Consider the following 57,671-nt stretch of genomic DNA (forward strand, 5'->3'; position numbering starts at 1 on the left):
GTTCCCATGCCGAACACGGAAGTTAAGCGTCTCAGCGCCGAAAGTAGTTGGGGGATCTCCCCCTGTGAGGATAGGACGTTGCCAGGCAAACGGTGGTTCTGGAGCATTCGCTCAAGGGCCGCCGTTTTTTCATATCATCGATTCAGCTTAGTGGAAGAGAGGACGTAAGAAGAAATGGCTAAGAAGATCAAAGTATATGTCGAACCAAATGAAACGGTCAGCGAATGTTTAGATCGAATCAACGAAATGGGTTATCGTCCTATACGCCGCATTGAAAAGCCCGTCTTTGAGCAAACGGGAGCCAAAGATGAACCTGTCCATTCCCATCAATCGATTTTATTTGAATGCGTCTCTAAAGAATCCTAATGCCAAGCCGTCACACAATCTGTGTGACGGCTTTTTACATACTCAAAATGAATGCTCGCGTTCAAAGCATCGGTCTCCAAGCGCGTCCAATAAAGTTTGAGCTCGTTTTTCTATCTTTTTAGGAAGGTTCTCTTTACTAAAGTATTCAAGAGCCAAACTTTCCCCATCTTCCATGGCGAGCTCTCCATGTACTCTTTTTGCCTGGTATAGATGAATGACACCATATGTCTCGTCTCCGTTCGGATATTTAAAGTAACCATCTTCCCCGGAAAAAACCTGAATTAATTCGAAGTGCTCAGCGAGAAGTCCGGTTTCTTCTTTCAATTCTCGTGTAGCGACTTCTTCCAATGTTTCCCCGAGTTCCATCGATCCTCCTGGTAAACCCCAATCAAGCGTATCGGATCTATGTTGCATCAGTACCTCTTTCTTTTGATTGATGACTAAAATAGTGGCACCAACACTGATGATCGGGCGGTTACCAATCACTTCTCTAAGACTCGATATGTAACTCATCTAACTCCCCCTTTTCAATAGCATACATTATCGGAGAAGATTGTGCAGATTACATCTAAAAGGCGAACGATAAATATTCAGACAATTAAAATGTTCGCAGTTTATTGACATGTTTTCAAAGAACAAGGTACGATAGGCGTGTGAGATAAGAAAAATAAATAGTGCTCCATATAATCGCAAGGAAATGGCTTGCAAGTTTCTACCTGATCACCGATTCTGATCAGACTATGGGGTGTAGCGGACGTGTATTTGTCATGCCTATACCCTAAACTGATTGTCGGTTTAGGGATTTCTTTTTGTAAGGGGGACATTTGGAATGAACGTAGTCGTTGGAGTAATCATGGGTAGCTCATCTGATTGGGAGACGATGAAACATTCATGTGACGTGTTAGATGAGTTACAGATTCCATATGAAAAACAAGTCGTATCAGCTCACCGTACACCAGACCTTATGTTCGAATATGCTGAAGAGGCACGAGGCAGAGGCATTCAAGTGATCATTGCGGGTGCTGGTGGGGCAGCCCACCTTCCTGGAATGGTCGCTGCGAAAACGACACTTCCTGTCATCGGTGTCCCGGTACAGTCGAAAGCACTCAATGGAATGGATTCGCTCCTCTCCATTGTTCAGATGCCTGCAGGAGTTCCAGTAGCAACTGTTGCGATTGGTAAAGCGGGAGCAACGAATGCAGGATTATTGGCTGCTCAAATCCTGAGCATCCACTCCACAGACATAACACATCGACTTGATGCATTTCGGGAGAAGAAACAAGAGATGGCGATGCGAGGAACGGAGGAGTTGGTCTGATGAGAATCGGAATTTTAGGTGGAGGACAACTTGGACGGATGATGTCACTCAGTGCGAGTGCAATGGGGTACACGACGCTTTGTCTCGATCCAAACCCACATGCACCGACTGCTCAAGTGGCTGATTCAATTGTTGCCTCATTTGATGATGTCGATGCCGCAAAAGAACTCGCTGCTCGTTCAGACGTTGTGACGTATGAATTCGAGAATATCGACACGGAAATGATTGCAGCCATCGAAGAGAAGTGTCCACAAGGTATGGACGTGTTGAAGGCGACGCAACATCGCATCTTAGAAAAAAAAATGATTGAATCTGCTGGGTTACGAGTCGCGCCATATATTTCAGTTCGTACAGTTCGAGATGTACGGCAGGCATATGAGAAGCTCGGCTTACCATTTGTCATCAAAACGTGTCGCTTCGGCTATGACGGAAAAGGGCAAACGGTCATCCGGACGGAACAGGATGTTCAGGCGTTCACTGAACAGTTCACCGAACAAGAATATGTCGCTGAAGCTTGGTTGCCGTTTGAAAAAGAGATCTCCGTCATTGTGACACGAGGAGAAGAAGAAACGTCGACGTTCCCGATCAGTGAAAATATTCATCACAACAACATCCTACATCTCTCCATCGTACCAGCTCGTGTGGCAGGTGAGATTCAAGAAGATGCGAGACACCTCGCACTCCAGCTCGCCGATCATATCGGTTTAATGGGGACACTCGCTGTCGAGTTGTTCGTCATGCCAGATGGTCGCCTTTACGTAAACGAACTCGCACCGCGTCCCCACAATTCTGGACACTACACGATTGACGCATGTGAGACCTCACAATTTGAACAACACATTCGAGCCGTGACGGGGATGCGTCTCGGACGAACTACACTGACCACTCCGGTTGTCATGGTCAATCTTCTCGGCGAACATATGCAACGACTCAATGTCAAAGCATTGCCATCGAATGTTAAACTACATCTGTATGGAAAAGATGAAGCGAAGACAGGTCGCAAAATGGGACATTTGAACGTCCTTGCTGACACGGTCGAAGAAGCGCTTCATACCATCGAACAACTGGCAATTTGGAAGGAGACCGTTTTATGATTTCACGCTACACCCGCCCAGAGATGGCAAACATTTGGACTGACCAAAACAAATTCGAGGCTTGGTTAAAAGTTGAACTTTATGCCTGTGAGGCTTGGAGTGAACTCGGCATCATCCCGAAAGAAGATGTCCAAGTCCTTTGGGACAAGGCATCGTTTGATGTGGATCGCATTCTAGAGATTGAACAAGAGACACGTCATGATGTAATCGCGTTCACTCGTGCCGTTTCCGAGACACTCGGAGAAGAGAAAAAGTGGGTACATTACGGCTTGACGTCGACGGATGTCGTCGATACGGCACTCTCGTACTTAATCAAGCAAGCCAATGATCTTTTAGAGGCCGATTTAGATCGCTTCATCGGTATTCTTGCAGAAAAAGCGAAAGCACATAAGTATGACATCATGATGGGACGCACACACGGCGTGCACGCAGAACCGACAACGTTTGGTTTGAAGCTCGCCCTCTGGTATGAAGAGATGAAACGGAACAAAAAACGTTTCATGGCAGCTCGCGAAACGATTGAATTCGGGAAGATGAGCGGAGCGGTCGGAACGTTTGCAAATATCGATCCGTTCATCGAGTCATATGTCTGTGACAAGCTCGGTATCCAAGCTGCACCGATCTCGACACAGACACTCCAGCGTGACCGTCATGCCGAGTACATGTCAACACTCGCATTGATTGCCACATCGATTGAAAAGATGGCAACCGAGATTCGTGGACTTCAAAAAACAGAGACACGCGAAGTGGAAGAGTTCTTTGCGAAAGGACAAAAAGGGTCGTCTGCGATGCCGCATAAACGTAACCCAATCGGTTCTGAAAATATGACGGGTCTTGCACGCGTCATTCGTGGTCATATGATGACGGCTTACGAAAATGTTCCGCTCTGGCATGAGCGTGACATCTCGCACTCGTCAGCAGAACGCATCATCATCCCGGATGCGACGATTCTCCTTAACTACATGTTGAATCGCTTCGGCAATATCGTGAAGAACTTGACGGTCTTCCCGGATAACATGCGTCGCAACATGGACCGTACGTTTGGAATCATCTTCTCGCAACGGATTTTACTCGGTCTCATCGAGAAGGGGTGGTCACGTGAAGCGGCATATGATGCGGTTCAACCGAAAGCGATGCAAGCGTGGGAAGAAGAGACAATGTTCCGGACATTGATTGAAGAAGACAAAGAAATGGGCGCACTCTTTACGAGTGAAGAGCTCGATGAGTTGTTCGACCCGCGTTATCACGTACGTCGTGTCGATACAATTTTTGAACGCTGTGGTTTGTAATCGTTGAGGGGCGATACGCCCCTCTCACTTTTAAGGGGGAACGGTTCAGATGAAAGCAATTTATGAAGGCAAGGCGAAAGCGTTATTTGAGACAGAAGAAGCGGGTGTGCTTCGTGTGTACTACAAAGATGATGCGACAGCATTCAATGGAGAAAAGAAAGAGTCGATTGATGGGAAGGGGATTTTAAACAACGCCATCACGACCCAGTTGTTCGAATTGATGCATGACAACAAGATCCCGACGCACTTTATTAAACGAATCTCGGAACGAGAACAGTTGGTTCGTCGTGTCGACATCATTCCGTTAGAAGTGGTCGTCCGCAACGTCGCGGCCGGTAGTCTAGCGAAACGCCTCGGTTGGGAAGAAGGAACACCGCTCCTTGCGCCGATTGTCGAGTTTTATTATAAGGACGATGCCCTTGGGGACCCACTCCTCACGGAAGATCATATCCGGTTATTGCAAGTTGCTACACACAAAGAAGTCGAAACATTGCGACAACTAGGTCTTTGGGTGAACGACGTCTTGCTCGATTTCTTTGGTCAACATGGCATCGACGTAATCGATTTTAAATTAGAGTTCGGGAAAGTGGACGAAACGATCATCTTAGCGGATGAGATTTCACCGGATACGTGCCGTCTCTGGGACAAAGAGACAAAACAAAAGCTTGATAAAGACGTATTTCGTCGCGATTTAGGTTCTTTGACTGAGACGTATGGACAATTGTTAACACGCATAGGGGGAAACAGACAATGAAAAAAGTAAACGTGTACGTGACATTACGTGAAAGTGTACTCGACCCACAAGGAGTTGCCGTAAAGGGCGGACTCGAACATCTCGGATTCGTTGGAGTTGAATCGGTGCGGATCGGGAAAGTCATCGAGCTTCAAGTAGCGGACGACACGACAGAAGACATGGTCAAAGAAATGTGTGAGAAGTTACTCGTCAATACGGTCATTGAGAATTATGAAATCGAGATGGGGGTACTCGCATGAAGTTTGCGGTCATCGTCTTTCCAGGATCAAACTGTGACCTCGACATGTACCACGCGGTAAAAGATGTGCTCGGGGAAGAAGCGGAATACGTGTTTCATACAGAGACCTCACTTGAAGGATTCGATGGGGTCCTCTTACCAGGCGGTTTCTCATACGGAGACTACTTGCGTTGTGGGTCAATCGCCCAGTTTTCACCAATCATGGCTGAGGTGAAGCGTTTCGCGGAAGAAGGACGCCCGGTACTCGGTGTTTGTAACGGCTTCCAGGTGCTCGTCGAAGCGGGACTCCTTCCAGGCGTATTGATGCGAAACCGCGATTTGAAATTCATGTGTAAGACCGTCGATCTCGTCGTCGAAAACAATGAGACGATGTTCACGAGTGAGTATGCGGTACAGGAAACGATTCGCGTGCCAATCGCACACGGTGAGGGCAACTACTACTGTGACGAGACGACACTCGAGACATTGAAGGCAAATGGCCAGATTGCGTTCACCTATAAAGAGAACCCGAACGGATCGGTCGAAAACATCGCCGGCATCACGAACGAGGCAGGAAACGTACTCGGCATGATGCCACACCCGGAGCGTGCGGTCGAAGCGTTGCTCGGTGGAGAAGACGGTAAACGGTTATTCACGTCAATCGTAAAATGGGGGGCACGACATGTTACTTACAACTGAACCGACAGCTACACAAATCCGTGATGAACGGATCTATGCCACGATGGGATTATCGGACGACGAATACGCGCTCGTCGTCTCACTGCTTGGCCGGGAACCGAATTATACAGAAATCGGTCTCTTCTCGGTCATGTGGTCTGAACACTGTTCGTACAAAAACTCGAAACCGGTGCTCCGGAAGTTTCCGACAACCGGCAAGCACGTCTTACAAGGACCAGGAGAAGGGGCTGGAATCGTCGACATCGGAGACGGTCAAGCCGTCGCCTTCAAAATCGAGAGTCATAACCATCCATCCGCGATCGAGCCTTATCAAGGAGCGGCTACTGGGGTGGGCGGAATCATCCGTGACATCTTCTCGATGGGCGCCCGTCCGATTGCTTTATTGAACTCACTCCGTTTCGGAGATTTGAACGAATCACGTGTGAAACATTTATTCGGTCATGTCGTATCCGGTATCGCTGGATACGGGAACTGTGTCGGCATCCCGACTGTCGGTGGGGAAGTCGCATTCGACCCGGCCTACTCAGGCAACCCGCTCGTCAACGCAATGTGTGTCGGCTTCATCCGCCATGAAGACATTCAAAAAGGAATCGCGGAAGGTGTCGGAAACTCAGTCATGTACGTCGGAGCAACGACAGGGCGCGACGGAATCCATGGTGCCACGTTCGCTTCTGAAGAACTCGGAGAAGACGCAGACGAGAAACGTCCAGCCGTTCAAGTCGGAGACCCGTTCATGGAGAAGCTCTTGATCGAAGCGTGTCTCGAAGTCATCAAACATCCGGCACTCGTCGGGATTCAAGACATGGGCGCAGCCGGATTGACGTCATCGTCAGCAGAGATGGCATCAAAAGCAGGAATGGGAATCGAGATGAACCTAGACCTCGTCCCACAACGTGAGACTGGCATGACACCTTACGAGATGATGCTTTCGGAATCGCAAGAGCGGATGCTCCTCGTCGTCAAAGCAGGACATGAAGACGAAATCGAAGCAATCGTCACGAAGTGGGGACTTCATGCAGTCAAAGTTGGGGAAGTCATTGAAGAAAAAGTACTTCGTCTCGTTCATCAAGGAGAAGTCGCAGCGGAAGTACCGGTCGACGCACTCGCAGAAGATGCACCGGTTTATCATAAGCCTTCTAAAGTCCCAGCATATTATGAAGCCTTCCAAGCAATGGAGCCGGTCACACCGATTGTCGAAGATGTGATGGCGACATGGAAAGACGTCCTTGCGATGCCGAGCATCGCCTCGAAACGTTGGGTGTATGAGCAATATGACCATATGGTACAAACGTCGACAGTCGTCGCACCAGGTAGTGATGCCGCGGTCATTCGCATTCGTGAGACGGAGAAGTCGCTCGCGATGACGACAGACTGCAACGCGAAATATGTCTATCTCGACCCACGTGTCGGTGGAGCCATCGCTGTCGCGGAAGCGGCTCGAAACATCGTCGCAAGTGGTGCAGAACCACTCGCTTTGACGGACTGCCTCAATTTCGGGAGTCCAGATAAACCGGAAGGGTTCTGGCAACTCGACCAAGCCGTCGAAGGAATGGCAGAAGCGTGTCGGACGCTCGATACGCCGGTCATTGGTGGGAATGTCTCGCTTTATAACGAATCGAACGGACAAGCCATCTACCCTACACCGGTCGTTGGAATGGTCGGACTCATCGAGAAACCAGAACATATTACGACATCGTTTGCGAAACAAGCGGGAGACGTCGTCTTCTTACTCGGTGAGACGAAAGCGGAATTTGGCGGAAGTGCCCTTCAGATGTTGCAAGACGGAAAAGTGAGCGGTCATGCGCCGACACTCAATCTTGAAGAAGAACGTCAGACACAAAAGGCGTTGCTTCACGCTATCCGTGAAGGCCTTGTCACGGCGGCACATGATGTATCAGAAGGTGGTCTTGCGGCAGCGTTACCGGAACTGGTCTTTGGAACAGGGTTCGGCATGGACGTGACGATTGACACAGATCTCGTGACGGCGCTATTCAGTGAATCACAGTCACGTTTCCTCGTGACGGTCGACAAGGCACATGCCGAGTCATTCGCGAGCATGACGAACGGAACAGCAATCGGGACAGTTACAGAAGCATCAACTCTTGTCGTTCGTGCAAGCGACCGCTTGATTGAAATGGATGTACAAGAGTTAGAGCGTGTATGGGAAGGAGCTATTCCATGTTATATGACATCCGAGGCATGAACGAGGAATGCGGCGTCTTCGGTGTGTTCGGTCACATCGAGGCGTCACACCTTGCCTATTACGGACTGCACAGCTTGCAGCACCGTGGGCAAGAAGGAACGGGAATCGTCACGGCAGACGGAGAACGTCTCCATGCGAAACGTGGACTCGGACTCGTCACCGAAGTGTTCGATGAGACATCACTCGACACGCTCACGGGGAACCATGCGATTGGGCACGTCCGCTACTCGACGGCTGGCGGCAACACGCTCGAGAATGTTCAGCCGCTTCACTTCAAGTCGTTGACTGGTGATTTGGCGATGGCGCATAACGGAAACCTTGTGAATGCGAACGAATTGAAACATATGCTCGAAGCGGAAGGCGCGATCTTCCAGACGACTTCCGACACGGAAGTCGTGGCCCACCTCATCAAGCGGAGTCGCGGCAATTCATTGAAAGAACGGATCGCCGACAGCTTGGCCCGTCTCGTCGGGGCATTCGCATTCCTATTCTTGACGGAAGATGCATTGTACGTCGGTGTCGACGTGCATGGGTTACGTCCATTGTCACTCGGTCAAACTGAAGACGGGGCTTACGTGTTCGCTTCGGAAACGTGTGCGTTTGACGTCGTGGGGGCGACGTACGTACGGGATGTTGAGCCAGGAGAATTGCTCATGATCACGAGCGAAGGCATCACGTCAGAGCGATTCAGTGAAGCGGCCGTCCGTGCCATGTGTTCAATGGAATACATCTACTTCTCACGACCGGACTCCATCATCGATGGCATCAACGTGCATACGGCACGTAAGGCCATGGGGAAAAAGATGTTTGAAGAAGCACCGGTCGAAGCGGATGTCGTGACAGGTGTGCCGGATTCGAGTATTTCTGCGGCAATCGGCTATGCTGAGGCGAGCGGAATTCCTTACGAAATGGGACTCATTAAAAACCGTTACGTCGGACGGACGTTCATTCAACCGTCCCAGGAATTACGAGAGCGCGGCGTGAAAATGAAGTTGTCAGCGTTACGCGGTGTCGTGAACGGGAAACGCGTCATCATGGTCGATGATTCTATCGTCCGTGGAACGACGAGTCGCCGAATCGTCACGTTACTTCGAGAGGCAGGCGCGACGGAAGTGCATGTGCGCATCACGTCACCGCCGATCAAACATCCGTGTTACTACGGAATCGATACATCTACCAAGGAAGAGTTAATTGCGGCAACCAAATCCATTGAAGAAATCAGAGAAGAGATTGGTGCCGATTCACTAGCGTTCCTCACATTAGACGGAACGGTCGAAGCCATCGATCGTCCGTTTGAAGGAGCGTTACGCGGGCAGTGTGCTGCATGCTTCACGGGACTTTATCCGACTGAACTTGCAGAACTCGTGACAGAGACAAAGGCTTAAGGGGGAAAAGCGATGAGCGTTCGTTATGAACAAGCGGGTGTGAATTTAGAAGCGGGGTACGAGGCCGTATCCCGTATGAAACGTCATGTCGCTCGGACGATGCGTCCGGAAGTGATGACAGGGCTCGGTAGTTTCGGAGCGATGATTGATCTCGGTTCGATGAACATGAAACACCCGATTCTCGTGAGCGGGACCGACGGGGTCGGGACGAAGCTGAAATTGGCGTTCGCGCTCAACCAACATGACACGATTGGAATCGATTGCGTCGCCATGTGCGTCAACGATTGTCTCGTGCATGGAGCAGAACCGCTCTATTTCCTCGACTATATCGCGACCGGAAAAGCAGAACCGGCCAAGCTCGAGCGCATCGTCGCCGGCGTTGCCGAAGGATGTGTCCAAGCCGGTTGTGCGCTCGTCGGTGGCGAAACGGCTGAGATGCCAGGAATGTATCCGGATGGCGAATATGACATCGCTGGATTTGCGGTCGGTGTTGTGGAGAAAGAAGACTTGCTCGACGGTTCGTCGATTCAGGATGGAGACATCGTACTCGGCCTTGCATCTTCAGGCGTCCACTCGAACGGGTTCTCGCTTGTACGTCATATCGTTGAAGCGCAAGGTCTTCATTATACGGATGAGATTGCGATGCTCGATACGACCCTCGGGAACGCCTTGCTTTTGCCTACACGGATTTATGCTGAAGCGGCGAAAGCGGCGATTTCGACAGGTAAGGTTCAAGGGATGGCACACATCACGGGTGGTGGATTCTATGAGAACGTCCCTCGCATGTTGCCAGAAGGTCTCGGAATCACGTTCGATGCGTCGAGTTGGCCGAGTCTTCCTGTATTCGACTGGCTCGAACAAGTCGGAAATATTTCGAAGCAAGAGATGTTCAACGTCTTCAATATGGGGATCGGTTATATGATTACGGTACGAGCTGAAGAGGTGGAACTCGTTGAAGCGGCGCTCGAGCGTGTCGGGGAGACTGCGTACCGAATCGGTAAAGTCGAGAGTCGTCCAGGAATTCGAATCTCAGGAGTGGACCAATGAAACGATTTGCCATCTTTGCGTCAGGATCGGGAAGTAACGCCGAAGCAATCTGGCAAGCGATCGCCGATGGTCATTTGTCTGCCGAATGCGTGTTGCTTGTGACGGACAAACCAGAAGCTACGGTTCTTGATCGTGCGGAACGTCATGGGATTCCAAGTTTTTCATTTACACCGAAAGCGTACGCGTCGAAAGAGGAGTTCGAGGAAGAAATTCTCGTTCTTCTCCATACGCTGCAAGTGGACTATCTTGTCTTAGCGGGGTATATGCGCTTGATTGGAAATGTGTTACTATCCGCATATCCGAACCGCATTTTAAACATCCATCCGTCGCTTTTACCTGCTTTTCCGGGTAAAGACGCGATTGGACAGGCGCTTGACGCCAACGTGCCGACGAGTGGTGTGACGGTTCATTATGTGGATGCGGGGATGGACACGGGTCCGATCATCGCACAGGCGTCTGTCGAGATTGAAGGATGTGACCGCACCGAGGCGACACGTCGCATTCAAACGATCGAGCATCAACTGTATCCGCGCGTATTACAACAAGTGTTGAATCAACAGGAGGTTTTCAAGTGAGAGCATTATTAAGTGTTTCTGATAAAACAGGCATTGTCGAACTCGCAACCGTCTTGCATGAGGCGGGCATCGAGCTCATTTCAACAGGTGGGACCGAGGCGGCGCTTCAGCAGGCGGGATTACCAGTCAAAAACATTTCGGAAGTGACATCGTTCCCTGAAATGTTAGACGGTCGTGTCAAAACGTTGCACCCACTCGTTCACGGGGGCTTGCTCGGACGTCGTGACCTTGATACGCATGTCGCGCAAATGAAAGATCATCACATCGAACCAATCGATTATGTCGTGGTCAATCTGTATCCGTTCAAGGAGACGATTGCGAAAGAGAATACGACATACGAAGAAGCGATTGAAAATATTGATATCGGTGGACCGAGTATGTTGCGTTCGGCAGCGAAGAACCATGCGAGCGTCACGGTTGTCGTTGATCCAAGCGATTACACACTCGTCGCCGATGAAGTACGTGGTGGCGGCACATCGTTTGAGACACGTCAGCGTCTTGCGACGAAAGCGTTTCGTCACACGGCGGCATACGACGCGTTGATTGCCGACTACTTAGGTCGTCAAATCGGCGAAACGTTCCCAGAACAGTTGACGGTCACGTATGAGAAGGTTCAAGACCTTCGTTATGGGGAGAACCCACACCAACAAGCGGCGTTTTATAAGACACCTTTATATGACGGGATGACGCTTGCGAATGCGACACAATTACACGGGAAAGAGCTCTCGTATAACAATATTCAAGATACGAATGCAGCACTTGAAGCACTTAGTGAATTGAACGAACCGGCTGCTGTCGTCGTTAAACATATGAATCCTTGTGGTGTCGCGGTAGGACAAACGATTCATCAGGCGTTTGAACGTGCACACGCAGCGGATCCGGTCTCCATCTTTGGCGGAATCGTCGCCTTGAACCGCGAGGTCGACATCGAGACGGCAGATGCCCTTCGCAACATCTTTTTAGAGATCATCATTGCTCCATCCTTTAGTGAGGCAGCACTTGACCGATTGAAAGAGAAGAAGAACCTCCGTTTGTTGACGTTAGATATGGGACAGATGACAGGCATGCGCCTTACGGCTGTCGCGGGAGGATTGCTCGTACAAGATGGCGATGACATGACACTCGATGATGCAGCGTGCCAAATCGTGACGGATCGTCGTCCGACAGCATCAGAATGGGAAGACTTGAAACTGGCATGGCGCGTCGTCAAACACGTGAAGTCAAACGCCATCGTCGTCGCAAAAGACGAAACGACGATTGGAATCGGTGCCGGACAAATGAACCGTGTCGGCGCAGCAAAAATCGCCTTCGAACAAGCTGGGGAACGCGCGACAGGCGCGGCTCTCGGAAGTGATGCCTTCTTCCCGATGGCAGATACGGTCGAAGCGGCAGCAGCGGCAGGAATCACGGCCATCATCCAACCGGGTGGGTCGATTCGCGATGCCGAATCGATTGAAGCGGCAAATCGCCATGGCATCACGATGGTATTCACATCAGTCAGACATTTCAAACACTGAGAGGGGTTCGCGTCATGAACGTATTGGTCATCGGTCGAGGAGGACGCGAGCATGCGCTCGCATGGAAGTTGAAACAAGACGGGCATGACGTCTTCGTTGCACCGGGCAACGACTTCATGGAAGGGATGACGTGTGTGTCAATCCATGAAACAGACGTGGAGGCGCTCGCCCATTTCGCAGAAGAAAACGAGATTGGATGGACGATTGTCGGACCTGAATCGTCGCTCATGGCAGGGGTCGTCGATACGTTCCGTGCCAAAGGACTGAACATCTTTGGACCGACGAAAGCAGCTGCCTTACTCGAAGGCAGCAAGGCGTTCGCCAAAGAAGTCATGATGGAAGCCGGGATTCCGACAGCAGCGTACGAGGCGTTCACGGATGTGAAGTCGGCGCTTGCCTATATCGAGAAGCTTGGGGCACCACTCGTCGTCAAGGCGGATGGATTAGCAGCCGGTAAAGGCGTCACGGTCGCGTTCACGGTCGAAGAGGCGGAAGCTGCCGTACGTGATATTTTCACGACGGATAAATTTGGTCAACAGTCACAAGTCGTCATCGAAGAGTTCCTCGACGGGGAAGAGTTTTCACTCATGGCGTTCGTCTCGGGAGAGTGTGTCATTCCGATGATCACCTCGCAAGATCATAAACGAGCCTATGACGGCGACAAGGGACCGAACACGGGTGGTATGGGCGCCTATAGCCCGATGCCACATCTGACAAAGGACGTGTATGAGGAGGCGGTTGAGACCGTATTAAAACCGCTCGCACAAACGATGGTCAAACGAGGGACGTCGTTTGAAGGATTCTTGTACGCCGGTCTCATCTTGACGGCGGATGGACCGAAAGTCATCGAATTCAATGCACGCTTCGGTGACCCGGAGACGGAAGTCATCTTGCCGAACCTGAAATCACCGCTCCTAGACGTGATTGAAGCGGTCGTTCGTCAAGAGTCGTATCCGGTTGAGTGGGTCGACGGATATACGATGGGTGTCGTCATCGCGGCCGAAGGGTATCCGGACCGACCAATCACGGGTCAGGTGTTATCAGGATTTGAGTCACTTTCGAAAGATGTGCTAGTCTTCCATGCCGGTACGACAAAGAAGGGTCACCAAATCGTAGGAAGCGGAGGTCGTCTATTTGTTGTGACGGCGACGAAACCGACACTACCTGAGGCAAAAACGGCTGTATATGAGGCAATTTCGCAACTCGATTTACCTGAAACGTTCTATCGATCTGATATCGGGGCACGAGCGTTTGAACACATTATTTAAAGGATGGGTCAACCCATCCTTTTTTTCATGCGAAAAAAAGGAAATACCGACATCCTGTTCTACAATAATAAAGTAGATTGAAGAAGGAGGGTGGTCGGCCTGCGTGTTCAAACAAAATTATTTATTGCGATTGCCGTGAACATCGTACTCTTCATCGGCGTCATTTTATTCGTCATCAAACCGTATTTTATAGAGAAAAGTATTGAACAGGACAGGGCGATGACTCGTGATCAAATCGAGAGTGTATCGGAAGTGTTCGCCAATCACCGTCTCATGCTCGAACGGATCCTTGTCGACTGGTCAGTCTGGACGAACGCCTATGATTTTGTTCAAAATCGAAATGAAGCATTTGTTGAGAATAATATGGGAGCAGATACCCTTGAAAATCTTGGAGTCGGTGCGATGATTTTTCTCGATCAAAATCGAGAGGTTGTCTATTCCGAATTCAATCAATTTTATGAGTTGGGCAATAAAGAGGAAAAGAATGATTTCACAAATGAATTGATACGTTACGTGAACTCGTCTGGTGTCACGCAAAGTGCGGTATATGGGACCGACTTCGGCCCTGTCGTTTTCATGAGTCATCCGATTGTAAAAAGTGATGGAACGGGGGAGCCTGGTGGCACACTGATTCTGATTCAAAAAATTGGTCCGGATTTCATGGCAGCGATGAGCGCCCAAGCAAAAACAAAATTATCGATCAGTCCACTGTCTCACCAACAATTGACGGTTGACCAAGACGAGCAATTTTCCCGTGTCTCGTTACCGCTTCAGTCCGTCTATCAAGATGCGAACTGGGAACTCAACTTTTCAGTCAAACGCACGTATTATACGAATACGCAAACAATGCTAGAAACAGGTATGTTCGGTCTGGTCGTTCTAGGTCTTGGTCTATTGATGACACTATTTTGGACGGTGAATCAGATTATCACGAAACGGTTAATGCGCATCGTCAACGAACTGAAATCGATCACGAAAGAACGAAATAGCCGTTTGCGGATTCGATTGCAGCCGAATCAACAAGATGAGATTGAAGAGATGGCTGTCAGCATGAACGAAGTGCTAGATGCCCTTGAACAGACCCAAAAAGAATCGTTGACGCGAGCCTTCCGCGATTCCTTAACGCGTCTTCCGAACCGGTTAGCGGTCGAAGAGATGTTTATGAATTTGCCTGAATCGTCTAAATCAATTGGAGTCATGGGAATCGATCTCGATAACTTCCGACGAATCAACGATCAATTCGGTCAACGCACGGGCGATGCGATGCTGACGTTCTTTGCGTCTCGATTGATGTTTTATAAAGAAGATGGGTTTGTGGCACGGATTGGTGCCGACGAGTTTATTTTGATTCATCCAGATTGGACGACCGAAGAGTTACTGATTGTCGCCAATCAACTAGTGAAGGATTTGCGTGAATGGGGTTTGAAGCAAGGCATGAATCATTTGACCTTGAGTATCGGTATTGATGAATTGATTGAACCATCGCATCACTCATATGAAGTGATGATGGCACGACTCGATGTCGTCTTACACGAGGTGAAAGTATCAGGGAAAGATAAAATCCTCTCCTATCAAGAGATTGAAGATGGGAGTCACTACTTGCAGGCGCTCGAGATGGAGCGGGATCTTCGCTATGCGTTGCGCCATGATGAGTTCGAACTGTATTATCAGCCGATTGTCTCTCCGCAACCGTTTCAGGTACGAGGGGTAGAAGCGTTGATTCGTTGGCACCATCCGACGAAGGGGTTCATCTCTCCGGGCGTCTTTATTCCAGTCGCGGAACAACTAGGTCTGATTTCAGATGTCGGGCGCTGGGTGCTCAATCATGCCATCACTGAAATCCAAGAATATATCGAACACTTTGACTTGTTCTTGTCAATCAACGTATCGAAGCGTCAAATTCTAGACGATTCATTTTTAGAAGCGTTAGAGGAAACACTGATGAAGACAGGATTTCCGCCGCATCGATTGCATGTCGAAATCACAGAGAGTGAAGTTGGGGGAAACGTGTATGAACTTCAACAGTTCATCCAAGCATTGAAAGGAATGGGCGTTAAAATATCGCTCGATGATTTTGGTGTCGGAACATCCTCACTCTCATTCCTGCAATCGCTTCATCTAGATATCGTTAAGATTGACCAAAACTTCGTGAAAGGTATTCCTGAGAACAAGTTTGACCGTGCCTTGTTAGAGGGACTCTATCAAACGTTCCAAACACTAGGACTCGAGATTGTCACGGAAGGGGTCGAGCGGCCAGAACAGCTCGCGTTCGTATTAGAATATAGTGGTTCACTTATTCAAGGCTATCACTATAGCAAACCGATTCCGGTTAACGAACTACACCTCTATTTACGTAAAACGGTCATGACTCAAATTTGAGGTAGGCGGCTCTTCATAGGAAGAGCCGCCTTTTTTGTGAAAAATATATGTGAATTTTGTTACAATAGGGAACATAACTTGCGACCCATTCAGAGAAAAGGTAAACTTGAAACAGGGAAAGAAAACGCTTTCAAAACTATTTTTTAATAACTTTGAAAGGGAAAAGGGAGGATTGGGTTCGATGCCAACAAAAAGAACGGCGCGGGCACCGTGGTCTAAAGTGATGATTCGTTCACAACTTGAAGTCGTAGATCGATTACGGCCACCTTCGCTCGTCTTACAGAATGCGACGTACTTGAACGTCTACGTGAAACAATGGAGAACGGCGAATATTTGGATTGAGGGAGATCGCATCGTGTATGTCGGTCCAGATCTACCAGAATCAGCGGTCGAAACGGTCGATATGACAGGGAAATATATCGTACCAGGTTACATTGAGCCGCACGCTCATCCATTCCAATTATACAATCCGGCGACGTTGTCGAAATATGCAGGGGAGCGTGGAACGACGACGCTCGTCAATGACAACATGCTGCTTTTTTTACAAGAGAAAGAGCAAGCGTTTGCGCAACTTGAAGCGATTCAACAATTGCCAACGAGTACGTATTGGTGGGCACGACTCGATACGCAGACCGAACTAGATCGGGAGAGTGTTACGGTCGACTCTGAACGCGTCCACGAGTGGTTCAACCATCCAGATGTCGTGATGGCAGGAGAACTGACGGCATGGCCACGCGCCTTGAAGGGCGATGATGAGATGCTTCAGTGGATGCTCGATGCCGAGACGTGTGGGCTGCCAGTCGAAGGGCACTTTCCGGGGGCATCTCCTAAGACATTGACGAAAATGGCGTTGATGGGAGTACACAGCGACCATGAGGCGATGACGGCGGAAGAGGCGTTCAATCGACTAGAGCTAGGTTATACGACGACGCTACGCCATTCCTCGATTCGACCGGACCTGCCAGGGATGATTCGTGACCTATTGGCGAACGGATTGACGGCGTTCGACCATCTTATGGTGACGACGGACGGCTCGACACCGGGCTTTTATGAGGACGGCATGCAGGATGCCCTCGTCCGGATTTTGATCGAAGCAGGGCTACCGGCCATCGAGGCGTACCGGATCGTTTCGCATAATGTAGCACGCCACTTCGACCTCGATCATATTTTAGGTGCGATTGCGCCGGGCCGAATCGCGCATTTGAACATTTTGGACGCAATCGAGGAACCGCGTCCGACAGCTGTCATTGCGAAAGGACAATGGATTTATCGGGACGGTGAATCGCTATTCCCGAACGAATTAGTGGAAGCGGTGCTCGACATGATGCCGTCGACAGACGTTTCCATCGAACTGACGCCACAAGACTTGTCATTCAGCATGCCTGTCGGACTCGATATGGTCAACTCGGTCATCATGAAGCTGTTTAAAATTACGCATGACACGGGTCAAGATGAACTACCGCGGGATGGAGATGAATCGTTTCTCATGTTGCTTGATAAAGAAGGCAAGTGGCGATTGAACACAGTCCTAAAAGGGTTCGCCCGAGATTTCGGTGGACTCGTCAGTTCGTACTCGATCAGTGGGGACTATTTGATTCTCGGAAAATGCAAACAAGATATGTTACAGGCGTTTGAGCGAATGAACGAACTTGGAGGCGGGATTGTTCTCGTCGATCAAGGAAAAATCATTGCCGAGATTCCATTGCCACTCTGTGGGATGACATCGACGGAGCCACTTGAAACGCTCATCGGTCAAGAGAAACAGCTACGGGATGAACTTGTGGCGAGGGGTTATCAATTCGAAGATCCGATCTACACGTTACTCTTTTTAGCCTCTACCCATTTACCTTATGTTCGGGCGACACCTCTTGGAATTTATGAAGTCATGAAGAAACAGGTACTATTTCCTGCGATTTTGCGATGAATAGTTGAGTCCGGGGCGCCCCTGCTTTAGAATGAGAAAGAAGTATGAGTAGAGAGGATGCTTGCGGATGCAACTCGATAAATTACGAGGTCGAGAGCTCGATCAATTGTTTGAAGCTATTTTGAAGCTCGAGACGCTCGAAGACTGTTATCAATTATTTGATGATTTAGCGACTGTCAATGAAGTTCAGGCCCTTGCGCAGCGACTTGAAGTGGCGCGGCAAATACGTGAAGGAAACACGTATCATAAAATTGAGGATGCGACAGGCGCCTCAACCGCAACGATTTCACGTGTGAAGCGGTGCTTGAACTATGGGACAGGCGGATATGATCTTGCTCTTGAACGTCTACAACAAACAAAAGGTGACTCGTAAGAGTCATCTTGTTTTTGATGGAGGGGAGGGGCAAGATGCAACAAAAATTCATGAAACGGAACTTACAACTGTTCTTTCGAAACTTAACACCGGTTCAAACACTTGTGTTGATCTATAGTGCGGCGGCGATTTTGTCCGTGTTGCTCCTCGCCTTACCAATCGCCCATAAACCCGGTGTGACCATCACGTTTACCGATCTCGTCTTTTTTGCGGTGAGCTGTGTCAGTGTCACGGGACTGACCCCAATCGTGGTCACCGATACATTTTCCACGTTCGGCTTATTCATCATCCTATTCATTGTCCAAGTGAGCGGTGTCGGATTGATCAGTCTACACGTCATCATGTGGATTTTGCTTGGGAAGCGGATCGGGTTCCGGGAGCGACAACTGATTTTACGTGACCAAAACCAGACATCGATGTCTGGGATTGTCAAATATATCACGGAAATCGTTATCACCGTCATCGCGATCGAGGCGGTCGGCGCCGTCTTACTCGGTGTCCACTACTTAAATTATTTTGATACCGCCGGAGAGGCTTTCTTACAAGGATTATTCGGGTCGGTCAGTGCGACGACGAACGCCGGATTTGATATTACAGGTAGTTCGCTCGCGCCGTTCCGAGAGGACCCCTTCGTCATTTTCACGCAAATCGCGCTCATGACTGGTGGTGCCATCGGTTTCCCGGTACTTGTTGAGATTCGGACATACTTGGTGAGTCGAATCACACGAAAACGTCACACGTTCCCAAGTCGTTTCTCGTTATTTACAAAACTGACGGTTTCGACATTCTTTATTTTAATCGCTGTTGGTACGGTCGGATTGTTCATCTTTGAATACAATAATGCGTTCGAAGGCTTACCGCTCTGGTTGGCGTTATCAGATTCATTATTCCAGTCCGTCACGACACGAAACGGCGGTCTGTCGACGGTCGATGTCAATTTGTTCTCCGAAGCGAGCATGTTGCTCTTATCGATTCTCATGTTCATCGGGGCCTCGCCATCATCTGTCGGTGGGGGGATTCGAACGACGACGTTTGCTGTAGCCGTACTCGGTGTCGTCGCGTTCATCCGTGGAGACTCGTCGATTAAAATTTTTGGTCGAGAGATTGTTCTTGAAGATATTTGGAAAGCGTTCGTAATCATCACCGTTTCACTCGCTGTTCTTTTATCTGGCGTCATGGTCATGGCTTACTTTGAAGATGCCTCATTGACGCGGATCTTATTCGAGGCATGTTCTGCGTTCGGGACGACAGGATTATCGGTCGGACTTTCTTCCGAATTTAGTAACGTCGGGAAATGGGTACTGACGATTCTCATGTTCATTGGACGAATCGGGGTCATCGCCTTCATTCTCATCTTGCAACGGAGACAGCCGAAGCGGATGTATAACTATCCGAAAGAATCAATCATCTTAGGATAAGGAGATTGTCACATGAAAGCATTTTGGATCAACTTTGGATATGTCTTTATCGTTCCAGTCCTGCCATTCATCGCTGTCGTCAACGGAACAGCACTCTGTTCACCGGATTCTCCGTTACTGGATATCCCCGTACTCGGATTCTTTTTGGCAAATCCGCTTTGGTTCGTACCAGTATACGGCCTATTCGCCTTGCTTGTAGCGAAATGGCTCACAGATCGGGAACGGAATCGTACGGCACGTTCGTGACTTGCTTCGGCAAGTCTTTTTTTGTTGGGGAGATGCACGCAAAGAAAAAAATCGATACACTAGAGAAGGATTCGATAGGAGGGGACGAGTTGGAATTTCAAACGTGGCGCCATGTATTTAAACTAGATCCAAATAAATCGCTCACAGATGAGGCGCTTTCTGCCCTCATTCATTCGGGAACGGATGCCTTCTTGATTGGAGGAACGGATGGAGTGGATGCGGAAAACACGTTTGCGCTTTATGCGAGAGTCCGAGATGCAGGAATACCGGTCGCGCTCGAGATTAGCCATCCAAGTCAGGTTATCCACGGATTCGATCATTACTTCGTACCGACTGTGTTGAATGCAGGGACAACGGAATGGATCATCGGACATCACGTGCGTGCGTTTGAACGGTACGGCCATTTCTTTGATTCTCGTCTTGTGACGGCTCAAGGGTATCTCGTTTTAAATCCGGATGCGAAAGTCGCGCAAGTGACAGAAGCAAAATGTGATCTATCTATAGAAGAGGTGGTGGCCTATGCGGAAGCCGGACATCATCTGTTTCGTCTCCCATCCCTTTATATCGAATATAGTGGACGGTTTGGACAAGTAGATGTCGTCAAAGAGATTCGTCTGGCGTTGCCCGATGCCCATCTCTTTTATGGTGGCGGGATTGATGGGGAGGAGACAGCTCGATTGATGAGTGAGCATGTCGACACAATCGTTGTCGGTAATATCATTTATGAAGACTTAGACGGAGCACTTGCGACTGTGCAGGTACTCCGATAAAATAAGAACAAACGTTTGGAATAAGGAAGGAATCAATTATGTATAATCTTAGCGAAGAATTAGTCAAAGGCATGAACCCGGAACAGGCAGAAGCGGTTAAACATACCGATGGTCCTCTTTTGATTATGGCGGGAGCGGGGTCTGGAAAAACACGTGTCTTGACCCATCGTGTCGCCTACTTGATGGCGGCGAAGCAAGTGGCACCATGGAACATTTTGGCGATTACGTTCACGAATAAGGCGGCGCGAGAGATGAAAGACCGAATTGCGCGCCTTGTCGGTGGAGTCGCTGAAGATATTTGGATTTCTACGTTCCACTCGATGTGCGTCCGGATTTTACGCCGAGATATCGACCGTATCCGGTATGACCGCAGCTTTTCCATTTTAGATGCATCGGACCAATTGACGGCAATCAAACAAGTATTGAAAGAATTGAACCTCGACCCGAAGAAGTACGAACCGCGTACCCTTCTCGGGATGATTTCGAATCATAAAAATGAACTACGTACAGCGAAGGATGCAGCTGCACTCGTCGGGAATAATCCTTACGAGCGCATCATCTCGGACGTCTACACAGCGTATGAGAAAAAGCTGAAACAAAACAACGTGCTCGACTTTGACGACTTGATCATGAAGACGATTCACTTGTTCCAAGAAGCACCGGACGTGTTGGCGTTCTATCAGAAGAAATTCAAATACATCCATGTTGATGAGTATCAGGATACGAACCGTGCCCAATACACGCTCGTCAAACTTCTCGCGCAGGCGCACGAGAACTTGTGTGTCGTCGGGGATTCGGATCAATCCATCTATCGGTGGCGCGGTGCAGACATCGCTAACATTCTGACGTTCGAGAAAGATTATCCGAGCGCCCACGTCATCTTGCTCGAACAAAACTATCGTTCGACGAAACGGATTTTGGAGGCGGCGAACGGTGTCATCCAAAACAATGCTTCGCGCAAAGATAAAAATCTTTGGACTGAAAACGACGAAGGGGAGAAATTGTTGCTCCACGTCGCATCAGACGATCGCGATGAAGCGTTCTTCATCATGAACCAGATGAAAGAGCTGAAGATGGAAGGGATGGACTACGGTCAGATGGCGGTCCTTTACCGGACGAACGCCCAGTCGCGTGGTCTCGAGGAAATGCTCCTCAAGTCGAACATCCCATACAAGATGGTCGGCGGGACGAAGTTCTATGAGAGAAAAGAAATCAAGGACGTCTTGGCGTATTTGCGTTTGATTGCCAACCCGGATGAGGACATCTCGTTCGTTCGTGTCGTCAATGAACCGAAACGCGGCATCGGTGCCGCGACGATTGATAAACTAGGGGACTTTGCGGACATGCAAGGTGTCTCGCTCATGGATGCGATTCGTGACATCGAACTCTCAGGCATTGCCCCACGTACGGCGACGAAACTTGCGGACTTCCGTCAGATGATGATGGATTTACGTCAGATGGCGGACTATCTCTCCATTTCAGAACTCGTTGAGGAAGTATTGAAGAAGACGGGTTATGAAGAGATGCTCAAAATCGAGAAGACGCTTGAAGCAGAAAGCCGACTCGAAAACTTACAAGAGTTCCTGTCGGTCGCCCAAAACTTCGAGAAAGAAAGTGACGAACAGACGCTCGTCGCCTTCCTCACGGATTTGACGCTCGTCTCTGACCTCGATTCACTCGATGAAGTCGATGAGTCGCATCAAGTCACGTTGATGACGCTCCATTCGGCCAAAGGACTTGAATTCCCGGTCGTCTTCTTAATCGGAATGGAAGAAGGACTCTTCCCACATAGTCGTGCCTTGAACGACGAGGAAGAGATGGAAGAAGAACGTCGCCTCGCCTATGTTGGAATCACGCGTGCTGAGAAACGTCTCTATTTGACACGTGCTCAGTCACGGATGTTGTATGGTCGTTTCCAAAACAACCCGGAATCCAGATTCCTTCATGAATTGCCGGAAACGTTGTTGGAACGTTCTGGCAAGGCGAGAAAACCGATGCCATGGAACCCGGTCGAGTCACCAGGGAAGTTGCCGGTGAATGGCTTTAGTTCGAAACCAAAACCAAAGCTTGCCCAATCGTCCGGCGCCGAAACGGTCGGATGGAATGTCGGTGACAAAGCGAATCATAAGAAATGGGGACAAGGGACGGTCGTACAGACACGTGGAGAAGGCGATCAACTCGAAGTCGACATCGCATTCCCTGAAGTCGGAATCAAGCGCCTGTTGGCTAAATTTGCCCCTATCGAAAAAGCGTGAGGTGACAATATGGAGATGGCAGAACGCGTAGAAGAGCTACGTAAAACGTTAAATCAATACGGTTACGAGTATTACGTGCTCGACCGTCCGAGCGTACCGGACTCCGAATACGACCGTTTGATGAATGAGTTGATTCAAATCGAAACTGATTACCCAGAACTTCGAACACCGGATTCTCCGACGCAACGCGTCGGAGGAGCACCACTCGACGCATTCGTCAAAGTGACACATGACACACCGATGCTCTCGCTCGGCAACGTCTTCTCGAAAGAGGAACTCGTGGAGTGGGTAGAGCGAATCGAGAAAGACCTCGGGTACACACCGACATTCGTAGCGGAACTCAAATTTGATGGTCTCGCTGTCTCGTTAAAATATGAGAATGGCCGTCTAATCCGTGGCGCGACGCGCGGAGACGGGACGACAGGTGAGGACATCACGCAAAACTTGAAGACGATTCGTTCCATCCCACTTCGATTGAACGAGGACGTCACGTTTGAAGTGCGAGGTGAGGCGTATATGCCGAAACGTTCGTTCGAGCAGTTGAATGATGAACGGGAACGTGTCGGCGAGCCATTGTTTGCGAATCCGAGAAACGCGGCGGCCGGATCACTTCGACAACTCGACTCGAAAATTGCGGCGTCAAGAAACTTGGCGTTTTTCGCATACGGTTTAGTATCGCAAGACGATCTCGTCGCGTCACATGACGAATCACTAACCTACTTGAAACGACTTGGTGTCGCGGTGAGCGGGGACTATACGACGTGCCAGACGGCAGATGAGCTGTGGGATTATATCGAAACGTATGTGACGAAACGAAGTGAACTCCCATATGAAATCGATGGGATCGTCATCAAAGTCGCAGGATATGAAGAGCAGGAACAACTGGGGTTCACTGCGAAAAGTCCACGCTGGGCCGTCGCGTATAAGTTCCCGGCAGAAGAAGTCGTGACGACGATTGAGGACGTCGACTTCAGTGTTGGACGGACGGGGAAAGTCACACCGCGGGCCCGCTTTGCCCCAGTGTCTGTAGCAGGATCGACGGTGACGTATGCGACACTTCACAATGAAGATTTTATAAAGGAAAAAGATCTTCATATCGGTGATCGGGTCGTCATCAAAAAAGCTGGAGACGTCATTCCTGCCGTCGTATCGGCACTTGCGAGTGAACGAAACGGCGAAGAGCGGGTAATTGAATTTCCGACGCATTGTCCGGCGTGCGGATCTGAACTGGTTCGACTCGAGGACGAGGCAGATCATCGCTGTGTCAATCCGGAGTGTCCGGCACAACTGCTCGAAGGACTCATTCATTTCGTATCGAGACAAGCGATGAATATCGATGGGCTCGGCGAAAAAGTGATCACGCAGCTTCACGAAGCAGGACTCGTGCACAACGTGGCCGACCTGTATCGCTTGAACCGTGACGATTTGCTTGCACTCGAGCGCATGGGAGAGACATCGGTGACGAATCTCCTTTCTGCAATCGAACAGTCGAAACAAAATTCGCTCGAACGTGTACTGTTTGCCCTCGGAATTCGACTCGTCGGTCAAAAAGCCGCTTCTTTAATTGCAGAACGGTTTGAGACGATGGATGCGATCATCGATGCGACGGTCGAAGAATTGACATCCATCGATGGCATCGGGACGAAGATGGCGGAATCGATTGTCGTTTACTTCGAAAAACCGGAAGCGCGTGAACTCATCAGAGAATTGGCTGAGTCAGGTGTGAACTTATCCTTTAAAGGAGCAAAACGTCCTGTGACTGACGGGGCACCGCTTTCTGGAAAGACGGTCGTATTGACCGGAAAGTTACACGAGATGACACGTGGAGAAGCCGGGAAACAGCTTGAACTCCTCGGAGCGAGTGTGACGGGAAGTGTCAGTAAGAACACAGACTTGCTCGTGGCCGGTGAAAAGGCGGGCTCGAAGCTGGCGAAGGCCGAATCTCTTGGCATTGAAGTATGGGATGAGGCAAAACTGCTCGACTTTTTACATGAACAAGCGTAAGACGTTCGCTTCGGCGAACGTTTTTTGCTTTTTCGGAAATAAATGGGATTGAGCAGGTTCGCACAAGCGTTCGAGGGGTATAGATTAACTAAATCAAAATGTTAATATATTTTTGCGAGAGAACCCTTAGACATCAGGACTTTCACACACACATCCCTCTCATTCCTCTACGTGGTGAAAGTTCGACATCGACACGACATCGATTTGAGCGCCTGTTTTCACCTTAGAGGAGGGACCAACATCATGACACATAACATCCAGCGCTTCGTTGCCGTATTCATCACCCTCATATTTTTGTCACCTCTTTTCACCATCCATATCGTTCATGCTGACACGACAACATTTCGTTATATCCAACTGAATCTAACGGATCAGGAAATAGAAACACTATATGAAGCAAGTCTTGTCTACGAAGACATCACGTATTATGGAGTCCGTGAATCAGCAGACGTTTGGCGTTTCATGATTGATGCGGAGTCGGTAGACGACACATTGATTGACATCGTCACGCTCTATGATGCGGAAGGTGTGCCGTATACGTTTATACCGAACACCATCACGGAAGCATATCCCGTTGAAGTGGTTGAACCTCCTGTTACGACGGAACCAGAACCAGTAGAAGAAGTGACACCACCGGTTGAAGCAGAACCGGAACCAGTCGCCGAGGAACCGATGGCTGAACCGATGCTACCGAAACTGGCCATTGTAGCCATGAATATCGCTGGAGTCGACCGGGCCGTAGTCGGGGGTGACATTTCCTATACATTTATGATCGAGAATACGGGTGATGCGCCACTGAAGGTGACAAATCTGTCCCATACGTTTATCAGTGGGGATGTGTCTCATCTATCGATTGAAGCATTCAACCAACGTGTCATCCATCAATTCACCGAATCGATTGGCGAGGATGGTTTACTTCCTGGTGAACGAGTGGAAGTGACAGAAGTCTTGACGATTCCGATCGATTACTCGTTCGATGCCCATCCTGAGATTGGAAGTGTCTTTCAGGTGACGGGAGTCGATGAATTCGACCGGGTCATTACGGCAGAAAGTCAACAAATCGTTCTCTTGCAGCAACCTGACTTCACAGTGAATGCAACGAGTGAGAAGACGAACGTAGAACCGGGAGAACCCGTTCACTACATGTACACCGTCCGAAATACATCGGACATCACATTATACTTGTCTGACGTCATGCTTACATGGCCGAGCGGCGCCTTGACGAAAGAGGAACAACAAATGGCGAATGAACGATTTGTGAAGCAAGTCGAAGCGATTCCTGCATTCCTAGATGGGCTCGGACCTGAAGAAGAAGTCACATTTTCGTTCGAACTCCCCCTCCTCCCATCCTATGACGTAAGAGCAGGGGCACAATTGATCCAACATGCCGCATTTCGCTTTCATGTGAACGAAAGCGTAAATATTACACGGATGGTTGATGTACCGGTCGTCGTGAAAAAACCCGTGCCGGTTAAAGAAGAAGTACCGAAACAAAAGACGGAAAAACCGTCACAAGACATGAAAACAAACAAACCAGTCGTGCAAGTAGTCGTCAAAGAGAACGGCTCGACTCCAGTCGAACTCCTCGACGAAACAGATGTGTATGCTCAAGAGTTGCTTCCGATGACCGGTGAAACGGATGATACTTGGCAGGCGATGGTCGGTACAATCCTTTTTGCATCGGGACTTCTCTTGTTGATTCGTCGCAAACATCCGTCAACCAAACCATAAATCGACATCCCTTCTCGCTCATGCGAGGAGGGATTTGTTCTGATTCCGCTTCGATACTTTTTTCGTGCAACGATTTTGTTATAATGGACAAAGTGAAATAGGAAACGACGTTCAAAGGAGTCAGACATAGATGAAATGGAAACAACTCGTCATCCCGACAATCGCTTCGGCGCTATTGTTAAGTGGGTGTTCAATGAAAATACCGATGGGTGAAGAAGAAGCGACACCAACTGGGGAAGAAACTGCAGCGGAAGGCGTCACACAAGCGATTGAAGCACGTGACTCATATTATCAAATGGTCATCCCTTTTAAACCGGCTGCGGCAAGAGGACTTGCTCAACGTCAGGTCAGTTCGTCACTAGAACTTGAAGAAGTCGAGCTTGGACTCATGCGCCATTCGACGGATGCGTTTGACCCGGACAAATTCGCCTATCAGGAAGGACAGCTTTTGAATGCAGAAGATGTGTCCCGATTACTTGCGCGAAAAGATAAGAGTAAAGAAGGGTTGACGCCTTTGAACCCGGCTTATGCGAATGGGAAGGCAGAAGTTGAGGACGACAAATTTGTCGATGCGAATAAGAAGTCACCGCTTTATTTGGCTTCTATCGTCGAACAGAACTACATGACGAAAGAGGATAAGGGATACCAATTGGGTGGCGTATCATTCGCTCTCATTTTGAATCGTGAGTACGTCTTTCAAGCGCCAAACTATGGACCGACGTATACCGTCAAACTCGATCAAAAGAAAGTGATCGCAGAAGGAGAACGTATGGCGAATGAACTCGTCTCCCAGCTACGCAAGCGTGAAGATTTTAAAGAGCTGGACATCAATGTCGCGCTCTACATGAAGTCGACACAAGGTTCACCGACTCCGGGGAACTATATCAAATCTGCATTTATCGGAACGGGAAACGAGGTCAACTCAGGTGACTGGCAGGCGATTGATGAGAAATATTACTACTTCCCATCGACTGCAGCGACAAACGACGTGCGTGAGGACGCTCAGAAATTCACGCTTTTCAGCGACCGGATTGCCGATCTCTTCCCAGACTATAGCGGAATGATTGGGAAAGGATTCTATCAAAATGGGGATTTATCGCGATTAGAAATTGATATTCCGATTCAATTTTATAGTCGTGCCGAACTCGTCGGATTCACACAACACGTTGTCGGTTTGCTTGAAAACCGTTGGGAATACAGCCGGAATGTCCCGGTCCGGATCAACGTCACGTCACTCGGCGGTGATCCTGAAGTGACAATTGTATTTGAGGACGGGATGGATAGTCCAAAAGTGTACTTCTAAGAGAGAAGGGGTTCGTTTTTTGAAACGAATCTCTTCTTTTTTTCGTATGAAAAGAGAAAGGATAATCTTTGACCTTATTTGACCAATTGAGTAGAATAGAGTTAACAGAAACGGGAAAGGGATAGGTGAGGTGAACTTTTATGGCTAAAAACTATTATGACGAGCTCGGTGTCTCGAAGGAAGCGACCGAGCAAGAGATTAAACGCGCATACCGAAAATTGGCGAAACAATACCATCCGGACGTCAATAAAGACCCTGGTGCACAAGATCGATTCAAGTCAGTCCAAGAAGCATTTGACGTGCTGAGTGACCCGGAGAAAAAGGCGAATTATGACCGGTACGGTAGCCCGGATGGACCATCGTTCGGACAAGGATTCGGTGGCGGTGGGGAAGCGTATGGGGAAGGGTCATCACAGTTTGAAGATTTATTCCGGCAATTTGGCGGCGGGTCGCGTACGACTTCGCGTACGTTCGGGTTTGAAGACATGTTCGGTAGTTTCTTTGACCAAGCGGTCGAGGAAGACTTGGATGAGACCGTCCGCGTCAATATTCCGCTCAGTCAATTGACGAAGGAATCGAAAGTGAGTCTGCGCCTTCAAACCGGTACCGTGAATGTCAAAATTCCACAAGGTGCCTATGAAGGTCAGAAGCTACGTTTGAAAGGAAAAGGTAGCCGCGTCGGGCAATCGGGAAACCGAGGCGATGTGTATGTCGAACTTCACTTTGCCGATGACGATACGTATCGTCGTGAAGGAGAACATATCGTGACCGTGAAGCGATTGCGACCGCTCGAGTTTTTAGATGGAGCGAGCGTGATCATCGCCACGCTTGACGGGGGGCGTGTGAAGTTGAAAGTGAAACCGGGTAGCCGTCCGGGACAACGGATGCGGATCCCCGGCCGCGGTGTCATGACCGGTTCAAAAGTACGGTCGGACTTGTTCGTCCAACTTGAGGTCGACCTGCCACTTGATGAGACGTATCGTCCTATTTATGAGCAAATTGAACGTTAACGGATAAGGAGGAATCGTGATGGACTTTAATCGTTTCACAGATAAAGCACATGAATGCATTGTCAGTTCACAAGCGTTAGCGAAACAGTATCATCATAGCGAAATCAATGAGTGGCATGTATTGGCATCGATGATTTCACAAACAGACGGGATTGCACCGTTGCTGTTTCAAAAAATGGAGATCAACGTATCGGAGATTGAAGGCGAAGTCGCGCTTTCTCTGAAGAATGCACCAAAACTTCAAAACCCGACAACGCCGATGATTTCATCTTCTCTTTTAAGTGTCTTGACGACAGCCGAACGTGAAGCGACCGGTATGAATGACGAGTACGTATCTGTCGAACACATTTTACTAGGCATTCTATTGAACAGCAGTCAGGCTCAGGGGATGCTCGAGCGTAAAGGGATCACTGAAGAACGTCTCCGTGAAGCGCTCGTCGCCGTACGAGGCAATCGTCGGATTACATCCAAATCACCGGAAGCGACGTATGACGTCTTGACGAAATACGGACGAGACCTCATTCAAGAAGTGAAGACAGGAAAAATCGACCCGGTCATCGGACGTGATAGTGAAATTCGTCGCGTCATTCGGATTTTAAGCCGGAAGACGAAAAACAACCCGGTCTTGATCGGGGAACCAGGGGTCGGGAAGACGGCAATCGTCGAGGGACTCGCTCAGCGAATCGTTCGTGGCGACGTACCGGAAAGTTTGAAAGACAAAACGATTTTCAGTCTCGATATGAGTTCACTTGTCGCCGGTGCGAAATATCGCGGGGAGTTTGAGGAACGTCTTCAGGCCGTCTTATCTGAAGTGAAAGAAGCCGAAGGGACCATCATTCTCTTCATCGATGAATTGCATACAATTGTCGGCGCAGGGAAGTCAGAAGGGTCGATGGATGCCGGTAACATGTTGAAACCGATGCTCGCTCGAGGCGAACTGCATTGTATCGGTGCGACGACACTCGACGAGTATCGTCAATATATCGAGAAGGACCCGGCGCTCGAGCGACGTTTCCAACAAGTGCTCGTCGCTGAGCCAGATGTCGAAGATACGGTTTCTATCTTGCGTGGTTTAAAAGAACGCTTCGAGATTCACCACGGGGTACGCATCCATGACAACGCGCTCGTGGCGGCAGCGATGCTCTCAAACCGATACATCACAGACCGATTCATGCCAGATAAAGCAATCGACCTTGTCGATGAGTCGTGTGCGATGATTCGGACAGAGATGGAATCGATGCCGGCGGAGCTAGACGAATTGGTTCGTCGGGTCATGCAGCTTGAAATCGAAGAAGCGGCGCTTAAGAAAGAGAGCGATGCAGCTTCTATGAAACGTCTCGAAGCACTCCAACAAGAATTGGCATCGCTCCGTGAACAGTCTGACTCGTTACGTCTTCGCTGGGAAAATGAGAAAGAGTCGACGCACCGCGTTCAGCAAATCCGTGGAGACCTCGAAAAGGTACGCCTCGAGTTACAAGAAGCAGAAAGTCGTTATGACCTGAACCGGGCTTCCGAACTAAAATACGGACGAATCCCTGAACTCGAGCGAGAACTCGAAGAAGCGGAACAGTTGGCGAGTTCGGTGACACGTGAACTCGTGCGTGAAGAAGTGACGGAGGAAGAAATCGCCGAGGTCGTTTCGAAATGGACCGGCATCCCGGTGACGAAGTTGACCGAAGGAGAGCGAGATAAACTCCTCAATCTCGAATCGGTCTTGCATAAGCGTGTCTTCGGGCAAGATGATGCGATTCGTCTCGTCAGCGATGCGGTCATTCGGGCCCGTGCCGGTATCAAAGACCCGAACCGTCCAATCGGTTCTTTCCTTTTCCTCGGACCGACGGGGGTCGGGAAGACGGAGCTCGGGAAGGCGCTCGCGGAAGCGATGTTTGACTCAGAAGATCATATCGTTCGACTGGATATGAGCGAGTATATGGAGAAACATGCCGTATCACGACTTGTGGGTGCACCTCCTGGCTATATCGGTTATGAGGAAGGTGGACAGTTGACGGAGGCGGTTCGCCGTAACCCGTACTCGGTTCTCTTACTCGATGAGGTCGAGAAGGCACATCCGGACGTCTTCAACATCTTGTTGCAACTGCTCGATGATGGTCGATTGACCGATTCGCACGGCCGCATCGTCGACTTTAAAAATACGATTGTCATCATGACATCGAACATCGGGGCAGACATCTTGCTCGAAGCAGCAAGGGATGGTGTGATTGATGAAGAGGAGGAACGTCAAGTACTCGACAAACTTCGTCGCCACTTCCGTCCAGAATTCTTGAACCGGGTCGATGAAACGATTCTGTTCCATCCGCTCACGAAAGATCAAATCGGTCAAATCGTCGAGAAAGCAGTTGGACGAATGAGTGATCGGCTCACGACGCGCTCGATTCATATCGAGATCACAGACGCAGCCAAAACGTTCGTCGCCGACGAGGCGTACGAACCTCAATTCGGCGCCCGTCCAATCAACCGTTACGTGCAACGGACAATCGAGACGAAACTTGCTCGAAGCATTCTAGCTGGAGATGTCGAAGATGGTCAAACGGTCGTCATCGATGTCGAGAACGGGGAATTGACGTTACGTCCATCGACGGTCAATGCATAAGGAAAGAGGAATCCAATTGGATTCCTCTTTTATGTACGTTGATGTTTTCGTCTCAAAAGCAGAAAACTGACGCCGATAAAGATGAGATAGAGTACCGTTCCAAAAATGGAGTTGAGTACCCATGGGATGGTCCCCATGAATGTAGTGCGTGTCGCTTCCTGAAACCAGAGCAGTAGCCAAAAAAATAGGCCAAAACTCGTTGCGAGTAGCGTGTAAAACCCCATCATGACTTGTTTTGTCCATCGCTTGATCCAAAATCCCAATAAAGCCGTAACGATGAAAATCGCACCTAGCCCACTATAAAATAATCCATCGATCGGTAATGACTGCACCCACATGACTCCCTTCTCACCATCAGATTTATATAATCCAATCTTACATGGAGAGGAAATGAATGGGAATCTTTATTGTGAAATGAGAGGTCGTTTTGGTTGATAGATGCAGTACGGTTCTGATTCCTTGAAGTCGCCTGTGACCGCATATGCCCTAGCTCGAGATCCTCCACAAAGATAACGATATTCGCAATACCCACATTTACCATGATGTGTATCTGGGTCACGTAATGCCTTGAACGTCGGATGGTGACGATAAATGTCCGCGAGAGGTGTTGTTCGAACGTTCCCACAGGTGATGGGTAAAAATCCAGAAGGTTGGACGTCCCCTGTATGGGAGATGAAGACGAACCCGTTCCCGTCATTCGTCCCACGAGGCGCCTTCGCCAAATCATCGTGCGGATGTCCAATTGGAGGAAGTCCTGCTCGTTTCCGTCGCTGATTTTCTTGACGCGCGACCCGACGATAGAACTGGGCCTCCGTTGTCGAAATGATGAACGGTACCGTCTCTTGTAATGCAAATGCCCATTTCAACACTTCTTCATGTCGTTCGGGAGAGATTGGTTGTAACAGCGATCCTCGCCCGGTCGGCACGAGGAAAAAGAGTGTCCATACCGACACACCGAGTGATTCAACGAGTGTTGCCATCTCGGGCAAGCGATCGACGTTATACTCGGTCACCGTCGTGTTGATTTGAAAAGACATGCCTTCTTCCCGGAAGTAAGAGATTCCTCGGACGGTACGGTCGAAACTGCCACGTGTTCCTCTAAAGTAATCGTGTGTCTGTGCATCCGGACCATCGATAGAGAATGCCCAACGTGACAAACCGGCAGCTTTCGCACGTTTCACGGCATCGTGCGTGACACGAGGGGTGGCAGAAGGCGTCATGGAAACGCGCATTCCGAGCGAAGCGGCATATTCGGTCAACTCGAATAGATCTTCACGCATGAGCGGATCACCACCTGTAAAGACGAGAATCGGGTTATCCATCGCCTGAATCTCGCGGATGAGTGCCTTTCCTTCTTCCGTGTCGAGCTCGTTTTCATATCGGTGAAACTGTGCCTCGGCTCGGCAATGAACACAAGAGAGTGCACAGGCACGCGTCACTTCCCAAATGACGATGAAGGGATTTTTTTGATAGTCGATGTGTTTCATACCGTCACCGCCTGTTTGAGTTGCAAGCGTTCAACTGCCCGTTTCGCCGAATCGACACAGTCCGGCAATCCGACTCCATGGAGAATGGCGCCACATGCTTCTACCCCATCCCATGACAAAAGTGCTTCTTCAAAAGCACGTACGTCCTGCTGATGCCCGACCTCGTATTGTGGCATCGTTTGAACGTGCCGTTCGACTTTCGTGAAGAGGGGAGTTCCAACGTTTTGGATACGTCGAAGTTCACTTAGGGCAAAGGTTGCGACCACATGGTCTTCTTCATGCAGGAGAGACGGGACATACTCGGAACCGACATACATGCGAATCAATGCTTTTCCTTTAGGAGCCATATGTGGCCATTTCTTATGCATCCAACTGCAAGCGGTCAAGGCATTTTCTTCCGATTTGGCGATGACGTAGCCGGTTCCATCTAATGCATCAACATCTGCTTCGTCGAAGGCGGCGAGTACGGTCATCGAAGACGTCCTTTTTAAATTGGATAAACGTTCAGCTTCCGGGAATCCGAGTAGCGGACCGAGAGCGTGGGGAGAGGTAGCCATGATGATTCCATCAAACGATTCACTCGTCCCGTTTGCCAACGTCACCTCATGTGGGCGGACAGATTGCACGACCGTTCGTAACTCGAGTCGGTCAATGGAAGGGCGAAGTGCCTCGACGAGCACACCGAGTCCTTGGTCGATGGATAAAAATTTACCTGTATCCGAAGGCTTCACACCAGCCTGAACGGGAGGAGTGAGTGCCTTCATCCCGAGAATCAGACTGCGAGTTTTTTGTTCAATCGTGATAAACTGAGGGAAAGTAGACTCGATGCTCATATCGTCGAGTGTCCCGTTGTAAATCCCGGACAAAAGCGGTTCAATCATTGTATCGACGACCTCTGAACCGAGTCGCGTCCGAAAGAAACGATCAAGCGAGATATCCTCTCCTGTATAGACGCGTGGAATCACAAGATCGAATCCCGCGCGAAGCTTTCCTTTCCACGTGAAAAGATCTGTCTTGACCATCGGCCAAAATTTAGTTGGAATGCCCATGACCGATCCAGCTGGCATTTGTCTCAACCGTTCACGGACATAGATATAAGATGTTCCTGTTTTGGAACGAACCAAATGATCTTCTAGTCCGAGTTCTGTGATGAGAGATGTCAACGTTGGTTTACGAGCCATATAGCCGTCAGGTCCGGTCTCTAGCGTAAAGCCATCACGATAGAACGTTTTGATTTTCCCACCGAGACGATCTTGCGACTCGAACAAGGTGACATGAGCCCCGGCTTGTTTGGCGTAATAGGCAGCAGCGAGTCCGGTGATGCCACCTCCGATAATTGCGATACGATTCAATCGATTCACCCATTTCTCTAAAATATTGTCATAGTAACGGTACCGAGAATCTTGACGGAGACATAGGATAAGTGTCACGGAGTTCTAGACAAATTTGTCACGAATGAGAAAGGGGACGGAGAAATGATTACTTTCATCGTCGTTGCAGCGCTTGTCGTGCTAAGTGTAATCGGGTTCATTTTGGCGATGAATCGACATGGGGAAAAGTTGACGGGAGATGAGGAGTCCCCACCCATGATTTGGGCGGATGAGAACTGGTATAAAGATGATGGACCGCCAGACGGATAATATGATAAGATGACCCGGTTGAAATTTGATGGAATATGAGGTGATCGAATGAATGTACTCGAACAACAGTTGAACCACCTAATTGATGAGTGTCGTCCGTACACGGCTCAAGGGAAAGTGGCGGACTATATTCCAGAACTCGCACATGTGAAAAACGATTTGCTCGGTGTGGCGATTTGTTTGCCGGACGGTACGTACATTCATGCGGGGGACGTTCATCACAAATTTACGATTCAAAGTGTATCGAAGGCGCTTACGCTCTGTTATGTTCTGATGGAATTCGGGGAGGACTATGTCTTTTCAAAAGTAGGGATGGAACCGACGGGTGATGCCTTCAACTCCATTGCCAAGCTTGAGGAAACGGTCCCGTCAAAACCGCTGAATCCGATGATCAATGCCGGAGCGTTAGCGGTGACGAGCATGATTTTAGGAGAAACAGCAGAACTTAAAATCTATCAGTTCCGTCAGTTTTTGGCGACACTTCTCAATCGACCGGTTGAGGAAATCACGTACGATGAAAAAGTCGCCCGCTCAGAATATGAGACGACCGACTTGAATCGCGCGCTTCTATACTTTATGCGACATCATGGGATTGTTGAGGGAGAGGTCGATGACATTATCGACGTATATACGAAGCAATGTGCCATTGAAATCGATTGTTTTGATTTGGCGCGAATCGGACGTGTCTTTTCTGGGAATGGGGAAGACCCCGATACGGGTGAGGAATTGATTCCACGCCGAGTCGTTCGGATCGTCAAAGCGATTATGACGACATGTGGCATGTACGACGCATCAGGGGAATTCGCGGTCCGAGTCGGATTACCGGGTAAAAGCGGTGTTTCGGGTGCGATTTTGGCCGTTGGGAACCACGAATTGGATTTGCATAATGTCGGATTCGGCATTTTTGGTCCATCACTGGACTCAAAAGGGAATTCGATTGCGGGAATGAAATTATTGGAGCTCTTGATCGAGCGTTATACGTCTCGTTAAATCGATAATTTTTGAAGTGATGTTTTCAACTCATGTTCCAAGCGTTCGATTTTTGAATCATATGCAGATTGTAAGTCGGCAGGAGGGGTGAACGCTCGCCAGCGTTTTAAAAGTTGGTCATGGTCGTTCAACTCACCAAGCTCGGTTTGCATCTTTTTTAACGTACGTACAGTGTCCATCGAGGCATCTGATTCATAGTTCAAGAAATACTCGTTTAAATAGCGCTCCCGTTTGACGTCTAAACGGACTTTATGAAGCGCCTCTACCTTCTCATTTTTATTCGATGGTTCGTGATACGCGCGAACTCGTTGCATGCGTTCACGTCTCGCCTTTTCTAACATCGGAGAGGCGTTCATTTTTTTGAATGCACGAAATAGTGGGCCAGCGATGAAGCGACGAATCTGCTGGTCGAGCGAAGGTGTCATCTTTTCACTGACCCGTGTTGCGAGAATCGTGCGTTCGATGGCGCGCTGTTGTTCCATCGATTCAAGAAATCGTTCATCGAGTTCCGTTTGAGAATCAAAAGTCTCGATGAGTACATCCAAGTCGCGCACCCGACCAAGTGCTTCCATCAGTTGTTTGAGTTGACGGAACGTTGCAGGTTTTGTTTCATACACCTGCATGAACGTGATCAGTTTACGTAAATGAACGCGAGCATGGTGAATGTCCTCGGAGTTTTTGAAGGTGAGGGCTTCAGTGACATAGTGATTGAACGTGCTCCACGTTTCTAACAGCTCAAATTTAAGTTTTTCTGCATGCCGTTGATTCATGATATTGTTTCCTTTCTGAAAAAGAGATGAGGGTTGTCCATGTACCAAACACATTCATTAAACGAAAAAATCAAACTGTTCTTTACGATTTTCTTTCCGATCCTAGTCACGCAAGTGTCTTTTTATTTGATTAGCTTTTTTGACACGGTCATGTCCGGGCGTGCGGGCGCAGTCGACTTGGCCGGCGTCGGTGTCGGTTCTAGTCTGTGGATGCCGGTTTATACCGGCCTCAGTGGGATTTTACTTGCCGTCGCACCGATTGTTTCACAAGCACTCGGTGCACGAGATCACCATCAGATTCAACGAACATTGTTTCAAGGAATCTATTTAGCGATCTTGTTGAGTATCCTTACGTTGACGCTCGGATCATTTCTGGTGCCACTCGCAATCGAGGGCATGGGACTTAGCACAGAGGGTAAACGAATCGCAACGCAATACTTACTTGCTCTTGGGTTCGGTGTCTTACCGATGTTCTTGTTCAATGTGCTTCGCACGCTCATGGATGCGCTCGGCAAAACGAGAGTCTCCATGATTCTTATACTATTAGGGTTACCCATTAATGTCGGATTAAACTACATCTTCATTTTTGGAAAACTCGGTATTCCGGCGTATGGAGGTGTCGGGGCGGGAATTGCCTCAAGTATCACTTACTGGTTGCTCTTCTTCATGGCGTTGTTTTTCGTCAGAAACGGGAAGCCGTTCCGTGAATACAAGTTTTTACGAACGGCAGAACGCATCGTCTGGCTCAAACAAAAAGAGCTGCTACAGCTCGGTACACCAATCGGACTCGCCATTTTTGCAGAAGTCAGTATCTTTGCGGCAGTGACGTTACTGCTCAGCTCCTATGGGGATCAAATCGTTGCAGCACACCAGGCGGCGATCAACTTCGCTTCGTTTGTTTACATGCTACCGCTTTCGGCTTCGAGTGCATTGACGATCGTGGTTGGATATGAACTTGGGGCGAAACGACTTCAGGATGCGGTTCGCTATGCAAAGATCGGAATTTCGCTCTGTCTTGGCGTTTCGATATTCTCTGGTGCTTTGTTGTTTTGGCAAAACGAACGGGTCGCGGCCATCTATACGAATGATCCGACAGTCGTCGATCTCGCCGCGCACTTTATGATTTTTGCTGTGTTCTTCCAGTTGTCGGATGCCGTCGCTGCACCGATTCAAGGGATTTTACGAGGCTTCAAAGACGTCAATATTACGCTCGTTCTGTCACTCGTCGCATATTGGATTATCGGATTGCCGCTCGGTTATGTGTTAGCAGAACAGGCGGGCTTCGGACCAGACGGCTATTGGATTGGCTTGATTGCGGGACTCGCAGCCGGGGCAGTGTTGTTATTTGTCCGGTTAGTTTGGATTGTTCGACGCTATAAAACGGTTTAGGAAGTAAAGATTGTTCGCAATTGTGAACAATCTTTACTTTATTTTAAATTGGTCTATACAACTATACTTATATCGGATATGATAACATGGAAGAAAACATGAAGGAGTGATGAACCGATGGGGACCTTGATCAATGCGCGTATCGTCTCAGCGGATCAAACATGGGAAAGAGGATATATCAGCTGGAATGGAGAAACGATTAGCAAAATCGGATCGATGGAACAGTTTGAACAACAAGATGATCATGTGATTGACGTATTCGGTGCCCTTGTCACACCGGGTCTAATCGATGTGCATATCCACGGGGGATACGAGGTCGATACGATGGACGCAGATGAATTGAAACTCCGTCGGTTGAGTCAGGACATGCTACAAGAGGGTGTCACTTCTTTTTTTGCAACGACAATCACGCAGTCTAAAGAAGCGATTGAACGCGCCTTGACGGCAGTACGAAATGTGATTGATACGCAGGACACGACGCTCATCGGGATTCATTTAGAAGGTCCTTTCGTAAACGTAGAGATGGCTGGAGCGCAACCGGCGGAATATATCATCGACCCGGACGCCGGACAATTTCGAAAGTGGCAAGAACTGGCGGGCGGTCATATCCGACTCGTTACGTATGCGCCGGAGCGTCCGGGAGCACGTGCGTTCGAAGCAGCCCTTCGTGAATCGGGTGCGATTGGTTCTGCCGGACATACGAGTGCGACATTTGAAGAGAACAAGCAAGCGGGCGTCAAACACGGGACGCATCTTTATAACCAAATGCGTGGATTACACCATCGCGAACCAGGAACGGTCGGATATTGTCTCTTAGAAAAAGGAGTCATGGCGGAAATCATTCCGGATGGGATTCACAGTCGTCCAGAGATGGTCGACTTCGCGTACCGATTAAAAGGAGCGAACGAACTCGTCGTCATCACAGATGCGATGCGAGCGAAAGGATTACCGGACGGACAGTACGAACTGGGCGGTCAACCGGTCATTGTAGAGGAAGGTGCTGCAAGACTAGAAGCAGGAAATCTTGCCGGCAGTGTGTTGACGATGGACGCCGCCTTCCGAAATATTCAGGCATATACGGGATGTACGGTGGAAGAGGCGGTCAAAATGACCTCGACGAATGCGGCCAAAGAATTCGGATTGACGACAAAAGGAGAGATCAAATCGGGGTTTGATGCAGACCTTGTCGTTTGGGATGACACGAACAATGTTCAAATGACTTTTGTCAAAGGTCGAATCGTATATGAACGGGAGGAACAAAGATGAACGTATTAGTCGCAAAGACGGCGAACGACGCGGAACGAATCGCCTATACGCTAATCAAAGAACGAATTTCAGGGAAACATGACTTCGTACTCGGTCTTGCGACCGGTAGCACGCCGGTCGGGATGTATCAGATGTTTAAACAGGATGCGCTCGATTGTAGCCACGTGACGAGCGTCAATTTAGATGAATATATCGGATTATCGCCAGATCATCCGCAAAGCTATAACCGCTTTATGAAAGATCGCTTGTTTGACGAAGTGCCGTTCAAACAAAGCCATCTTCCTCAAGGTGATGCACCAGACCCAGAAGCGGAAGCGGTTCGCTACGAAGGTCTCGTTCGGGAACTTGGTGTCGATTTACAACTTCTTGGAATCGGAGAGAATGGACATATCGCCTTCAATGAACCGGGTACGGCGCTCGATGCGAAAACGCATGTGACCGAGCTCACGGAGTCGACGCGGGAAGCCAATCGTCGTTTCTTCGACCATCTAGAAGATGTGCCGACTCACGCCATTACCATGGGACTCGATACGATCATGAATGCGCGTGAAATCGTCCTCGTCGCCACAGGTGAGCGGAAGGCAGAAGCGGTACAACACATGATTGAAAGTGTACCGACGGTCGATTGGCCGGCCACAATTTTACAAGCACACCCAGGCGTGACCGTCGTCCTCGACGGGGCAGCGGCGTCCCGTTGTGCAGAAGCTCTTCAAGCAAGAGGACAAGAGGCAGCCACACGATTTTTTACGATTCGAGCTTAAACGACCTGCGGAGGCGTCTCCGCAGGTTTTTGTCTGTTCAACTATGGGAAATTGTAAAGAAACGAATTTGTCATCAAAACGTTTTCGACAAATTTCACACTTTCCTCTATAATGAGTGAAGCTCATTATTTTGACTCGAAGGAGACCATCATGAATTCTAGAACACATACTCGTAGACAGCGCAAAGGTCCGTCTGCGTTTTATAAAGTATTTAGTGCCCTCGTGCTGATTGCGATTATTGCTGGGTCTAGCATTTACGGTACAGCATTTTATAAAGCCCATAATATGTTATCGGGAACGCAAGTCACGTTAGAGGATGACCCGACGGTAGAACCGACTCGATTTGATAAAGAAGATACGGAATCGTTCTTGATTTTAGGGACAGACCTTTCTCCGCAAAAGAAAGCCCGGGGTGAGTTCGGACGCTCGGATGTCATGATTGTCGTCGTTTTGAACAAGAAAGAAAAGCAGACGACGATGCTCAGCATCCCGCGTGACTCTTATGTCAACATCGACTACACAGGATTTAACATTCCTTATGGGAAGACGGGGCTTGATCAAGATAAGATCACACACGCCTACTACTTCGGTTCGATGGATGAATCAAATCCGAATAACGGGATGCGCATGGCGACAAATACGGTCGAAAATCTGGTCGGGATTGAAATCGATCATGTCGTTTCCGTTAACTTCCAAGGGTTCGTTGATTTCATCGATGCGGTCGGCGGCGTAGAAATCGATGTGCCGTTCTCTTCACAACAAAACAGTTATGATGCCTCACGTGAGACGGTTGCACTCGAAGAAGGACTGCAACAACTTTCTGGAGAAGAAGCATTGGCCTATGTCCGAAATCGTCATGATGACCCACGTGGAGACATCGGTCGCGGACAACGTCAGATGGAAGTCATCAATGCCGTACTCGAACAATCTCTCGGGACGTCACTCATCAACAATTATGATAAGGTCTTGAAAGCAGTCGGAGACAATATGCAGACAACGCTTGGACCAAATGATTATATGCGCTTGATTGAAGACGTCGGAGCGTTGCATAACACAGTGCAATATCAACTGACCGGTGAAGGTGCGCGCGCGGATGATGGACATTTCTATTACTTCTTGAATGAACCGCTTCTTGAAGAAGTACGCTATCGTGTACAACAAGCGGATGCGGGGAATCGCGTGGAACAGATGACGGATACAGAACTAGAATCTTATATGTTAGACCCGAATGGGGTCACATATGAAGCGCAATAAAAAAAGTTTGCCCTAGGGCAAACTTTTTTTATATGCGATCCATCGCGACCGTCAAGGAGTAGGAGTCTCCACGGAACAGGGAGCGACTATATTCAAACATACTCCCGTCTTCTAGGTAAGTTCGTTGGTCAATCAACAGGACGGGCGCATTCGGTGAAATGGTCAATAAGTTGGCCTCTTCTGGACCGGCACTACGGGCTTCAAGTGTCTGTGTTGCATTTTTCAGGCGTAAGCCGTGCTGTTCGGCATATGCATAAATCGATCCCGTCGCGTCATCTTGCGTCAGGTCAGGCAATAATTGAACGGGAATATAGGCGGTCTCGAGCGCAAGTGGATTTTCATCTGCTAGCCGAAGCCGTTTCATCTCATAAACAGGGGTTTGATTCGGGATACTCAGTTGCTGCGCGATGCGATCGGTTGCCGGAATGACCTCGTAAGAAAGCAGGCGGCTGAACGGTCGCATGCCGCGATGTTTGATTTCCTCGGAAAAACTCGTCAGTCCCGATAAGGTCATGGCGATCTTCTGACTCGCGACGAACGTGCCTCGTCCTTTTTGACGGCTCAAGTAACCGGCGTTGACGAGGTTCATGATGGCTTGCCGAATCGTCATCCGACTGACGTGAAATTGCTCGGAAAATTCACGCTCTGAAGGCAAGGTGTCTCCTGGTTTTAACAATCCGTCATCAATTTGTTGCTTTAAGTACGCTTCAATTTGATAATAAATAGGTAACGGAGATTGTTTATCGATTTCTAACATATCATTTCGCTCCTGACTGAGAAGATGTATGTTTCATTATAGACGAAATTAGACTAGTTGTCTGAACAGATTATAGAGAGAAGGTGGAGGACAAGATGGAACCTTATACAGCAAGTACAGTCGTGACCTCGATAAAGGAAGACGGCAATGGGCATTGGCACACACTCGCGAACAGTCCGTTTTATGCGGAAGGTGGAGGGCAACCGGCTGACCGTGGATGGATTGGGACGCATAACGTATTAGATGTACAAATCAAGGACGGGGAAGTATGGCATCTTTTGTCAGAAGCATTACCTGCGGGCAAAGCGGTAGAGGCTCGAATCGATGAGGACGTGAGACGAGACCATTCCATCCAGCATACTGCTCAACATGCGTTAACGGCGATTTTGGAAGACCGCCATGGCATTCGGACGCTTAGCTTTGGAATCGGCGAAGCGGAATCATCCATTGAAATTGAAACGGCAGCGATGGATTGGGCGCATGTCGAGGCACTTGAACGAGAGATGCAACAACTCATCTTTGAAAACCGTCCGATTCGTGTCTATGAGATTCCGAAAGAAGAAGTAGACCGGACACGCTTACGGAAAGAGACGGACCGAACGGGGATGATTCGCATCGTCGAAATCGAAGGTCTAGATTACAATGCATGTGGTGGTACTCATGTGGAGACAACCGGACAGCTCGGTACCATCCATGTGACATCGATAAAGAAAGTAAGAGGAAACATCCGCTTGACGTATGTGGCCGGAAATCGAGCAATCAAGGCAACTCAACAAGCGCGCGAAGCGTTGCGGTCGATTCACCATACATTCTCGACAACGAATGAGTCCGTGGCAGCACGCGTGATCGAAGAGCACACGATTCGTTTGGAACGTGAAAAAGAAATTAAAACGCTCGAAGAACGGATTGCCAAAGCGAAGGTAGAGGCCGTGTTGAAAGAAGACAACTATGTGGCCTTACATGTCGGGAGAACAGAAGCAGAGACGTTGACGACTGCCATCATCGAACGAATCGCAGCAACCGGACGAATCGCCGTCGGGGTCAACTATGGAACACAGAAATTGTTCGTCATGCATGACGGGACACAGGATATCGCCGTCGGCACATTCTTGAAAGCGGCCCTGCAAGAGATGCAAATTGGTCGTGGTGGTGGAAACCATAAACAGGCCCAAGCGCGATTCACATCCGTAGCGGAACTAGAAAAGGGAATGAAAGAAATCGTGAGACGTTTACAGGAAGGGGTTTTACCATGTTGACGATTCAATCGGGAAACGAAGCAACGTTGATTGAACTGGCCAAACAAGTGCGGGAAATCGTATTCGTTCAGGAACAAGGGATCGATGCGAGCTTAGAATACGATGACCTAGATGGAGTCTGTACGCATGTGGTCGGTCTTCTTGACTCTGAACCGGTGACGACAGCGCGTCTTCGCCCGGTAGACTCGATTGTCGGAAAAGTGGAGCGAGTGGCGACGATTCTATCGGCCCGGGGCCATGGATATGGGAAAGACATTATGATTGAAGTTGAACGTGTCGCGAAACGTCAAGGGTTGGTCGAACTACGATTGGGTGCACAACTGACGGCGCTCCCATTCTATGAAAAGCTCGGGTACGAGGCGTTCGGAGATGAGTTTTTGGATGCCGATATCCCGCACCGCATGATGCGAAAAACATGGTAATCCTTTTTTGAAATATCCCATTTTTCTAAAAAAAGGTTGGCAAGTAGATTTCGTTTTGTTATAACTAATACTAACAACTGACAGATAGAGGTTGCGAATGACATGAGTAAGCTTGGTTGAAACGGACGCACTCCGGACCGAGCCGAAAGGGGAAATTCGCCGAAGTCGACGTTCACGTGCGTGTGAACGAAGGCTGGGGTAGTCGTGAATAACGCCTACACTGCCATGGTCAACTACCATGGAGCGCTATCTACGGAACGATTCTTTAATCGTTTTTCAACTGCGCGTACAAGCGGCAGACCGTAGGGAGAGTGCTTCCTACCGGTCTGCCGCTTTTTCTGTTGGTGGACATCTTGAAAGTGGGGAACTTGATGACAACCGTACTGAAGTTTGGTGGTAGCTCCGTTGCCACAATCGAACAAATACAAGCCATTTCGGATTATTTACAAACACGTGTGGCGACCGGTGAAAAATTGGTCGTCGTCGTATCGGCGATGGGCAAAACAACGGATTCGCTCCTGTCGCTCGCGAAACAAATCACGGATCGCCCGATGATTCGCGAACTCGACCGGCTACTCGCCGTTGGAGAAGAGCAGACGATCAGTTTACTCAGTATCGCCTTGAACTCGAGAGGAGTACCGGCCATCTCTCTAACAGGACAGCAAGCCGGGATTGATACGATGGGGATTCACACGAAGAGCAAAATCAAAGCGATTCGGAAAGAAGTGTTACACGAGAAGTTGCGTCAATATGATGTCTTGATCGTTGCTGGATTCCAAGGCGTGAATGAAGCGGGAGACGTCACGACACTCGGACGTGGCGGTTCGGACACGACAGCGGTTGCACTCGCGGCCGTCCTCAGTCAGCGTTGTGAAATTTATACGGATGTGGCCGGGGTATATACGACAGACCCACGAATCCATCCGACGGCAAAACGACTCGATACCGTCTCTTATGACGAAATGATGGAGATGAGCGCACTCGGTTCAAAAGTGATGGAGATGCGAAGCGTGGAGCTCGCAAAGAAATATGACGTCAATATTTTTGTCGGAAAGACGCTCTCGAGCGAAGGAGGAACATGGATCATGGATATGACGCAAGCAATGGAACAGAAAGCAGTCACGAGTGTAAGTGTCGTCAAGAACGTACTCAGTGTCTCGATCAAGCATATTCCGCACACGGCGGCGGGAGTCGCAGACATCTTTGAACGATTGTCAGAGCGACACGTCAATATCGATATGATTTCACAGACGGCATTCGACGGTGAAGTATTCCTCTCGTTCACATGTCCGCTCGATGAGGAAGCGTTCTTAGAAGAGGCACTCGCGGAGTTGACGGCGAGCTTACCTCAAATCAAAATCGATCGTCACACGGAACATGCAAAAATTTCGGTCGTCGGAATCGGTATGCGAGACGCGACAGGTGTCGCATCAGAACTCTTTGCGACATTCCGCGAGATGGGGATTCCATTCTATCAAGTCACGACATCTGAGATCAGTATTTCCTATACGATTCAAGAACAAGACGTAGAAGCGGCAGTTGCAGCCATTGCAGCCCGATTCAACTTATAAGGGGGTAGCACGATGTATAACGTAGCAGTCGTCGGTGCAACAGGTGCCGTCGGACAAAAAATGATCGACGTTTTAACGGAATATGAATTTCCGATCAGCGAGCTGAGACTCTACGCTTCAGCCCGCTCAGCAGGAAAGACGGTCGAGGTGAACGGACAATCGGTCGTGATTCGTGAATTGACCGATGCGATTTATGCGGACCCGATCGATATCGCACTCTTCTCTGCTGGTGGGAGCATTAGTGAACAATACGCCCCGCGGTTGAGCAAGCAAGGAGTCATCGTCATCGATAATTCAAGCGCATTCCGAATGCAAGAAGGAATTCCACTCATCGTACCGGAAGTGAACCAAGTCGAACTCAGTCCGGAGAAGACGCTCATCGCGAACCCGAACTGTTCCACGATTCAATCGGTCGTGGCGCTCGCACCATTAGCGGAAGTATACGGACTGACACGTGTCGCCTATACATCGTATCAAGCAGTATCGGGATCGGGTCAAAAAGGGATTGATGACCTCGAGCGCGGTGCGCGCGGAGAAGAACCAACGAATTATCCGTATCCAATTTATGATAACGTGTTGCCACACATCGATGTATTTTTAGAAAGTGGCTATACGAAAGAAGAACAAAAAATGATTGAAGAGACGCGTAAAATTTTGAACGCGCCGAACCTCGGCGTAACAGCCACTTGTGTCCGAGTACCAGTACGAAACAGCCATGCGGTATCGATCACGGTGACGCTCGAACGGGATGCGACGGTCGCAGAAGTCAAAGCCGTACTCGCAGATGCGCCAGGTGTCGTGGTCATGGACAATCCATCTGAACTAGCCTATCCGACACCGCTCGATGCGAACGGGACGGATGAGGTGTACGTCGGACGAATTCGCCGAGACGATTCACAACCCAATACGTTCCATTTGTGGTGCGTTGCAGATAACGTCCGAAAAGGGGCGGCTGCGAATGCCGTTCAAATCGCACAATGTATGATTAGTCAAACAGCGACGAAATAAGGAGGAGATGACATGTTCACAGGAGTGGCGACAGCACTAGCTACCCCATTTCAAGAAAATGGGCAGTTGAATCTAGAAGCATGGGTAGCATTGATTGAAGACCAAATCCAGGAAGGTGTGACGGGTCTCGTTATCGGCGGGACGACCGGCGAAGGGATGACGATCACCGATGAGGAGTTTGAAACATTGCTCGTCCGGGCGGTTGAGGTTGCAAACGGCCGAGCCGTGATCATCGCGGGAACCGGATCGAATAATACAGCAGTCAGTATCGAGAAAACGAAACGGGCCGCCGAACTTGGTGCCGAGATGGCGATGGTCGTCACACCGTACTATAACAAGTCGACGCAGGCTGGGCTGATTGCTCACTTTACTGCGATTGCGGATGCGTCACCAATCCCACTCATGCTCTATAATGTCCCGTCACGGACGGGTGTCGCCTTGGCACCGGAGACGGTCGGCGAGCTTGCGGAACATCCACGCATCACCGCCTTGAAAGAAGCGAGTGGGGATATCTCGGTCATGGCGCAGATGATGGCTCATATTCCGGAAGGGTTCACTGTTTACTGCGGAAATGACGATCAAATCTTGCCATACATGGCTTGGGGTGCACAAGGTGTCGTCTCCGTTTTATCAAACGTCTATCCGGGAGCGACGGTCGCGTTGGCAGAAGCTCTGTTGGCAGGTGATTTACAGACGGCTCGGACATGGCAAATTCGTTTGCTCCCAGTCATCGATGAACTCTTCGCAGAAGTGAATCCGATTCCGGTAAAGGCGGCGCTTCAAGCGCGAGGTTTTGAAGTCGGCGCACCACGCCTGCCGCTCGTTCCGATGAGCGCGACGGCTGAAGCGAAATTACTGTCTGCGATGGAGCAATTCAATGAGGTGAGACAATGAATGTGCTCATCCACGGATTCGGCGCGATGGGAAGGATTGTCGAAGAGGTCGCACACGCGCAAGGTGTGAACATCACGGCAATCGTCTCACCGGGGAGTGACGAACACGCGGCGACTCTGAGTGAGGTAGAGGCACCTGTCGATGTCGTAATCGACTTTTCGAATCCGGCGTTACTCCCTGACTTGCTCGCGTTCGGACGGGAGCGCAATATTCCGCTCGTCATCGCGACGACGGGCTTCACGCCGGAAGAACTGGCTGAAATCGAAACGGCTTCACAAGACATCCCAATCTTTCAGTCGTATAACACGTCATATGGGATTGCGCTCTTGAAGCAGTTGCTCGACCAGCTCGTCCCGCTCACTCTCGGGTACGACATTGAAGTGATTGAGGCGCACCATCGAAAGAAAGTGGACGCACCAAGCGGTACGGCAGAATTATTGGCACGTGCCATCGAAGCGAAGCGTGACGTGACACCGATTTACGAACGCACATCACGTCGGGAAGCGCGTGGAACTGAAGAGTTGGGCATGCATTCCATTCGGGGTGGCACCATCTTCGGTGAGCATACCGTGCTCTTCGCCGGAGATGATGAAATGATTGAATTGAAACATACCGCGTTATCCAAACGCGTCTTTGCAAACGGGGCCCTTGCCGCAGCGGCAACGATCATCGATCGCCCGGCAGGACTTTATAATCTATCGAACTTATACGAGGAGGCTACTCATGTTACTCACAAACGCTTATGAAATCGCACAATATATTAAAGATGCCAAGAAGGAAACACCAGTCAAGCTTTACGTCAACGGTCAATTGGCAGGTCTTGAAATCGAGGAAGCGAAAGCATTCGGAACGGATGAGTCGAAACTGTTCTTGACGACGGCAGAACGAGCTGCGGCATTTTTGGAAGCAAATGCATCGGTCATCACGGATTCACATCTTGAATACGACCGTCGCAACAGTGCCGTACCGATGCTCGATACGACACGACTCAATGCTCGAATCGAACCAGGGTCGTTTATCCGACACCACGTTCAAATCGGAAATAACGCGGTTGTCATGATGGGAGCTGTCGTCAACATCGGAGCGGTCATCGGAGATGGTTCGATGGTCGACATGAACGCGGTCATCGGAGCGCGCGGAACGCTCGGGAAAAACGTTCACCTTGGCGCGGGTGCCGTGGTTGCAGGTGTCCTTGAGCCACCTTCAAAAGATCCGGTCATCATCGAGGATGGTGTCATGATCGGAGCGAACGCGGTCATCTTGGAAGGCGTTCGCGTCGGTGAAAATGCGGTTGTCGCAGCTGGAAGTGTCGTCACACAAGATGTGCCTCCAGGCGTCGTCGTCGCGGGAACACCGGCACGAGTCATCAAACAGAAAGATGAAAAAACTTCTGAAAAAACGCAACTTGTTGATGACTTACGCTCTCTCTAACGTATAATAGACAGAAAATATAAACAATGAGGAATGGGAGAGTTGCATTATGGAACAGTATGGACAATGGATGTGGAAAGACGGGGCTTGGATTGAGCCGACTGACGCAAACACGAGTATCATGACACACGCGATTCACTACGGAAGCGGGTTCTTTGAAGGGATTCGCGCGTACCACACGGAGGAAGGTCCTGCCATCTTCCGGTTACGTGAACACTTGGAGCGACTTGTTCGCTCGTGTGCATACTACCACGTCACACTACCGTATACGGTTGATGAACTCGAACAAGCGACGATGGAATTGATTGAGCGAAATGGATTTGAAGCATGCTACATCCGTCCGTTCGTCTTCCTTGGAACACCTTGGCAAGCACTTATGCCGACTGCTGAGACGAAGGTACATGTTGCCATCTCGTGTTGGCCGCTCGGTGAATACTTCAACAAGACGGTCGGGATTCGAGCGAAAGTGGCCTCGTATCGCCGCGTGTCTTCTACGATGATGCCGATGCAAGCGAAGGCGGCATCGAACTATATGAACTCACAACTATTAAAAGGAGAGGCGCTCCGTGACGGATTCGACGAAGCGATCGCTCTTGATATGAACGGAAACGTCAGTGAGGCGAGTGTTGCGAACATCTTCCTCGTGAAAGGAAAAACGATTACGACACCGTCCCTTGACTGTTCTGTGTTAGATGGCATCACACGCCAAACGGTGATGCAATTGGCTCGTGAAGCCGGATACGAAATCGTCGAGCGTCATATCGGGCGTGATGAACTATATGTAGCCGATGAAATCTTCTTGACGGGAACGGCAGCCGAGGTGACGAGTGTCATCGAGGTCGATCACATCTCGATTGGAGGCGGCGTCCAGACGGTCGCGACAGAAATGTTGACACGCTATCGTGAAGCCGTGACAGGACAGCTTCCGGAACACCGAGATTGGATCACGTTTGTAAAATCAGCAGTCATAGAGTAAAGGAGTTTTGAACGATGGGAGTCACAATTGACTTAAATGCGATTCGCGAAAACAAACGCCGGATTGAAGCGCTCGGGCGCCCTGTGTTTGCGGTCGTGAAAAACAACGCCTATAACTTAGGGATGGAGCCAGTTGTGACGACTTTGTATGACGAAGGGGTCCGTCACTTCATGGTGACCACATTAGAAGAAGCGACCGAAGTGCGAACGCATGCAGAGTCGGCTCGCGTCCTCGTCATGAATCCGGTATATACGTGGGAACACGTGCATGCCCATGATTTTGACGTCGCGATCGGTTCGTATGAATGGCTCGTCTCACAGCGGGAGCATCTCGATGGCGTTCGCCTTCATTTGAAGCTAGACGTCGGCATGAACCGATTCGGCGCCAAAACGTTTGAAGAAGCGCTACAAATCGTCGCCTTCTGTCAAAATGAAGGATTGAACCTTGTCGGACTGTGCACGCATTTCCCGCTCGCGGATGCAGACAATGCCGAAGTCGAGCATAGCGTTCAAGTCGAACGTTTTGCTGACTGGTCGACGCGTTTGATGGAACGTCATACGTTTGAATTGATTCATGCGGCGAACAGTGCGGCAACACTTCAAGATGATTCACGCTTGCATCATTGCACCCATGTGCGCGTCGGTATTTTCTTATACGGCTATTCATCGGTCGAGCCAGTGGAGTGGCTCGTGCCTGCATTTTACTGGGAGACAGAAGTGGTTGCTGTCCATGACATCGAAGCGGGGGCTCATGTCGGGTATGGAACGGGGTATACCGCGGAAACAAAGGAACGAATTGCCGTTTTACCGGTCGGATATGGAGATGGATTAATGCGAGCGCGACGTCATTTGCCTGTTCACATTTCAGGAAAAGCCTATCCATTCGTCAGCAACATCTTTATGAGTCATAGCTTCATTAAAGTGGATGAAGCCGTACAAATCGGCGACCGCGTCATGCTATATGGGATTGAAACGAAAATCGATGACGTGACACGTGTTGGCTATGCCAACAATTCAGAACAGCTCTGTGCCCGTTCGTGGCGTGTCCCACATCGCTTTGAAGGAGGAATTGTATGTACACCACCAATCAATCAGAATGTTTGATCGAGGGCGTGTCCGTCCGTGAACTTCAAGCGACGTACGGGACACCTTTATACATCATGAGTGAACCAGAACTAGAGCGTCGCCTTGGAATTGTCCAGAATGCGTTTCTAGACAAGTATCCGAACACGTATGCGTTATACGCGTCAAAAGCGTTATCGATTGCGGCCGTGTATGAAAAAGTGATGGCCGCAGGGCTAAGTGTCGACGTCGTCTCAAGGGGTGAGATGTACGTGGCACTGCATGCTGGCGTACCGGCCGAGCGCATTCACGTTCACGGATCTAACAAGACGATTTTGGATATCACGTTCGCGCTCGAACAGGGGATTACACACTTTACCATCGACAATATGCGTGAAATCAGCCTTTTGTCAGGACTTGCGGCTGAATATAATCGTGAAGTCGATGTGCTTCTTCGCATCGTGCCTCAAGTCGTTGGAGGCGCTCATGCGGCGATTCAAACGGGTGGGGTTGATACAAAATTCGGTTTCCCTACGCATGATGACACGTATTTAGATGCGATTCGTGCGACGTTGGAAGCGGAACATTTACAGTTGAAGGGGATTCACTGTCATGTCGGCTCTCAAATTCAAGATCCGACCCTCTTCATCAACACGGTGAAGACGATGGTGCGCTTCATGGATACGATTCGTCAGGAAACCGGCTATACGACGGATGTGTTGAATATCGGTGGCGGCTTCGGTGTCGCATACTTAGATGAAGACGAGCGTCTCGACTTCGCACAAACGATGGAGCGTGTGATGGAGACGTTGGTCGAGGAGGTCGAGGCACGTGAATTGCGACTTCCGAAAATCGGGATTGAACCGGGCCGTTGGCTCGTCGCCAATGCCGGTGCCACGCTATATGAGGTGGGGACCGTCAAAGAAGTGAGCGACGTTCGTACTTTTGTGTCTGTCGATGGCGGGATGACGGATAATATCCGTCCGGCATTGTATGACGCAGAGTATGAGGTCGTGGCAGCGACTCGAATGAATGAAGAGAAGACGCTCGAGGCAAAAATTGTCGGAGCGTGCTGTGAGTCGGGAGACATCATCTCGAACCGCTCATTGATCCCTTCGGTCACACCAGGTGACTTATTACTTGTCAAAGCCACGGGAGCGTATAACTTCTCGATGGCGAGTAACTATAACCAAATGCTTCGTCCGGCGGTCGTCTTCGTCAAGGAAGGGAATCACCGCCTTGTCGTCCGTCGCCAAACGTTTGAAGACTTGGTGGCATGTGAAGTCATTAGTCAATCGACGTAAGGCTGCAGAGCAATCTGTAGTCTTTTTTTGATTTTGAAATGAGAACGTTTTTCAATTATGATAGAGAAGAGAAAAAAAGGGGAAGTGACGGTCATGACAAAGACAGCAGCACAACAGTTAATTGAAGCAAGACGTACGGTCCGTATGTTCAAGGAAGAACCAATCGATACGAAAGTGCTCTATGAAGTGTTGCAATCGGCACACCACGCACCATTTCACAATAAAGTCGAGCCGTGGAACGTGTATGTGTTCAATGGGGACGGGAAGCAAGTGTTACTCGATGCGCTCGAACCAGCCTTCTCGGAGGCGTCAGAAGGACAACGCGAAAAGGTGACGGGACGGATTTTAAATGCGGCAACCTGTATGTATGTGACGGCAAAACATTTTGAGACGGACAAAGGGAATCGAGACGCGTTGCTCGCGACGGCGACATTCATTCAAAATGTCCAACTCTTGTTAAGTGAACGAGAGATCGGGATGGTCTGGCGGACGGGTGGACTGTTTGACGATGCACGGTTGAAGGAGATGATCGGGGCGGAAGGTGAGACGTTTGTCGGTCTACTTCAAATCGGTAAATATGATGCCGAGGATATCCCGTCACCAAAAGCGCGGCAACCGATTGATTCGCATCTCATCATGTTTGAATAATAAAAAGCGAGCGAGGGGGAAATCCCTTCGCTCGCTTGCTGTATATATCTGAGTTATCGTTTTATTTTTGTTGCGAGCCAATCTTGAATCACAGTCGTTGGAATCATTCAGTCGTTCCTCCATTATTAACATCTTCTTCTCTACTATTATCCAAATGCATACGTTCCCAAACCTCTCGATGTGCACCGTGTAGGACATCATCGAATGAATCATCGATATGAAGGCCATAACTTGGATTGATGGATGTGGCATAGAGGTCTAGCATGAGTTGATCATGGTTCGGATACATAGAGTGGGCTCCTTTCAATACATCAGCTTGGCTACACCTTCAGTATACAAAGGAACTATGTAGAAAATTCGAGAGAAACGTTAACATTTTATGAATCTTGTAAACGCTTTCACAAACTATGCTTTTGGCTTACAGGTATGCACGACTGTTGGTATTGTTCGGCACGTTTGGCGTACTTTTTCACTGTTCTTTCCATGATAAAGCGATCATCGTCGTTTAAAGGACGCACAACTTTGGCGGGAACCCCCATGACCATCACCCCTTCAGGAATCTGCATATTCGGTGTGACGAGCGCACCAGCTGCTATAAATGATCCTTTCCCAATCTTTGCCCCATCGAGTACGGTTGCGTGCATGCCAATTAAGCAATCTTCTTCAATCTCACAGCCATGAATCATCGCCATATGACCAATCGAGACGCGGTCATGGATGATTGTCGGTGACCCTTCATATTGATGAATCATCGAACCATCTTGAATATTCACATAAGAACCGATTCGAATGGGTCCCTCATCTCCTCGGATGACGGTATTGAACCATACTCCTGAGTGGGCACCGATTGTCACATCACCAATCACATGTGCCCCTGGTGCAAGATAAGTCGTTGGATCGACGTTTGGTGTCAACTCTCCTAATTTGTATTGCATCGTTGTAACCCCTTTCAGACAGATATGTTATCATTGTCGCACAACTTGAAAAAGAAATTGCAACGAAAAGAATATTCTTGGTAAGATAGTTAAAATACGTTGAATAAGGAGATCGAGAGATGGAGAAACAACATTTGATTGACATCGCCGCAAAGAAAAAGAAAGCGGCCGTCGTCTTTAAAGACGTCGCAGTGATTGACGTGTACAGTCGTGAAACGATTCGTACAGACGTCGCCATCGACGGGGGATATATCGTGGCTATTGGGAGTGGGTACGATGGAGAGGTCGAGTATCACGACCCGACCTGGACGCTTGCGCCGTCCTTTATCGATTCTCACGTCCATATCGAGTCATCGATGGTTCCACCACACGAGTTTGCGAAAGCGGTCTTGCCACTTGGCGTCACGACCGTGATTGCCGATCCGCATGAGATTGCGAATGTGAACGGGGCGCTCGGGATTGAATACATGTTAGCGGATGCGAAAGGACTCCCACTCGATGTCCGGATGATGCTCCCGAGTTGCGTACCAGCGACACCGTTTGAACATGCAGGTGCCAAACTATATGCCGAAGATTTGGCACCGTTTTTAGGAGATCCAGGTGTGCATGGACTAGGCGAGGTCATGGATTATCCATCGGTCGAAGCCGGAAGCGAAGATATGCTTCAAAAGATTGCTCAGACGGAACAAGCAGGCAAAGTCGTGGATGGTCATGCTTCAGGTCTCAACCCTGATCAACTGAATGTATATCGTTCAGCAGGAATCATGACGGACCACGAATGTACGACTGCCGAAGAGGCGATTGAACGGGTGCGTCGTGGATTTTATGTTCAGATTCGAGAAGGGTCGGTCGCAAGAAACGTGGAGAAGGTGAGTTTAGCCGTCACGGAAAGCAATGCCCATCGTTTCCTCTTCTGTACAGACGATAAGCATTTGGATGACCTGGTCGCGGAAGGTGGGATCGACTACAACATCCGCACCGCCATCAAGCAAGGAGTCAAGCCGGAAACGGCCTATGCCATCGCAAGTCTACATGCAGCAGAGGCTTATGGATTGAAAGAAGTCGGGGCAATCGCACCTGGTAAGAAAGCGAACTTCGTTATCTTGTCAGACGTCGAATCGGTAAAAATTGAGCAAGTATATGTGAATGGTACGCTCGTTGCTGAGAAGGGGAATGCGACATTTGAGTCTGAAGGAATCGAAGTGCCGAAACCGATGAAAGGTGAACTGGCGTTACCTGAATTGACGACGGATTCGTTCCGACTTGCGCCGAGTGCAGAAGAGGTTGATGTCATTCAAGTGCTTCCGAATAGCTTGTTGACGAAACGACAACGACTTTCATTTCAACCAGATGCCTCGGGGGCGGACTTGTCACAAGATATCGCTACGCTCGCTGTCATCGAACGCCATCACGGGACAGGTCACATGGCCCTTGCCCCGGTGACAGGATTTGGCTTGAAGCGAGGTGCGCTTGCAGCCACGGTGGCCCATGACAGTCACAACTTGGTGATTGCTGGGGTCAGCCCGGAAGATATGTTGCTCGCGGCGAGAACGCTTGAGAAGGTAGGCGGTGGTGTTGTTGCTGTATCGGAAGGAGAAGTCCTTGCCGTCCTCCCACTTGAAATCGGTGGATTGATGACGAAACGACCATACCGTGAAGTGGCAGAGATATTAGAACAGCTGAACGATGCGTTAGATGTCGTAGGAGCCCATCGTCATTTCAACCCTTACTTGACGATGTCCTTCCTCGCCTTACCGGTCATTCCAGATTTGAAATTGACCGACATGGGGTTGTTCGATGTGACCACCTTCTCATTTATCAACGATTGACTCGGTCTAACGTATGATTTTTGTTAAGAACCATCGATAACAATTGAATGCTTGACTAGAAGTTGGTATATTTACGACAAGTTTCATCGGGTCAACATTGAAAGGGGGGATATTACAGATGGAACAAGTTGCTTACAATCGGTCGTATGATGAACATGAGGAATTGATCAATTCTGTATATCGTGCTTTCAAGGACCGATGCGAAGAACTACCGGAAGAAACACAAACGAAACGTCGTTTACGACGACTGATTTTCTCTACGATTAAAGAACAGACGAAGTCTCACGCTGACCGGTTCGTGTTATATCACTTCTTCAACGACTTCTTTAAAGCGGTAGAAACGAATGACCAAGAAGCACTCGCTGTTTTGAAGCGAATCATTCGTGATGAAAAAAACTATTGATATGTGACGTCAACTTGTGATAATTTAGACGTAACTTTAAATGAATATTCGTGCTATCGATGAGGTAGAGGTGCGATGCTGATGAGTAAGTAGTCGGAGGATGACAACGATGAGGACTACAAAAAGGCAGGATCGCCGAAGTGCAACACCATGTCCGTGGGGTTGTGCTGGGCTGACGGGAAATACCCGTCGGACTGCCATACATATTTACGTATGGAGCGCTCCAAGTCGGCTAAGAAAGACGGAACATCCAGCGAGGGTGTCGGCTTTGTTGCCGATGCCCTCGCTTTGCGTTTTTTTAAGCATAGGGGGGCCTCATCCTAATCAAAAAAGGAGGAATTCAGTATGGTAGATTATTCAACTTCGGTACTCTCGCTCGTACCGGCATTACTTGCAATCATTATGGCAATCACAACAAGAAAGGTCATCCCATCACTTGGTGTCGGGATTATCGCAGGAGTCCTTCTCTTGCACAGTTTCAACCCAATCGACTCCATTCAATATTTATGGTCGAACATCATCGCCTTATTCTGGTCAGATGGAGCCATTAACGAATGGAACGTCTTGTTGATTGCGTTCTTGCTCTTACTCGGGATTTTATCATCCATCATTCAGACGTCAGGTGGTGCACGCGCATTCGGTGAATGGGCTGCGGCGAACGTAAAAACGGCACGTGGTGCCCGTCTCGTCTCATTCGGACTCGGAATTTTGATTTTCATCGACGACTACTTCAATAGCTTAGCGGTCGGGAATATCAGCCGTCCGCTCACGGACCGCAAAAATATCTCACGTGCGAAATTGGCATACATGATTGACTCGACGGCAGCCCCTGTCTGTGTCATCAGCCCACTTTCGAGCTGGGGTGCATATATCATCGCCATCATCGCAGGTATTTTGACGAAGTATTCGATTGACAGCTACTCGTCATTCTCTGCATTCATTCAAATCATTCCAATGAACTTCTATGCGGTCTTTGCCCTCTTGTTGACAGCCTATGTCGCATTTACTGGACTCGCGATCGGACCGATGCGCACGCACGAGCTTCGTGCCCTTCAAGGTGAATTGTATGATTCAGCTAAAGGTAAACCAATGGGAATGAGCGAAGACTTGCATGAGCATGAAGGTGGAAAAGTCCGTGACTTGATCGTGCCAATCATCGCCCTCATCATTGCGACGGTATCGGCAATGCTCTATACAGGTGGTCAAGCCCTGGCGGCTGATGGTCAAGACTTTACGCTCATCGGTGCATTCGAATCGACAGACGTGACACGTTCACTCGTGGCCGGTGTCGTCATCAGTTTGATTGTGGCATTCTTACTTCTCATCGGACGTAAAATTCCTGCACGTGACTACGGTAAAGCAGCATGGGAAGGTGTGCGCGCTATGTGGCCGGCAGTCTTGATTCTCTTGTTTGCCTGGACGATCATTGCAGTCATCAGTGATATGAAGACTGGTGAATACTTGGCAAGCTTCGTGACAGATACGATTTCGGCTTCGTACTTGCCACTTCTCCTCTTCTTGATTGCTGGAATCATGGCATTCTCGACAGGGACGAGCTGGGGAACATTTGGTTTAATGCTTCCGATCGGTGCGGATTTGATCATGGCGGTTGAACCAGAGCTTCTCCTTGCATCACTTGCCGCTGTATTGGCCGGTGCTGTATTCGGAGACCACTGTTCACCAATCTCGGATACAACGATCCTCAGCTCAACTGGAGCGGGTTCACATCATATCGATCACGTAGTGACACAATTGCCATACGCGCTCCTCTCAGCAATTGTCTCAGCAATCGGATACTTGGTGCTCGGTATTACAGCATCGATTTGGATTGGCTTCTTCGCGGCATTGATTTCGTTTGTTGTC

General features: G+C 49.3%; 53 protein-coding genes, 1 rRNA gene and 3 riboswitches (1 of these 57 running past the window's edge). Of the genes, 46 read left to right on the forward strand and 8 right to left on the reverse strand.

Going from position 1 to position 57,671, the window contains the following annotated elements:
* Both rrf and KNO66_RS12065 read left to right on the forward strand, forming a co-directional pair.
* Positions 1–87: ribosomal RNA gene (gene rrf / locus KNO66_RS12060) — 5S ribosomal RNA — on the forward strand; the annotation flags it as partial.
* Between the two features lie 87 nt (positions 88–174).
* On the forward strand, positions 175–366 hold the full coding sequence (locus KNO66_RS12065) for an NETI motif-containing protein (RefSeq protein ID WP_015880702.1): 192 nt from the start codon (positions 175–177) through the stop codon (positions 364–366).
* 42 nt (positions 367–408) lie between these two features.
* Here the strand turns inward: KNO66_RS12065 and KNO66_RS12070 are convergent, their stop codons facing one another.
* Positions 409–879 carry an NUDIX hydrolase gene (locus KNO66_RS12070; RefSeq protein WP_214742708.1) on the reverse strand — a complete coding sequence of 157 codons (471 nt, stop codon included), beginning with the start codon at positions 877–879 and terminating at the stop codon, positions 409–411.
* A gap of 146 nt (positions 880–1,025) precedes the next feature.
* Positions 1,026–1,127, forward strand: a riboswitch (purine riboswitch).
* 68 nt (positions 1,128–1,195) lie between these two features.
* On the opposite strand from KNO66_RS12070, the gene purE reads away from it, so the two are divergent.
* From purE to clpB, 24 genes are all read left to right on the forward strand, one after another.
* Positions 1,196–1,684 carry a 5-(carboxyamino)imidazole ribonucleotide mutase gene (gene purE, locus KNO66_RS12075; RefSeq protein WP_214742709.1) on the forward strand — a complete coding sequence of 163 codons (489 nt, stop codon included), beginning with the start codon at positions 1,196–1,198 and terminating at the stop codon, positions 1,682–1,684.
* A complete protein-coding gene (gene purK, locus KNO66_RS12080) occupies positions 1,684–2,778 on the forward strand; it encodes a 5-(carboxyamino)imidazole ribonucleotide synthase (RefSeq protein ID WP_214742710.1) in 1,095 nt (364 codons plus the stop codon). The genes purE and purK overlap by 1 nt, the downstream gene beginning before the upstream one ends.
* Positions 2,775–4,067, forward strand: coding sequence for an adenylosuccinate lyase (gene purB / locus KNO66_RS12085; protein ID WP_015880706.1), 1,293 nt, complete (start codon positions 2,775–2,777; stop codon positions 4,065–4,067). The genes purK and purB overlap by 4 nt, the downstream gene beginning before the upstream one ends.
* A gap of 49 nt (positions 4,068–4,116) precedes the next feature.
* Positions 4,117–4,821 carry a phosphoribosylaminoimidazolesuccinocarboxamide synthase gene (gene purC / locus KNO66_RS12090; RefSeq protein ID WP_214742711.1) on the forward strand — a complete coding sequence of 235 codons (705 nt, stop codon included), beginning with the start codon at positions 4,117–4,119 and terminating at the stop codon, positions 4,819–4,821.
* Positions 4,818–5,060 carry a phosphoribosylformylglycinamidine synthase subunit PurS gene (purS, locus tag KNO66_RS12095; RefSeq protein ID WP_214742712.1) on the forward strand — a complete coding sequence of 81 codons (243 nt, stop codon included), beginning with the start codon at positions 4,818–4,820 and terminating at the stop codon, positions 5,058–5,060. Before purC ends, purS begins: the two co-directional genes overlap by 4 nt.
* Positions 5,057–5,737, forward strand: a complete 681-nt coding sequence (gene purQ / locus KNO66_RS12100) for a phosphoribosylformylglycinamidine synthase subunit PurQ (protein ID WP_214742713.1) — start codon at positions 5,057–5,059, stop codon at positions 5,735–5,737. The genes purS and purQ overlap by 4 nt, the downstream gene beginning before the upstream one ends.
* The gene (gene purL, locus KNO66_RS12105) at positions 5,721–7,940 is read left to right on the forward strand and encodes a phosphoribosylformylglycinamidine synthase subunit PurL (protein ID WP_214742714.1); all 2,220 of its coding nucleotides are present in this window, start codon (positions 5,721–5,723) and stop codon (positions 7,938–7,940) included. Before purQ ends, purL begins: the two co-directional genes overlap by 17 nt.
* On the forward strand, positions 7,916–9,325 hold the full coding sequence (gene purF / locus KNO66_RS12110; protein ID WP_214742715.1) for an amidophosphoribosyltransferase: 1,410 nt from the start codon (positions 7,916–7,918) through the stop codon (positions 9,323–9,325). The genes purL and purF overlap by 25 nt, the downstream gene beginning before the upstream one ends.
* A gap of 12 nt (positions 9,326–9,337) precedes the next feature.
* Positions 9,338–10,372: a phosphoribosylformylglycinamidine cyclo-ligase gene (purM, locus tag KNO66_RS12115; protein WP_214742716.1), complete on the forward strand. Its 1,035-nt coding sequence runs from the start codon at positions 9,338–9,340 to the stop codon at positions 10,370–10,372.
* Complete coding sequence (purN, locus tag KNO66_RS12120; RefSeq protein WP_214742717.1) at positions 10,369–10,947, forward strand: phosphoribosylglycinamide formyltransferase; 579 nt, start codon at positions 10,369–10,371, stop codon at positions 10,945–10,947. Before purM ends, purN begins: the two co-directional genes overlap by 4 nt.
* On the forward strand, positions 10,944–12,464 hold the full coding sequence (gene purH, locus KNO66_RS12125; protein ID WP_214742718.1) for a bifunctional phosphoribosylaminoimidazolecarboxamide formyltransferase/IMP cyclohydrolase: 1,521 nt from the start codon (positions 10,944–10,946) through the stop codon (positions 12,462–12,464). Before purN ends, purH begins: the two co-directional genes overlap by 4 nt.
* Before the next feature lie 14 nt (positions 12,465–12,478).
* A complete protein-coding gene (purD, locus tag KNO66_RS12130; RefSeq protein WP_214742719.1) occupies positions 12,479–13,732 on the forward strand; it encodes a phosphoribosylamine--glycine ligase in 1,254 nt (417 codons plus the stop codon).
* Positions 13,733–13,822: 90 nt separating this feature from the next.
* Complete coding sequence (locus tag KNO66_RS12135; RefSeq protein WP_214742720.1) at positions 13,823–16,111, forward strand: bifunctional diguanylate cyclase/phosphodiesterase; 2,289 nt, start codon at positions 13,823–13,825, stop codon at positions 16,109–16,111.
* A 181-nt stretch (positions 16,112–16,292) separates the two neighbouring features.
* Positions 16,293–18,035 carry an adenine deaminase C-terminal domain-containing protein gene (locus KNO66_RS12140; RefSeq protein WP_214742721.1) on the forward strand — a complete coding sequence of 581 codons (1,743 nt, stop codon included), beginning with the start codon at positions 16,293–16,295 and terminating at the stop codon, positions 18,033–18,035.
* Positions 18,036–18,102: 67 nt separating this feature from the next.
* Entirely contained in the window at positions 18,103–18,408 is a 306-nt protein-coding gene (locus tag KNO66_RS12145; RefSeq protein WP_214742722.1) for a YerC/YecD family TrpR-related protein, read from the forward strand.
* A gap of 35 nt (positions 18,409–18,443) precedes the next feature.
* Positions 18,444–19,826, forward strand: coding sequence for a TrkH family potassium uptake protein (locus KNO66_RS12150; protein ID WP_214742723.1), 1,383 nt, complete (start codon positions 18,444–18,446; stop codon positions 19,824–19,826).
* A 12-nt stretch (positions 19,827–19,838) separates the two neighbouring features.
* Positions 19,839–20,072, forward strand: coding sequence for a hypothetical protein (locus KNO66_RS12155; protein WP_214742724.1), 234 nt, complete (start codon positions 19,839–19,841; stop codon positions 20,070–20,072).
* Positions 20,073–20,161: 89 nt separating this feature from the next.
* Positions 20,162–20,842, forward strand: coding sequence for a heptaprenylglyceryl phosphate synthase (gene pcrB, locus KNO66_RS12160; RefSeq protein ID WP_214742725.1), 681 nt, complete (start codon positions 20,162–20,164; stop codon positions 20,840–20,842).
* Positions 20,843–20,880: 38 nt separating this feature from the next.
* Positions 20,881–23,097 carry a DNA helicase PcrA gene (pcrA, locus tag KNO66_RS12165; RefSeq protein ID WP_214742726.1) on the forward strand — a complete coding sequence of 739 codons (2,217 nt, stop codon included), beginning with the start codon at positions 20,881–20,883 and terminating at the stop codon, positions 23,095–23,097.
* A gap of 9 nt (positions 23,098–23,106) precedes the next feature.
* Positions 23,107–25,101: an NAD-dependent DNA ligase LigA gene (gene ligA, locus KNO66_RS12170; RefSeq protein WP_214742727.1), complete on the forward strand. Its 1,995-nt coding sequence runs from the start codon at positions 23,107–23,109 to the stop codon at positions 25,099–25,101.
* Positions 25,102–25,344: 243 nt separating this feature from the next.
* Positions 25,345–26,832, forward strand: a complete 1,488-nt coding sequence (locus KNO66_RS12175; RefSeq protein WP_214742728.1) for an LPXTG cell wall anchor domain-containing protein — start codon at positions 25,345–25,347, stop codon at positions 26,830–26,832.
* A 130-nt stretch (positions 26,833–26,962) separates the two neighbouring features.
* Positions 26,963–28,135: a CamS family sex pheromone protein gene (locus KNO66_RS12180; RefSeq protein ID WP_214742729.1), complete on the forward strand. Its 1,173-nt coding sequence runs from the start codon at positions 26,963–26,965 to the stop codon at positions 28,133–28,135.
* Between the two features lie 140 nt (positions 28,136–28,275).
* Positions 28,276–29,145 carry a DnaJ C-terminal domain-containing protein gene (locus KNO66_RS12185; protein WP_214742730.1) on the forward strand — a complete coding sequence of 290 codons (870 nt, stop codon included), beginning with the start codon at positions 28,276–28,278 and terminating at the stop codon, positions 29,143–29,145.
* 19 nt (positions 29,146–29,164) lie between these two features.
* Positions 29,165–31,756: an ATP-dependent chaperone ClpB gene (clpB, locus tag KNO66_RS12190; RefSeq protein ID WP_214742731.1), complete on the forward strand. Its 2,592-nt coding sequence runs from the start codon at positions 29,165–29,167 to the stop codon at positions 31,754–31,756.
* A gap of 29 nt (positions 31,757–31,785) precedes the next feature.
* Here clpB and KNO66_RS12195 read toward each other — a convergent pair whose 3' ends face one another.
* The 3 genes from KNO66_RS12195 to hemG all read right to left on the reverse strand — a co-directional run bounded on the left by KNO66_RS12195 (position 31,786) and on the right by hemG (position 34,673).
* Positions 31,786–32,088, reverse strand: a complete 303-nt coding sequence (locus KNO66_RS12195; protein ID WP_214742732.1) for a hypothetical protein — start codon at positions 32,086–32,088, stop codon at positions 31,786–31,788.
* A 72-nt stretch (positions 32,089–32,160) separates the two neighbouring features.
* A complete protein-coding gene (locus KNO66_RS12200; protein WP_214742733.1) occupies positions 32,161–33,243 on the reverse strand; it encodes a TIGR04053 family radical SAM/SPASM domain-containing protein in 1,083 nt (360 codons plus the stop codon).
* Positions 33,240–34,673: a protoporphyrinogen oxidase gene (gene hemG / locus KNO66_RS12205; protein WP_353048570.1), complete on the reverse strand. Its 1,434-nt coding sequence runs from the start codon at positions 34,671–34,673 to the stop codon at positions 33,240–33,242. Before hemG ends, KNO66_RS12200 begins: the two co-directional genes overlap by 4 nt.
* Positions 34,674–34,718: 45 nt before the next feature.
* On the opposite strand from hemG, the gene KNO66_RS12210 reads away from it, so the two are divergent.
* The gene (locus tag KNO66_RS12210; protein WP_214742734.1) at positions 34,719–34,883 is read left to right on the forward strand and encodes a hypothetical protein; all 165 of its coding nucleotides are present in this window, start codon (positions 34,719–34,721) and stop codon (positions 34,881–34,883) included.
* Between the two features lie 48 nt (positions 34,884–34,931).
* Positions 34,932–35,873, forward strand: coding sequence for a glutaminase A (gene glsA / locus KNO66_RS12215; RefSeq protein ID WP_214742735.1), 942 nt, complete (start codon positions 34,932–34,934; stop codon positions 35,871–35,873).
* On the opposite strand, the gene KNO66_RS12220 is transcribed toward glsA, so the two are convergent.
* Positions 35,870–36,643: a CHAD domain-containing protein gene (locus KNO66_RS12220; RefSeq protein WP_214742736.1), complete on the reverse strand. Its 774-nt coding sequence runs from the start codon at positions 36,641–36,643 to the stop codon at positions 35,870–35,872. The genes glsA and KNO66_RS12220 overlap by 4 nt on opposite strands.
* A 39-nt stretch (positions 36,644–36,682) precedes the next feature.
* Between KNO66_RS12220 and KNO66_RS12225 the strand changes: the two genes are divergently transcribed.
* The 4 genes from KNO66_RS12225 to KNO66_RS12240 all read left to right on the forward strand — a co-directional run bounded on the left by KNO66_RS12225 (position 36,683) and on the right by KNO66_RS12240 (position 41,313).
* Positions 36,683–38,032, forward strand: coding sequence for an MATE family efflux transporter (locus KNO66_RS12225; protein ID WP_214742737.1), 1,350 nt, complete (start codon positions 36,683–36,685; stop codon positions 38,030–38,032).
* A 117-nt stretch (positions 38,033–38,149) separates the two neighbouring features.
* Positions 38,150–39,298 carry an N-acetylglucosamine-6-phosphate deacetylase gene (gene nagA, locus KNO66_RS12230; RefSeq protein ID WP_214742738.1) on the forward strand — a complete coding sequence of 383 codons (1,149 nt, stop codon included), beginning with the start codon at positions 38,150–38,152 and terminating at the stop codon, positions 39,296–39,298.
* On the forward strand, positions 39,295–40,059 hold the full coding sequence (gene nagB / locus KNO66_RS12235) for a glucosamine-6-phosphate deaminase (RefSeq protein ID WP_214742739.1): 765 nt from the start codon (positions 39,295–39,297) through the stop codon (positions 40,057–40,059). The genes nagA and nagB overlap by 4 nt, the downstream gene beginning before the upstream one ends.
* A gap of 150 nt (positions 40,060–40,209) precedes the next feature.
* Entirely contained in the window at positions 40,210–41,313 is a 1,104-nt protein-coding gene (locus KNO66_RS12240; RefSeq protein ID WP_214742740.1) for an LCP family protein, read from the forward strand.
* A 28-nt stretch (positions 41,314–41,341) separates the two neighbouring features.
* On the opposite strand, the gene KNO66_RS12245 is transcribed toward KNO66_RS12240, so the two are convergent.
* A complete protein-coding gene (locus KNO66_RS12245) occupies positions 41,342–42,070 on the reverse strand; it encodes a GntR family transcriptional regulator (RefSeq protein ID WP_214742741.1) in 729 nt (242 codons plus the stop codon).
* Positions 42,071–42,165: 95 nt separating this feature from the next.
* On the opposite strand from KNO66_RS12245, the gene KNO66_RS12250 reads away from it, so the two are divergent.
* From KNO66_RS12250 to KNO66_RS12300, 11 genes are all read left to right on the forward strand, one after another.
* On the forward strand, positions 42,166–43,326 hold the full coding sequence (locus KNO66_RS12250) for an alanyl-tRNA editing protein (protein WP_214742742.1): 1,161 nt from the start codon (positions 42,166–42,168) through the stop codon (positions 43,324–43,326).
* Positions 43,320–43,748 (forward strand): GNAT family N-acetyltransferase, encoded by a 429-nt coding sequence (locus KNO66_RS12255; protein ID WP_214742743.1) that lies wholly within the window; start codon positions 43,320–43,322, stop codon positions 43,746–43,748. Before KNO66_RS12250 ends, KNO66_RS12255 begins: the two co-directional genes overlap by 7 nt.
* Before the next feature lie 77 nt (positions 43,749–43,825).
* Positions 43,826–44,005, forward strand: a riboswitch (Lysine riboswitch).
* Between the two features lie 114 nt (positions 44,006–44,119).
* On the forward strand, positions 44,120–45,319 hold the full coding sequence (locus KNO66_RS12260; RefSeq protein WP_483299197.1) for an aspartate kinase: 1,200 nt from the start codon (positions 44,120–44,122) through the stop codon (positions 45,317–45,319).
* Between the two features lie 12 nt (positions 45,320–45,331).
* Positions 45,332–46,327: an aspartate-semialdehyde dehydrogenase gene (locus tag KNO66_RS12265; protein WP_214742745.1), complete on the forward strand. Its 996-nt coding sequence runs from the start codon at positions 45,332–45,334 to the stop codon at positions 46,325–46,327.
* A 12-nt stretch (positions 46,328–46,339) separates the two neighbouring features.
* Complete coding sequence (gene dapA, locus KNO66_RS12270; RefSeq protein WP_214742746.1) at positions 46,340–47,221, forward strand: 4-hydroxy-tetrahydrodipicolinate synthase; 882 nt, start codon at positions 46,340–46,342, stop codon at positions 47,219–47,221.
* Entirely contained in the window at positions 47,218–47,967 is a 750-nt protein-coding gene (gene dapB / locus KNO66_RS12275) for a 4-hydroxy-tetrahydrodipicolinate reductase (protein WP_214742747.1), read from the forward strand. Before dapA ends, dapB begins: the two co-directional genes overlap by 4 nt.
* Positions 47,945–48,652 carry a 2,3,4,5-tetrahydropyridine-2,6-dicarboxylate N-acetyltransferase gene (gene dapD / locus KNO66_RS12280; RefSeq protein WP_214742748.1) on the forward strand — a complete coding sequence of 236 codons (708 nt, stop codon included), beginning with the start codon at positions 47,945–47,947 and terminating at the stop codon, positions 48,650–48,652. Before dapB ends, dapD begins: the two co-directional genes overlap by 23 nt.
* Positions 48,653–48,701: 49 nt before the next feature.
* The gene (locus KNO66_RS12285; RefSeq protein WP_214742749.1) at positions 48,702–49,628 is read left to right on the forward strand and encodes a branched-chain amino acid transaminase; all 927 of its coding nucleotides are present in this window, start codon (positions 48,702–48,704) and stop codon (positions 49,626–49,628) included.
* Between the two features lie 14 nt (positions 49,629–49,642).
* A complete protein-coding gene (gene alr, locus KNO66_RS12290) occupies positions 49,643–50,731 on the forward strand; it encodes an alanine racemase (protein ID WP_214742750.1) in 1,089 nt (362 codons plus the stop codon).
* Positions 50,701–51,993: a diaminopimelate decarboxylase gene (gene lysA / locus KNO66_RS12295; protein WP_214742751.1), complete on the forward strand. Its 1,293-nt coding sequence runs from the start codon at positions 50,701–50,703 to the stop codon at positions 51,991–51,993. Before alr ends, lysA begins: the two co-directional genes overlap by 31 nt.
* Positions 51,994–52,086: 93 nt before the next feature.
* On the forward strand, positions 52,087–52,641 hold the full coding sequence (locus KNO66_RS12300) for a nitroreductase family protein (protein WP_251127460.1): 555 nt from the start codon (positions 52,087–52,089) through the stop codon (positions 52,639–52,641).
* A 103-nt stretch (positions 52,642–52,744) separates the two neighbouring features.
* Here KNO66_RS12300 and KNO66_RS12305 read toward each other — a convergent pair whose 3' ends face one another.
* Positions 52,745–52,930: a hypothetical protein gene (locus KNO66_RS12305; RefSeq protein ID WP_214742753.1), complete on the reverse strand. Its 186-nt coding sequence runs from the start codon at positions 52,928–52,930 to the stop codon at positions 52,745–52,747.
* Positions 52,931–53,039: 109 nt separating this feature from the next.
* The gene (locus KNO66_RS12310) at positions 53,040–53,576 is read right to left on the reverse strand and encodes a gamma carbonic anhydrase family protein (RefSeq protein WP_214742754.1); all 537 of its coding nucleotides are present in this window, start codon (positions 53,574–53,576) and stop codon (positions 53,040–53,042) included.
* Between the two features lie 119 nt (positions 53,577–53,695).
* Between KNO66_RS12310 and ade the strand changes: the two genes are divergently transcribed.
* The 3 genes from ade to KNO66_RS12325 form a co-directional block, all read left to right on the forward strand.
* On the forward strand, positions 53,696–55,405 hold the full coding sequence (gene ade / locus KNO66_RS12315) for an adenine deaminase (RefSeq protein WP_214742755.1): 1,710 nt from the start codon (positions 53,696–53,698) through the stop codon (positions 55,403–55,405).
* A 118-nt stretch (positions 55,406–55,523) separates the two neighbouring features.
* A complete protein-coding gene (locus KNO66_RS12320; RefSeq protein WP_015880753.1) occupies positions 55,524–55,808 on the forward strand; it encodes a hypothetical protein in 285 nt (94 codons plus the stop codon).
* A gap of 57 nt (positions 55,809–55,865) precedes the next feature.
* Positions 55,866–56,040: riboswitch (Lysine riboswitch) on the forward strand.
* 113 nt (positions 56,041–56,153) lie between these two features.
* A protein-coding gene (locus KNO66_RS12325; RefSeq protein ID WP_214742756.1) for a Na+/H+ antiporter NhaC family protein crosses the window boundary here: on the forward strand, positions 56,154–57,671 show its 5' portion. The gene runs 75 nt beyond the window's last position; only the first 1,518 of its 1,593 coding nucleotides appear in the window; its start codon is at positions 56,154–56,156; its stop codon lies off the right edge, out of view.

Source organism: Exiguobacterium sp. s48 (assembly GCF_018617395.1).
Lineage (GTDB): Bacteria > Bacillota > Bacilli > Exiguobacteriales > Exiguobacteriaceae > Exiguobacterium.

What these genes read in the sequence shown, in the direction of transcription:
- purD (WP_214742719.1), top strand. Translation starts at nt 12,479, where the DNA reads ATGAACGTATTGGTCATCGGTCGAGGAGGACGCGAGCATGCGCTCGCA.
- purK (WP_214742710.1), top strand. Translation starts at nt 1,684, where the DNA reads ATGAGAATCGGAATTTTAGGTGGAGGACAACTTGGACGGATGATGTCA.
- KNO66_RS12145 (WP_214742722.1), top strand. Translation starts at nt 18,103, where the DNA reads ATGCAACTCGATAAATTACGAGGTCGAGAGCTCGATCAATTGTTTGAA.
- nagA (WP_214742738.1), top strand. Translation starts at nt 38,150, where the DNA reads ATGGGGACCTTGATCAATGCGCGTATCGTCTCAGCGGATCAAACATGG.
- KNO66_RS12185 (WP_214742730.1), top strand. Translation starts at nt 28,276, where the DNA reads ATGGCTAAAAACTATTATGACGAGCTCGGTGTCTCGAAGGAAGCGACC.
- purE (WP_214742709.1), top strand. Translation starts at nt 1,196, where the DNA reads ATGAACGTAGTCGTTGGAGTAATCATGGGTAGCTCATCTGATTGGGAG.
- dapD (WP_214742748.1), top strand. Translation starts at nt 47,945, where the DNA reads ATGTTACTCACAAACGCTTATGAAATCGCACAATATATTAAAGATGCC.
- KNO66_RS12065 (WP_015880702.1), top strand. Translation starts at nt 175, where the DNA reads ATGGCTAAGAAGATCAAAGTATATGTCGAACCAAATGAAACGGTCAGC.
- purF (WP_214742715.1), top strand. Translation starts at nt 7,916, where the DNA reads ATGTTATATGACATCCGAGGCATGAACGAGGAATGCGGCGTCTTCGGT.
- purL (WP_214742714.1), top strand. Translation starts at nt 5,721, where the DNA reads ATGTTACTTACAACTGAACCGACAGCTACACAAATCCGTGATGAACGG.
- KNO66_RS12305 (WP_214742753.1), bottom strand. Translation starts at nt 52,930, where the DNA reads ATGTATCCGAACCATGATCAACTCATGCTAGACCTCTATGCCACATCC.
- lysA (WP_214742751.1), top strand. Translation starts at nt 50,701, where the DNA reads ATGTACACCACCAATCAATCAGAATGTTTGATCGAGGGCGTGTCCGTC.
- KNO66_RS12260 (WP_483299197.1), top strand. Translation starts at nt 44,120, where the DNA reads ATGACAACCGTACTGAAGTTTGGTGGTAGCTCCGTTGCCACAATCGAA.
- KNO66_RS12255 (WP_214742743.1), top strand. Translation starts at nt 43,320, where the DNA reads ATGTTGACGATTCAATCGGGAAACGAAGCAACGTTGATTGAACTGGCC.
- KNO66_RS12155 (WP_214742724.1), top strand. Translation starts at nt 19,839, where the DNA reads ATGAAAGCATTTTGGATCAACTTTGGATATGTCTTTATCGTTCCAGTC.
- KNO66_RS12225 (WP_214742737.1), top strand. Translation starts at nt 36,683, where the DNA reads ATGTACCAAACACATTCATTAAACGAAAAAATCAAACTGTTCTTTACG.
- KNO66_RS12140 (WP_214742721.1), top strand. Translation starts at nt 16,293, where the DNA reads ATGCCAACAAAAAGAACGGCGCGGGCACCGTGGTCTAAAGTGATGATT.
- purM (WP_214742716.1), top strand. Translation starts at nt 9,338, where the DNA reads ATGAGCGTTCGTTATGAACAAGCGGGTGTGAATTTAGAAGCGGGGTAC.
- glsA (WP_214742735.1), top strand. Translation starts at nt 34,932, where the DNA reads ATGAATGTACTCGAACAACAGTTGAACCACCTAATTGATGAGTGTCGT.
- KNO66_RS12285 (WP_214742749.1), top strand. Translation starts at nt 48,702, where the DNA reads ATGGAACAGTATGGACAATGGATGTGGAAAGACGGGGCTTGGATTGAG.
- purS (WP_214742712.1), top strand. Translation starts at nt 4,818, where the DNA reads ATGAAAAAAGTAAACGTGTACGTGACATTACGTGAAAGTGTACTCGAC.
- dapB (WP_214742747.1), top strand. Translation starts at nt 47,218, where the DNA reads ATGAATGTGCTCATCCACGGATTCGGCGCGATGGGAAGGATTGTCGAA.
- KNO66_RS12300 (WP_251127460.1), top strand. Translation starts at nt 52,087, where the DNA reads ATGACAAAGACAGCAGCACAACAGTTAATTGAAGCAAGACGTACGGTC.
- KNO66_RS12200 (WP_214742733.1), bottom strand. Translation starts at nt 33,243, where the DNA reads ATGAAACACATCGACTATCAAAAAAATCCCTTCATCGTCATTTGGGAA.
- KNO66_RS12310 (WP_214742754.1), bottom strand. Translation starts at nt 53,576, where the DNA reads ATGCAATACAAATTAGGAGAGTTGACACCAAACGTCGATCCAACGACT.
- KNO66_RS12175 (WP_214742728.1), top strand. Translation starts at nt 25,345, where the DNA reads ATGACACATAACATCCAGCGCTTCGTTGCCGTATTCATCACCCTCATA.
- nagB (WP_214742739.1), top strand. Translation starts at nt 39,295, where the DNA reads ATGAACGTATTAGTCGCAAAGACGGCGAACGACGCGGAACGAATCGCC.
- KNO66_RS12240 (WP_214742740.1), top strand. Translation starts at nt 40,210, where the DNA reads ATGAATTCTAGAACACATACTCGTAGACAGCGCAAAGGTCCGTCTGCG.
- KNO66_RS12070 (WP_214742708.1), bottom strand. Translation starts at nt 879, where the DNA reads ATGAGTTACATATCGAGTCTTAGAGAAGTGATTGGTAACCGCCCGATC.
- KNO66_RS12180 (WP_214742729.1), top strand. Translation starts at nt 26,963, where the DNA reads ATGAAATGGAAACAACTCGTCATCCCGACAATCGCTTCGGCGCTATTG.
- clpB (WP_214742731.1), top strand. Translation starts at nt 29,165, where the DNA reads ATGGACTTTAATCGTTTCACAGATAAAGCACATGAATGCATTGTCAGT.
- pcrA (WP_214742726.1), top strand. Translation starts at nt 20,881, where the DNA reads ATGTATAATCTTAGCGAAGAATTAGTCAAAGGCATGAACCCGGAACAG.
- purB (WP_015880706.1), top strand. Translation starts at nt 2,775, where the DNA reads ATGATTTCACGCTACACCCGCCCAGAGATGGCAAACATTTGGACTGAC.
- alr (WP_214742750.1), top strand. Translation starts at nt 49,643, where the DNA reads ATGGGAGTCACAATTGACTTAAATGCGATTCGCGAAAACAAACGCCGG.
- purC (WP_214742711.1), top strand. Translation starts at nt 4,117, where the DNA reads ATGAAAGCAATTTATGAAGGCAAGGCGAAAGCGTTATTTGAGACAGAA.
- KNO66_RS12150 (WP_214742723.1), top strand. Translation starts at nt 18,444, where the DNA reads ATGCAACAAAAATTCATGAAACGGAACTTACAACTGTTCTTTCGAAAC.
- KNO66_RS12210 (WP_214742734.1), top strand. Translation starts at nt 34,719, where the DNA reads ATGATTACTTTCATCGTCGTTGCAGCGCTTGTCGTGCTAAGTGTAATC.
- ade (WP_214742755.1), top strand. Translation starts at nt 53,696, where the DNA reads ATGGAGAAACAACATTTGATTGACATCGCCGCAAAGAAAAAGAAAGCG.
- KNO66_RS12320 (WP_015880753.1), top strand. Translation starts at nt 55,524, where the DNA reads ATGGAACAAGTTGCTTACAATCGGTCGTATGATGAACATGAGGAATTG.
- purQ (WP_214742713.1), top strand. Translation starts at nt 5,057, where the DNA reads ATGAAGTTTGCGGTCATCGTCTTTCCAGGATCAAACTGTGACCTCGAC.
- purN (WP_214742717.1), top strand. Translation starts at nt 10,369, where the DNA reads ATGAAACGATTTGCCATCTTTGCGTCAGGATCGGGAAGTAACGCCGAA.
- ligA (WP_214742727.1), top strand. Translation starts at nt 23,107, where the DNA reads ATGGAGATGGCAGAACGCGTAGAAGAGCTACGTAAAACGTTAAATCAA.
- KNO66_RS12250 (WP_214742742.1), top strand. Translation starts at nt 42,166, where the DNA reads ATGGAACCTTATACAGCAAGTACAGTCGTGACCTCGATAAAGGAAGAC.
- dapA (WP_214742746.1), top strand. Translation starts at nt 46,340, where the DNA reads ATGTTCACAGGAGTGGCGACAGCACTAGCTACCCCATTTCAAGAAAAT.
- KNO66_RS12265 (WP_214742745.1), top strand. Translation starts at nt 45,332, where the DNA reads ATGTATAACGTAGCAGTCGTCGGTGCAACAGGTGCCGTCGGACAAAAA.
- KNO66_RS12245 (WP_214742741.1), bottom strand. Translation starts at nt 42,070, where the DNA reads ATGTTAGAAATCGATAAACAATCTCCGTTACCTATTTATTATCAAATT.
- KNO66_RS12220 (WP_214742736.1), bottom strand. Translation starts at nt 36,643, where the DNA reads ATGAATCAACGGCATGCAGAAAAACTTAAATTTGAGCTGTTAGAAACG.